The 57063-nt window shown below is 65.1% G+C and carries 49 protein-coding genes; 22 read left to right on the forward strand and 27 right to left on the reverse strand.

Going from position 1 to position 57063, the window contains the following annotated elements; all coding sequences use genetic code 11:
- Positions 1–269: 269 nt before the first annotated feature.
- Together RBJ75_RS11390 and RBJ75_RS11395 are read right to left on the reverse strand one after the other, a co-directional pair.
- The gene (locus RBJ75_RS11390) at positions 270–956 is read right to left on the reverse strand and encodes a DUF2848 domain-containing protein (protein ID WP_044416914.1); all 687 of its coding nucleotides are present in this window, start codon (positions 954–956) and stop codon (positions 270–272) included.
- Positions 949–2298 carry an amidase gene (locus RBJ75_RS11395; RefSeq protein ID WP_044416912.1) on the reverse strand — a complete coding sequence of 450 codons (1350 nt, stop codon included), beginning with the start codon at positions 2296–2298 and terminating at the stop codon, positions 949–951. Before RBJ75_RS11395 ends, RBJ75_RS11390 begins: the two co-directional genes overlap by 8 nt.
- A gap of 332 nt (positions 2299–2630) precedes the next feature.
- Between RBJ75_RS11395 and RBJ75_RS11400 the strand changes: the two genes are divergently transcribed.
- The 3 genes from RBJ75_RS11400 (at position 2631) to RBJ75_RS11410 (ending at position 5268) form a co-directional block, all read left to right on the forward strand.
- On the forward strand, positions 2631–3044 hold the full coding sequence (locus tag RBJ75_RS11400; protein ID WP_044416910.1) for a Zn-ribbon domain-containing OB-fold protein: 414 nt from the start codon (positions 2631–2633) through the stop codon (positions 3042–3044).
- A gap of 4 nt (positions 3045–3048) precedes the next feature.
- A complete protein-coding gene (locus RBJ75_RS11405) occupies positions 3049–4188 on the forward strand; it encodes a thiolase C-terminal domain-containing protein (protein ID WP_044416908.1) in 1140 nt (379 codons plus the stop codon).
- Positions 4189–4347: 159 nt separating this feature from the next.
- Entirely contained in the window at positions 4348–5268 is a 921-nt protein-coding gene (locus RBJ75_RS11410; protein WP_317528996.1) for an SDR family NAD(P)-dependent oxidoreductase, read from the forward strand.
- Positions 5269–5517: 249 nt separating this feature from the next.
- On the opposite strand, the gene RBJ75_RS11415 is transcribed toward RBJ75_RS11410, so the two are convergent.
- The 4 genes from RBJ75_RS11415 to RBJ75_RS11430 all read right to left on the reverse strand — a co-directional run bounded on the left by RBJ75_RS11415 (position 5518) and on the right by RBJ75_RS11430 (position 11909).
- Complete coding sequence (locus RBJ75_RS11415; protein ID WP_044411358.1) at positions 5518–6807, reverse strand: OmpA family protein; 1290 nt, start codon at positions 6805–6807, stop codon at positions 5518–5520.
- Between the two features lie 473 nt (positions 6808–7280).
- Complete coding sequence (locus RBJ75_RS11420; RefSeq protein ID WP_044411355.1) at positions 7281–8144, reverse strand: hypothetical protein; 864 nt, start codon at positions 8142–8144, stop codon at positions 7281–7283.
- A 149-nt stretch (positions 8145–8293) separates the two neighbouring features.
- On the reverse strand, positions 8294–11089 hold the full coding sequence (ppc, locus tag RBJ75_RS11425) for a phosphoenolpyruvate carboxylase (protein ID WP_411194521.1): 2796 nt from the start codon (positions 11087–11089) through the stop codon (positions 8294–8296).
- A 70-nt stretch (positions 11090–11159) separates the two neighbouring features.
- Positions 11160–11909: a hypothetical protein gene (locus RBJ75_RS11430; protein ID WP_052628929.1), complete on the reverse strand. Its 750-nt coding sequence runs from the start codon at positions 11907–11909 to the stop codon at positions 11160–11162.
- Between the two features lie 369 nt (positions 11910–12278).
- Here RBJ75_RS11430 and RBJ75_RS11435 point away from each other — a divergent pair, with 369 nt between their 5' ends.
- Positions 12279–15071 (forward strand): ATP-binding protein, encoded by a 2793-nt coding sequence (locus tag RBJ75_RS11435; protein ID WP_276156481.1) that lies wholly within the window; start codon positions 12279–12281, stop codon positions 15069–15071.
- Between the two features lie 103 nt (positions 15072–15174).
- On the opposite strand, the gene RBJ75_RS11440 is transcribed toward RBJ75_RS11435, so the two are convergent.
- Positions 15175–16719, reverse strand: a complete 1545-nt coding sequence (locus tag RBJ75_RS11440) for an acyl-CoA synthetase (protein WP_044413593.1) — start codon at positions 16717–16719, stop codon at positions 15175–15177.
- Positions 16720–16903: 184 nt separating this feature from the next.
- Positions 16904–17716 (reverse strand): crotonase/enoyl-CoA hydratase family protein, encoded by an 813-nt coding sequence (locus RBJ75_RS11445; RefSeq protein WP_276156480.1) that lies wholly within the window; start codon positions 17714–17716, stop codon positions 16904–16906.
- 104 nt (positions 17717–17820) lie between these two features.
- Here RBJ75_RS11445 and RBJ75_RS11450 point away from each other — a divergent pair, with 104 nt between their 5' ends.
- Both RBJ75_RS11450 and RBJ75_RS11455 read left to right on the forward strand, forming a co-directional pair.
- The gene (locus tag RBJ75_RS11450; RefSeq protein ID WP_276156479.1) at positions 17821–18693 is read left to right on the forward strand and encodes an SDR family oxidoreductase; all 873 of its coding nucleotides are present in this window, start codon (positions 17821–17823) and stop codon (positions 18691–18693) included.
- A 291-nt stretch (positions 18694–18984) separates the two neighbouring features.
- Entirely contained in the window at positions 18985–20562 is a 1578-nt protein-coding gene (locus RBJ75_RS11455) for a fatty acid--CoA ligase (protein WP_044416612.1), read from the forward strand.
- Between the two features lie 6 nt (positions 20563–20568).
- On the opposite strand, the gene RBJ75_RS11460 is transcribed toward RBJ75_RS11455, so the two are convergent.
- On the reverse strand, positions 20569–22077 hold the full coding sequence (locus RBJ75_RS11460; protein ID WP_044416610.1) for an acetyl-CoA acetyltransferase: 1509 nt from the start codon (positions 22075–22077) through the stop codon (positions 20569–20571).
- Between the two features lie 441 nt (positions 22078–22518).
- Here RBJ75_RS11460 and RBJ75_RS11465 point away from each other — a divergent pair, with 441 nt between their 5' ends.
- Positions 22519–24183: a flavin-containing monooxygenase gene (locus tag RBJ75_RS11465; protein WP_276156335.1), complete on the forward strand. Its 1665-nt coding sequence runs from the start codon at positions 22519–22521 to the stop codon at positions 24181–24183.
- 48 nt (positions 24184–24231) lie between these two features.
- Positions 24232–25101 (forward strand): formate/nitrite transporter family protein, encoded by an 870-nt coding sequence (locus tag RBJ75_RS11470; protein WP_052628954.1) that lies wholly within the window; start codon positions 24232–24234, stop codon positions 25099–25101.
- A gap of 21 nt (positions 25102–25122) precedes the next feature.
- On the opposite strand, the gene RBJ75_RS11475 is transcribed toward RBJ75_RS11470, so the two are convergent.
- Positions 25123–25902: an SDR family NAD(P)-dependent oxidoreductase gene (locus RBJ75_RS11475; RefSeq protein WP_276156336.1), complete on the reverse strand. Its 780-nt coding sequence runs from the start codon at positions 25900–25902 to the stop codon at positions 25123–25125.
- Between the two features lie 166 nt (positions 25903–26068).
- Between RBJ75_RS11475 and RBJ75_RS11480 the strand changes: the two genes are divergently transcribed.
- From RBJ75_RS11480 to RBJ75_RS11490, 3 genes are read left to right on the forward strand one after another with little or no spacing between them, the layout of a single operon-like run.
- The gene (locus tag RBJ75_RS11480; RefSeq protein WP_044417345.1) at positions 26069–26866 is read left to right on the forward strand and encodes an enoyl-CoA hydratase/isomerase; all 798 of its coding nucleotides are present in this window, start codon (positions 26069–26071) and stop codon (positions 26864–26866) included.
- Between the two features lie 5 nt (positions 26867–26871).
- The gene (locus tag RBJ75_RS11485) at positions 26872–27867 is read left to right on the forward strand and encodes a phosphotransferase family protein (RefSeq protein WP_044417343.1); all 996 of its coding nucleotides are present in this window, start codon (positions 26872–26874) and stop codon (positions 27865–27867) included.
- Positions 27868–27927: 60 nt separating this feature from the next.
- On the forward strand, positions 27928–28305 hold the full coding sequence (locus RBJ75_RS11490; RefSeq protein ID WP_044417341.1) for a DUF6285 domain-containing protein: 378 nt from the start codon (positions 27928–27930) through the stop codon (positions 28303–28305).
- A 218-nt stretch (positions 28306–28523) separates the two neighbouring features.
- On the opposite strand, the gene RBJ75_RS11495 is transcribed toward RBJ75_RS11490, so the two are convergent.
- Positions 28524–29303, reverse strand: a complete 780-nt coding sequence (locus tag RBJ75_RS11495; RefSeq protein WP_044418317.1) for an enoyl-CoA hydratase-related protein — start codon at positions 29301–29303, stop codon at positions 28524–28526.
- 115 nt (positions 29304–29418) lie between these two features.
- Between RBJ75_RS11495 and RBJ75_RS11500 the strand changes: the two genes are divergently transcribed.
- Positions 29419–30693: an acyl-CoA dehydrogenase family protein gene (locus RBJ75_RS11500; RefSeq protein ID WP_044418319.1), complete on the forward strand. Its 1275-nt coding sequence runs from the start codon at positions 29419–29421 to the stop codon at positions 30691–30693.
- Positions 30694–30709: 16 nt separating this feature from the next.
- On the opposite strand, the gene otnK is transcribed toward RBJ75_RS11500, so the two are convergent.
- The 3 genes from otnK to ltnD form a co-directional block, all read right to left on the reverse strand.
- Positions 30710–31984 (reverse strand): 3-oxo-tetronate kinase, encoded by a 1275-nt coding sequence (gene otnK / locus RBJ75_RS11505; protein WP_044418321.1) that lies wholly within the window; start codon positions 31982–31984, stop codon positions 30710–30712.
- Positions 31981–32763, reverse strand: coding sequence for a 2-oxo-tetronate isomerase (gene otnI, locus RBJ75_RS11510; RefSeq protein ID WP_044418323.1), 783 nt, complete (start codon positions 32761–32763; stop codon positions 31981–31983). The genes otnK and otnI overlap by 4 nt, the downstream gene beginning before the upstream one ends.
- 284 nt (positions 32764–33047) lie before the next feature.
- Positions 33048–33959, reverse strand: coding sequence for an L-threonate dehydrogenase (ltnD, locus tag RBJ75_RS11515; RefSeq protein WP_044417846.1), 912 nt, complete (start codon positions 33957–33959; stop codon positions 33048–33050).
- 89 nt (positions 33960–34048) lie between these two features.
- Between ltnD and RBJ75_RS11520 the strand changes: the two genes are divergently transcribed.
- Entirely contained in the window at positions 34049–34714 is a 666-nt protein-coding gene (locus RBJ75_RS11520; protein WP_044417844.1) for an aldolase, read from the forward strand.
- A gap of 163 nt (positions 34715–34877) precedes the next feature.
- Here RBJ75_RS11520 and RBJ75_RS11525 read toward each other — a convergent pair whose 3' ends face one another.
- The 6 genes from RBJ75_RS11525 to RBJ75_RS11550 all read right to left on the reverse strand — a co-directional run bounded on the left by RBJ75_RS11525 (position 34878) and on the right by RBJ75_RS11550 (position 40436).
- On the reverse strand, positions 34878–35582 hold the full coding sequence (locus RBJ75_RS11525) for an ABC transporter ATP-binding protein (RefSeq protein WP_044417842.1): 705 nt from the start codon (positions 35580–35582) through the stop codon (positions 34878–34880).
- Positions 35566–36300, reverse strand: coding sequence for an ABC transporter ATP-binding protein (locus RBJ75_RS11530; RefSeq protein ID WP_044417840.1), 735 nt, complete (start codon positions 36298–36300; stop codon positions 35566–35568). The genes RBJ75_RS11525 and RBJ75_RS11530 overlap by 17 nt, the downstream gene beginning before the upstream one ends.
- Positions 36297–37277 (reverse strand): branched-chain amino acid ABC transporter permease, encoded by a 981-nt coding sequence (locus RBJ75_RS11535; RefSeq protein WP_044417838.1) that lies wholly within the window; start codon positions 37275–37277, stop codon positions 36297–36299. The genes RBJ75_RS11530 and RBJ75_RS11535 overlap by 4 nt, the downstream gene beginning before the upstream one ends.
- On the reverse strand, positions 37277–38110 hold the full coding sequence (locus RBJ75_RS11540; protein ID WP_234707529.1) for a branched-chain amino acid ABC transporter permease: 834 nt from the start codon (positions 38108–38110) through the stop codon (positions 37277–37279). Before RBJ75_RS11540 ends, RBJ75_RS11535 begins: the two co-directional genes overlap by 1 nt.
- 205 nt (positions 38111–38315) lie before the next feature.
- Entirely contained in the window at positions 38316–39560 is a 1245-nt protein-coding gene (locus RBJ75_RS11545) for an ABC transporter substrate-binding protein (RefSeq protein ID WP_044417834.1), read from the reverse strand.
- Positions 39561–39617: 57 nt separating this feature from the next.
- A complete protein-coding gene (locus tag RBJ75_RS11550; RefSeq protein WP_044417832.1) occupies positions 39618–40436 on the reverse strand; it encodes a putative hydro-lyase in 819 nt (272 codons plus the stop codon).
- A 115-nt stretch (positions 40437–40551) separates the two neighbouring features.
- Between RBJ75_RS11550 and RBJ75_RS11555 the strand changes: the two genes are divergently transcribed.
- The 3 genes from RBJ75_RS11555 (at position 40552) to RBJ75_RS11565 (ending at position 43751) form a co-directional block, all read left to right on the forward strand.
- A complete protein-coding gene (locus RBJ75_RS11555; protein WP_276156338.1) occupies positions 40552–41511 on the forward strand; it encodes a LysR family transcriptional regulator in 960 nt (319 codons plus the stop codon).
- A gap of 68 nt (positions 41512–41579) precedes the next feature.
- Complete coding sequence (locus RBJ75_RS11560; RefSeq protein ID WP_044419181.1) at positions 41580–42830, forward strand: Zn-dependent hydrolase; 1251 nt, start codon at positions 41580–41582, stop codon at positions 42828–42830.
- A gap of 9 nt (positions 42831–42839) precedes the next feature.
- A complete protein-coding gene (locus RBJ75_RS11565) occupies positions 42840–43751 on the forward strand; it encodes an NAD(P)-dependent oxidoreductase (RefSeq protein ID WP_276156339.1) in 912 nt (303 codons plus the stop codon).
- Positions 43752–43934: 183 nt separating this feature from the next.
- On the opposite strand, the gene RBJ75_RS11570 is transcribed toward RBJ75_RS11565, so the two are convergent.
- The gene (locus RBJ75_RS11570; RefSeq protein ID WP_044414491.1) at positions 43935–45056 is read right to left on the reverse strand and encodes a tartrate dehydrogenase; all 1122 of its coding nucleotides are present in this window, start codon (positions 45054–45056) and stop codon (positions 43935–43937) included.
- A gap of 191 nt (positions 45057–45247) precedes the next feature.
- Here RBJ75_RS11570 and RBJ75_RS11575 point away from each other — a divergent pair, with 191 nt between their 5' ends.
- The 5 genes from RBJ75_RS11575 to RBJ75_RS11595 all read left to right on the forward strand — a co-directional run bounded on the left by RBJ75_RS11575 (position 45248) and on the right by RBJ75_RS11595 (position 50919).
- Positions 45248–46495 (forward strand): ABC transporter substrate-binding protein, encoded by a 1248-nt coding sequence (locus RBJ75_RS11575; RefSeq protein WP_044414488.1) that lies wholly within the window; start codon positions 45248–45250, stop codon positions 46493–46495.
- Positions 46496–46715: 220 nt separating this feature from the next.
- Entirely contained in the window at positions 46716–47591 is an 876-nt protein-coding gene (locus tag RBJ75_RS11580) for a branched-chain amino acid ABC transporter permease (protein WP_044414489.1), read from the forward strand.
- Positions 47592–47593: 2 nt separating this feature from the next.
- Positions 47594–48517 carry a branched-chain amino acid ABC transporter permease gene (locus RBJ75_RS11585; RefSeq protein WP_276156340.1) on the forward strand — a complete coding sequence of 308 codons (924 nt, stop codon included), beginning with the start codon at positions 47594–47596 and terminating at the stop codon, positions 48515–48517.
- Positions 48517–49998 carry an ATP-binding cassette domain-containing protein gene (locus RBJ75_RS11590; protein WP_276156341.1) on the forward strand — a complete coding sequence of 494 codons (1482 nt, stop codon included), beginning with the start codon at positions 48517–48519 and terminating at the stop codon, positions 49996–49998. Before RBJ75_RS11585 ends, RBJ75_RS11590 begins: the two co-directional genes overlap by 1 nt.
- Positions 49999–50139: 141 nt before the next feature.
- On the forward strand, positions 50140–50919 hold the full coding sequence (locus tag RBJ75_RS11595) for an SDR family oxidoreductase (protein ID WP_044417940.1): 780 nt from the start codon (positions 50140–50142) through the stop codon (positions 50917–50919).
- A 148-nt stretch (positions 50920–51067) separates the two neighbouring features.
- Here RBJ75_RS11595 and RBJ75_RS11600 read toward each other — a convergent pair whose 3' ends face one another.
- Complete coding sequence (locus RBJ75_RS11600; protein ID WP_044417944.1) at positions 51068–51598, reverse strand: phasin; 531 nt, start codon at positions 51596–51598, stop codon at positions 51068–51070.
- Positions 51599–51838: 240 nt separating this feature from the next.
- The gene (locus RBJ75_RS29485; protein WP_052629069.1) at positions 51839–52324 is read right to left on the reverse strand and encodes a hypothetical protein; all 486 of its coding nucleotides are present in this window, start codon (positions 52322–52324) and stop codon (positions 51839–51841) included.
- Positions 52325–52576: 252 nt separating this feature from the next.
- Here RBJ75_RS29485 and RBJ75_RS11610 point away from each other — a divergent pair, with 252 nt between their 5' ends.
- Entirely contained in the window at positions 52577–53431 is an 855-nt protein-coding gene (locus RBJ75_RS11610) for an alpha/beta fold hydrolase (RefSeq protein ID WP_276156347.1), read from the forward strand.
- 90 nt (positions 53432–53521) lie between these two features.
- Here RBJ75_RS11610 and RBJ75_RS11615 read toward each other — a convergent pair whose 3' ends face one another.
- The 4 genes from RBJ75_RS11615 to RBJ75_RS11630 form a co-directional block, all read right to left on the reverse strand.
- Positions 53522–54514 carry an alpha/beta fold hydrolase gene (locus RBJ75_RS11615; RefSeq protein ID WP_044415753.1) on the reverse strand — a complete coding sequence of 331 codons (993 nt, stop codon included), beginning with the start codon at positions 54512–54514 and terminating at the stop codon, positions 53522–53524.
- Positions 54515–54565: 51 nt separating this feature from the next.
- On the reverse strand, positions 54566–55360 hold the full coding sequence (locus RBJ75_RS11620) for an esterase/lipase family protein (RefSeq protein ID WP_044415751.1): 795 nt from the start codon (positions 55358–55360) through the stop codon (positions 54566–54568).
- Between the two features lie 20 nt (positions 55361–55380).
- On the reverse strand, positions 55381–55641 hold the full coding sequence (locus tag RBJ75_RS11625; RefSeq protein WP_044415749.1) for a DUF6489 family protein: 261 nt from the start codon (positions 55639–55641) through the stop codon (positions 55381–55383).
- A gap of 109 nt (positions 55642–55750) precedes the next feature.
- Positions 55751–57004, reverse strand: coding sequence for an FAD-dependent oxidoreductase (locus RBJ75_RS11630; RefSeq protein ID WP_044415747.1), 1254 nt, complete (start codon positions 57002–57004; stop codon positions 55751–55753).
- Positions 57005–57063 lie beyond the last annotated feature (59 nt).

The following is a 57063-nucleotide window of genomic DNA, read 5'->3' on the forward strand; positions in this document are numbered from 1 at the left end:
GCGTTTCCGATGCCGCGCTTGAGCCGGCATCGCCGCCTGGCGCGCCGGAATGACGAATTCGAGACACCCATTCAACGACCAGGAATCACCTCACCGCGAATCCGTCTTCACCTCTCCCCACCGGGGAGAGATCGGCGCGTAGCGCCGGGTGAGGGGGGACGGCCTGCCTATGGAAGTGTCCCCTCCCCCAACCCTCTCCCTATAAGAGAGAGCGCGTTTGCGATGCCGCGCTGTTTCTTCCGCGGGAGCGGCTCTCATCCCGCGCGGCTTCAGCCCAGCACCGGCAATTCGATCACGTCGTAGCCGTGGCGGATCACGCGGCCGAGCACCGGGTCCTCGATCTCGAAATCAAATCGCGTCGCCGGCCTGATCCCGCCCTTGGCGGCGAAGGTGCCGCCGAACAATGCGCAGCCGTCGGGCAGCCCGGTGCCGCCGAAGCCGCGCGCGATCAACTCGTCGACCGGCAGCATGCCGTCGAGCTTGCCTTCCTGATACAGCAGCCGCGCGCCGCCGATGGTGGCGAAGGAGCGCAGCACGATCGCGTCCCAATGATCGGCGAGCTCGGCGAAGTCCCACAGCTGCGGCGCGATCGGCTTGTCGCACATCTGCTTGGACACCGTGATGTTGTAGGTTTCGACCTTGCGGTCGGTGTGATCGGAGCCGACGCCGACCAGAATGCGGCCTTGCGCGCCGATCAGCACGAATTCGACCTCGCCGCTGGACTCACCGCCGCTGCATTCGATGCTGGCCGTGGTGGTCAGCCGCGCGGCGGCGACCCGGTAGTAGATCGGCGTCGAGGCCGGGCGCGCGATGCCGATGGCTTCGAGCTCGGCGATGTGATGATCGCGCGCCACCGGATCGCGGCCGGTCCAGCCGGCGATCACCGTCTGGGTGATCGGCAGCGTCATTGGCGTGCGGGCGCCGTTGGCGTCCAGCGTGAAGGTGATGTCAACCACGGATGATGTCTTCCATTCCTGCCGCGAGTTCGAAAATCCGCCGGTCGGAGCCGCCGATGCCGGCCAGCATCAGCCCGACCGGAACCTCACCGTCGCGATGGCACGGCAGCGAAATCGCGCAGCCGTCGATCATGTTGAACAGCGTGCAGTTGCGCAAGGCCAGCAGATTGGCCTTGGTGAACGCATTGTCGTCGGCCATCTCGGCGATCGTCGGCGGGGTGTTGGCGGTGGTCGGCAGCACCAGCGCGTCATAGGGCGCGATCCGCTGGCTGGCGCGGGCGATCAGCGATTTGCGCGCCTGGATCAGGTCGACATAATCGGCGGCACTCTGGCTCTCGCCGCGCAGGATGCGGCTGCGCACCCGCGGATCGTAGACGTCGCCCTGGGCGACGATCAAAAACCGATGCCAGGCATAGCTTTCGGCGGCGGTGAGGCCGCCCTTGGCGCTCATCGGCGCGATGTCGAGAAATTCCGGCACCGCGATCCGTTCGATCAGCGCGCCATGGTCCGACAGAAGCCCCAGCGCACGCTCGAACGCCGAAGCCACCGCATCGTCGAGCTCGTCGAGCGCCAATGTGGTCGGCACCGCCAGGCGCATCCCGGCGATCCGGCGCGGCCGCAACGGCGTCACCTTCTCGTCGGCCAGCACCGCGTCCAGCGTGGCGCAGCAGGCCACGCTGCGCGCCAGGGGACCGATGCTGTCGAGGCTGAACGACAGCGGCACCGAGCCGTCGAGCGGCACCCGGCTCTGGGTCGGCTTGAAGCCGACGATGCCGTTGAACGCCGCCGGAATCCGGCACGAGCCGCCGGTGTCGGTGCCCAGCGTCGCATGCGACATGCCGTCGGCGACCGAGACCGCGCCGCCCGCCGAGGAGCCGCCGGGGACATGGCCGATCTGGCGCTGCCAGGTGCTTTTCGGCGTGCCGTAATGCGGGTTGATGCCGATCCCCGAATAGGCGAATTCGGTCATGTTGGTGCGCCCGATCACCACGAAGCCGGCGCGGCGCAACCGCGCCACCGTGGGCGCATCGGCGTCCGCCGGCGGATTGTCATCGAGCGCGCGCGACCCGGCGCGGGTGACCTGTCCCTTGATGTCGAACAGATCCTTGATCGACACCGGAATGCCGGCAAAGGGCGACGGCGCCGCCTTGACGGCGCGCAGCCGGTCCATCGCCTCGGCGGCTTCGATCGCCGCCTTTGTATCGACGTGAACGAAGGCGCGCGCGCCCTCGCCGCTCGGGTCGGCGATCCTGGCCAGGCATTGATCGACCAATTGGCGCGCACTGGTGCGGCCGGCGTCGAGATCGGCCGCGAGCGCGGCGAGCGTGGGAAGCGAGGTCATGGATCATCCTGTTCAGCGTGGTCGATCTGCGGGCCGCGGGGCCAAGTGATGTCGGCTGCGCCCACCGCCCCGCATTGTCCATGGCTGTTTCACCACAAATTGCAACGCCGTGACATCGGGAAATTCCGCGCCACGCCCCGCGGGCAGCGCCGCCGCCGGGCGCAACCCGACCTGAGCGGTTGCAACCGCCCGAAGCTGACCGCCCTGCGCGCTGTGCGTCCAGCAGATACGGCCATGCGTTGCGCTGCGGGGCGTTGACGCTGCCGGGTCAAATGTCGCATCAAGACCGCAATCAACGGGCCCGCAGCCCGATTTGCAGGGAGAGAATAAATATGGCCGAACCCGCCCGCGCCAAACCCAAACCCACACCCGAGACCCAGCATTTCTGGGATGGCACCAATGCCGGCGAATTGCGGCTGCAGCGCTGTGACGATTGCGCCAATGTATATTTCCCGCCGCGGCCGTTCTGCCCGGCCTGCGGCTGCCGCAAGGTCAGCGTGTTCAAGGCCTCCGGCAAGGCCAAGCTCTACAGCTATGTCATCAATCACCGTCCCGCCGCGCCCGGCTTCACCCCGCCTTACGCGATCGCGGTGGTCGAGCTCGACGAAGGTCCGCGGATGATGAGCAACATCCTGGATTGTCCGCAGACGCCGGAGGCGCTCGAACTCGACATGAAACTGGAAGTGGCATTCGAGAAGCTCGACGACCAGATCACCCTTCCGCAATTCCGCCCGGCGAAAGGCTGAGATCATGCGCAGAAATCAAGTTGCCGTCGTCGGCGCCGCCGAGACCACCGAACTCGGCGTCATTCCCAATATGTCGCAGCTGCAGCTGCATGCCGATGCCGCGCTCAACGCGATGGCCGATTGCGGGCTGAAGCCGTCCGACATCGACGGCGTCGCCACCGCGGTCGAGACCCCGCAGCAGATCGCTCATTATCTCGGCATCACGCCGACCTGGGTCGATGGGACCTCGGTCGGCGGCTGTTCGTTCATGCTGCACGTCCGCCATGCCGCGGCGGCAATCGAGGCCGGGTTGTGCAAGACCGTGCTGATCACCCATGCCGAAAGCGGCAAGTCGATGATCGGCAAGCAGCCGCGCTTCACCCCGCCCGACAGCCTCAACGGCCAGTTCGAGGCGCCGTTCGGCGTCTATGGCCCGCCCAGCATGTTCCCGATCCCGGTGCTGCGCTACATGAAGACCCACGGCATCACCCATGAGCAGATCGCCATGGTGGCGGTGGTGCAGCGTGAATGGGCGGCGAAGAATCCCCGCGCCACGATGAAGAAGCCGATCACCGTCGAGGACGTGCTGAACTCCAAGATGATCGCCTATCCGTTCCGCATCCTGCAATGCTGCCTGGTCACCGATGGCGGCGGCGCCCTGATCCTCACGTCAGCGGAGCGAGCGAAGGACTTCAAGACAAAACCGGTCTATATCCTCGGCACCGGCGAGAGCGTCGAGACCCCGATGGTCAGCCAGATGCAGACCTTCGACTCCTCGCGCGCGTTCCGCACCGCGGGTCCCACCGCCTTCAAGGAAGCCGGGATTTCGCACAGCGACGTCGATCATCTGATGATCTACGACGCCTTCGCGCATCTGCCGCTCTACGGCCTCGGCGATCTCGGCTTCATGCCGCATGAAGAGACCGGCAAATTCATCGCCGACGGCAATACGCGGCCCGGCGGCAAGCTGCCGCTCAACACCAATGGCGGCGGCCTAAGCTACATGCATTCCGGCATGTACGGCATGTACGCCCTCCAGGAGAGCGTGCGGCAGATGCGCGGCATCGCGCCGGCGCAGGTGCCGGGCGCCAAGATCTCGGTCTGCCACGGCGTCGGCGGCATGTTCGCAGCGTCGGGCACGATCATCTTCACCAACGAGGCATAGCCATCGTTCCGGGATGCAGGTCGGCCGGCGGCTGGCCTGCAGGCCCGGAATCCCGAGCTGATCAACCATCTCTGGATTCCGGGTTCACTCGCGGCTAACGCCGCTCGCGCCCCGGAATGACAGCCAACAATCAGACCGAAACAACGGGAGCAAACAATCATGTCCACCACCAAATCACTCGACGGCAAAGTCATCGTCGTCACCGGCGCCGGGCGCGGCATCGGCCGCGAGATCGCGCTGCTGGCCGCCGCCGAGGGCGCCAAGGTCGTCGTCAACGATCCCGGCGTCGCCGCCGACGGCTCCGGCACCGACGCCGCGCCGGCCGACGAGGTGGTCGAGGAGATCAAGAAGCGCGGCGGCACCGCAATCGCCAATTTCGAGACCGTCGCCGAAGCCGTCCCGGCCAGCAAGATCATCAAGATGGCGGTCGACACCTATGGCAAGCTCGACGGCGTGGTGAACAATGCCGGCATCCTGCGCGACGCGATCTTTCACCGCATGAGCATCGACGCCTTCGAGCAGGTGATCAAGGTGCATCTGATGGGCTCGTTCTACACCTCGCATGCCGCGGCGCGCCTGTTCCGCGAGCAGGAGAGCGGCAGTTTCGTGCACTTCACTTCGACCTCGGGGCTGATCGGCAATTTCGGCCAGGCCAACTACGCCGCCGCCAAGCTCGGCATCGTCGGCCTGTCGAAATCGATCGCGCTCGACATGAACCGCTTCAACGTCCGCTCCAATTGCGTCTCGCCCTTCGCCTGGAGCCGGCTGATCGGCACCATTCCGACCGAGACGGAAGACGAAAAGGCGCGCGTGGCCCGGATGCAGCAGATGGGCCCGGAGAAGATCGCGCCGCTGTCGGTATTCCTGCTCAGCGACGCCGCCAAGGATGTCACCGGGCAGATCTTCGCGGTGCGGATGAACGAGATCTTCCTGATGGGTCAGTCGCGGCCGCTGCGCTCGATCCACCGCGACGGCGGCTGGACCTGCCAGACTATCGCCGAACACGGCATGCCGGCGCTGAAATCGTCGTTCTACAAGCTCGACCGCTCGGCCGACATCTTCAACTGGGATGCGATCTGAGCGGCGACCACAGACAGGTGTCCCGGGCGCGGCGCAGCACATCGTGCTGCTGCGCTGAACCGGGACCCCCGCTACGCTGCCGGGCCAAGCCGTTGCCGCCCAAGCGGGGCCCCGGATCAGCAGCGCACCGCGCCGCTGCGCGACGCGTTGCGCAGCATCCGGGGCACGGGGCTCGATTTCGATGAAGCGCCTCGCCGTAACGCTGCTGCCCAACGCGCAGGACGGCGTCGGGCGCCCGGCACGCCGCTGCTACTTCACCACGAACTCGATGCGGCGATTCTGCGCGCGCCCTTCCGGGGTTTTGTTGGAGGCGAGTGGCTTGTCGGCGCCATAGCCTGCCGCGGAGAGTTTGGCCGAGCCGATCCCGATCTTGCTCAGCCGACCGACCACGGCTTCGGCGCGGCGCTGCGACAAGGCCTGATTGCGCGCCTTCTGTCCCGCTGAATCGGTGTAGCCCGCAACCTCGATCGCAGCATCCGGGCAGCGCGCGACCACGGCGGCCAATTGGGCCAGCACCGGCAGCGAGTCCTTGTCGAGTTCGGCGCTACCGCGCTCGAAATTGATTTTCTGCTGAGCCGTCAGCGCCAGTATTTCCGCCTGGCAGGCCGGGGCATCGAGCATCGGCGGCGCAGTCGCAATCGCCGGCTTGGCGATGGTGAGATTTGCGGAATCCGCATTTGCCAGCTGCTGGGATGTATCCGTCTCAGGTTTGTCGGCGGCCTCCTTCGCTGCAGCCTCTTTGGCTGCTGCTTCCTTGACGGCAGTCTCCTTGGCAGCAACTTCCCTCGCCGCCGCTTCGGCCGCCGCGGCGGCCTTCGCCTCGGTGGCGGCCTTGACCGCCGCGTCTGCGGCCTTCGCCTTCGCGGCAGCCTCGGCTGCCGCCATGGCTTGCGCGCTCGCCGCCGCCTCTGCCCGTGCTGCAGCTTCGGCCCTGGCCGCGGCCTCGGCTTTGGCGGCCTCCAACCTGGCGACCGTCTTGGCCGCCAGCGCAGCGCCGCTGAGGCTGTCGACATCCGCGACCAGGCGGACGCCCGGCACCTGGCGAATTTCCTTGATCAGTTCGGCGCGCTTGGCGACGTCGGTCGGCAGCAACACGTCGCGCCCGGCGACGTCGATATCGAGCGGATCGCCGCCCGCATTCTCCACCGCCGCGGCGACGTGTATGCGCAGCGCGGGCTCGATCGTCGGATAGGCCACGATGGCGAAGACCAGCCAGATCAGGCCGGTCGCAAACAGCCCGATCCACCAGCCCTCATAGCGCACCGGCATCAACCGCACCGCAGCCCCGCCGACGAGGCTTCCGGCCAGATAGGCGATGATCAGCGCGCAAGCAGCTTCCAGCAATAATCCGGGCCTGCCGTCAATGGTCCGCGCGACGATCAGCACGATCAGCACGGCAAGAACCACGCCGACCCGCTTCAGCCAAAAATCCGCGAGATCCGCAGCCCAATTCAATCGGTTCGACAGCAGCGGGGTGACCACACCAGCAACCAGTGCGACCGCGAGCCAAATCCAGTAATGCGTCAGCAGGTATAACATCGGGAGCGTCCTTATCGTCGGCGATCGAACGAGACGTCAGCGGAGCATTGCGTGGGAGCGCCCGATGCTGTCCGGCCAATCCTGCAGCTATCAAAACCCAAGGCCCGCAAGCCATCGCCATCGCGATTGGCTGTGAGCATGTCTCAATAACGTTGTTGGCCCACCCGCAGCTATCCTGACTAAAGTTTGAACTGAGTGGCGACATGCCTCTGCGGCAGGCAATTACCTGGCAATCCGGCCGCGAACTAACTACCGCGCTACCAAATAGTAGCCGGGTATGGCAGCGCGGGCCGGCAATCGATCGTGCCCAAGACGGCTCGACCGATCTGACGATCTGGCGCACCACGCAAAAAAGGAGGCGACCCGCGGGCCGCCTCCTTGGTTCTCAGTCTCGGTTTGGTCTGCTTAGTGCAGCAGCATGATGAGGATGATGAGAGGAATCGGAATTCCGACCAGCCACAAGAGAATTGGCATTATTTCGCTCCTTCGGTTGAGAGAGTGTTGCGGTTGCGGGCGTTCTTGCCCCATGTCCCATCGCGCATGCCGCCACCTTCGGTGGCCGCCAGCGCCGCCGAGAAGGCGCCGATGAACAGCGACAGCGTCAGCCAAATCGAAATCTGCTGGCCGGCCTTGCGGGCCTTTTCCAGATTAGCCTTGATGGTGTTGGTGACCTCGGTGACGCGGGTCTCGGCTTCGGCCGGGCTGAGCCCGGTTCGCGCCGCCACCACCTTGGTCAGATAGCTGCGGTCGGCTGCACTGAGATCGCTGCCGTCGCGGAAGCTCGCGGTCAGCAGCCGCTGCAATTCGCCGCGATTATCAGTCGCGCCGGCACTGGTCTGGGCCGCAGGATCGGCGCGCAGCAAGGTGTCGATATAGCCGTCCATCGGTCCGGCACTTTGCGCCGCCACCTGGGTTGCGGCCGATCCGGCGCCGCCGATCAATGCGCCGGCCGGAGCCGCCAGCAAGGCAGCGCCCACAATGGTCGCGGCCGCCCAAGCCAGCAGGCCGTGCGCAGTGTCACGAAAATAGACTTCGGTGCTGTGCACGCCGACCCATTTGGTCCGCAACCGGCCAGCCAGATAGCCGCCGACAGCCGAGGAAATCATCGCGATGACGATAAAATACAGCCCGGTGCCAATCTTGAACGTAGTCGCCGACACGCCGGAATGTCCCCACGGGGAAACCACCGAGAAACCCACACCTGCTCCGAACGACAACATCACCAGCGTCAGCGCGCAGGACGCCACCGCACCGGCCAGGATCGCAGCCCATGACACCCCCGATACCGAGGGCTCGATCACATCGGCCCGCACGGCCGTCGCAAAACCTTGTTCCATCATCAACTCCAGCGGCCCTGATTAGCCGTCGGTAGAATGTCGGAGTGCGATGATTGTTCCAGGATTGGCGGTGCTATCACCGCTGCATTGCGGTCGCATCGACGCATTTTTGCGCGCATGCGCGGAATCGGGCGTGTTACTACGCCGCGTCAGCCGCTGTTGCGCAAGCCTGCCGAGATGCCGTTGATGGTGAGCTGAATGCCGCGCAGCACCTGCTCGTCGGGATCGTGGCTGCGGTGTGCGCGCAGCAGCTCGACCTGAACGTGGTTCAGGGGATCGAGATAGGGAAAGCGATTGCGGATCGACCGCTCCAGGAACGGATTGCCCTGCAGCAGCCGGTCCTGTTCCATGATGTCGAGCAGGCTCTCGATCGAGCTGTGCCATTCGGCGCGGATCCGGCCGAAGATCTTGGCACGCAGCGCCTCGTCCGGCACCAGCTCGGAATAGCGCGAGGCGATCGCGATCGAGCTTTTCGCCAGCACCATGTCCATATTGGACAGCAGCGTGCGGAAGAACGGCCATTCGCGAACCATGTCCTGCAGGAACGCCATGCCCTGGTCGGGATGCGCCGCGACCCAGGCTTCCACTGCGCTGCCGAAGCCGTACCAACCGGGCAGCATCAGCCGGCATTGCGCCCACGAAAACACCCAGGGGATCGCGCGCAAATCCTCGATCGCGCGGGTCTTCTTGCGCGAGGCCGGCCGGCTGCCGATGTTGAGCGTCGAGATTTCGGTGATCACCGTCGAGGCCCAGAAATAGTCGACAAAGCCCTCGGTCTCGTAGACCAGCCCGCGATAGGCCTTGAAGGCGAGCGCCGACAATTGCTCCATCGCCTCGAGATATTCCGGCCGCGGCGCGCTGCGGCGCGGCTGCAGCAGGCTAGCTTCCAGCGTCGCGGCGGTGAGGATTTCCAGATTGTTGCGCCCGACCTCGGCGTTGGAATATTTGCTGGAGATGATTTCGCCCTGTTCGGTGATGCGGATCTGACCGTTCACCGCGCCGCCGGGCTGCGCCAGGATCGCGTCATAGCTCGGCCCGCCGCCGCGGCCGACCGAACCGCCGCGGCCGTGAAACAGCCGCAACCGCACGCCGTGGCGCTCGAACACCTCGATCAGCCCGATCTCGGCCTTGTACAGCTCCCAGCCCGAGGTGACGAAGCCGCCATCCTTGTTGCTGTCGGAATAGCCCAGCATCACTTCCTGGACGCCGCCGCGGCTATCGACCAGCCGGCGATATTCCGGAATCGACAATAGCCGGTCCATGATCGGCGCACAGGCCTGCAGATCCTCGATGGTCTCGAACAGCGGCACGACGTTGAGCGCGCTGCGGCCCGCCGGATCGATCAACCCGACCTCCTTGAGCAGCAACGCCGCCTCGAGCATGTCGGAAACGCCCTGGGTCATCGAGATGATGCATTGCGGGATCACCGAGGCGCCGTACATCGCGTGCGCCGAAGCCGCCTCGTGCAGCACCGCGAGTTCACCGACGGCCTCGTCGCTGTATTTGACGAACACCGATGTCAGCGGCCGCATGCCGCGCAATTCGGCGGTCAACACGGCGATCCGGGCGTCCTCGTTCAACGCCAGATAGGAATGGCCGGGCCTCGCCGCGTCCATCAGTTCGGCGATGGTGCGCTCATGCACCGCGGAATTCTGCCGCATATCGAGGCTCGCCAGATGGAAGCCGAAGCAATCCACCGCGCGGCGCAGCAGCCGCAGCCGGCCGCGCGCGATCACGCTGGAATTGTCGGCCAACAGCGAGCGGTTGAGAATGTCGAGATCGTTGCGGAACTCGCGCACGCTGGCATAGGGCGCGGCGGTCGCGACCGGCGCGCGGATGGTTTCGACCTTGAGCTTCAACGCGGTCGCGGCCAGCCGCGCATAGATCCCGGAGACCGCCAGCCGATAGGGTTCGCCGCGGCGATGCGGCGAGGTGTCGGGCGACGCCGCCGCCAGCGCGCGCAGATCGTCGGAGATGGCGGCCAGATGCGACGCCAGCGACAATTCGGAGCCCAGCGCGTGCAGCTCGTCAAGATAGAACCGCAGCACCCGCGTACTATGCAGGCGCAGCGCGCCGCGCATCACCTCGGCGGTGACGAAGGGATTGCCGTCGCGATCACCGCCGATCCAGCTTCCCATATGCAGGAAGGTCGCCAGCTCCTCGCCAGGCTCGCCCCCTTCCGCCGCCTCTTCGGCGACGAGGCGATCCTCGAGCACGCCATGCAGACGGGGGACTTCACGAAGGAAGGTATAATCGTAGAATGACAACCCGTTGGTGACCTCGTCGAGCACGGTCAGCTTGGTCCGACGCAGCAGATTGGTCTGCCACAATGTCAGCACCGCGCGCCGCAGCTGCTCTTCGCTGAGCGCCATTTCGTCGGCGGTGAGCTGGACCCGCTCGCGCCGATCCAGCACCGCGGCGATCTCCATCTCGCGGTCCATCGTGCTCTTGCGCCGGACCTCGGTCGGATGCGCGGTCAAGACCGGGCTGACCAGCGCTTGCTTAAAAAACTGCCGCAAGTCGCGGGCGCTGATACCGGCCTCGCGGGCATGGGTCAAAGTACGGGCCAGCATCCCGGCGCGCGGCGCCGCGCCCGCGGTCGAGCCCGCACGCATCTGCCGGATCGAGTTGTGATCCTCGGCAATGTTGGCGAGGTGGGAGAAATAGCTGAAGGCGCGGACGATCCGGACGGTATCCGGGGTCGACATGCCGTTGAGAATATCCTCGAGTTCGCGGCGCGCCGTCCGGTCGTCGTCGCGATGAAACCGGATCGAGGTCTGCCGGATCCGCTCGACCAGGTCGAATACGTCCTCGCCCTCCTGATCGCGGACGGTATCGCCGAGAATCCGGCCGAGCAGCCGGATGTCGCTGCGCAATTGCGCGTCGTCCTCGAAGATCTCGTCGGCGCGGGCGGCCTGGACGTCGGGATTGGATGGCATGACCATGGGCGACATCGGGATGCTCCAGGAATTTGCCGGCCTCCCCACGTCGCAATTTTTCACGCCAGGCGCAAGATCAAGAAAACGGCGGCGCCTGGCGCGCCGGCGTGCCGGGCTCGGGATAGCTGGGATCGGCTACGACCGGGGCGTCAATGACATCCGCGCGCGAAGCGAGTCTGTCGTCGATGCGATCCGCCGGCTCCTGCGGCGATGGCGCCACCGGGTCTGGCGCCGGCTCGACCGGGCGCGCTTCCGGCTCGGACGCAGCCTTCTTGCTCTTGCGTGCGTGCCAGACGAACGGCGCGATCGCTGCCGTCAGAACCACGACGACCATCAGAATCAAGAGCGCGGATTGTTGCAGCAATTCGATCCCCGGCACGCTGGCGGCCAGGATCAGACCGACCAGCGCGATCCGCCAGGACGAGGTGTGCACGCCGGCCGTGAAGGTCCCCAAGGCGACCAGGGTGAGCGCCGACAGCGCCCCGAGATTGCCGCCGCTCACGACGCTGACATTCGTGACCGGCATCAGCACCATTGTCACCAGCACCGCCGACCAGTGCAGGATCTGGGTCAGCACGAGCCGCCACCGCGCCTCCTTGCTCACATCCACGTCCCAACCGGTGACCACACAGATCAGCCCGATGAACGGAGCCAGGGCGATCCAATAGGCTCTGGTTTCGCTGATGCTGGTATAGGCCACCCCGAACAGCGCAAGCGCCAGCATCGACAGATAAGGCCAGTCATCCATCAGGAAGTCGCGGAATCCGGAACGCCAGGTCGGCGATGGCGGGCCGGGCTGCAGATCGTCGATAGGCTGGCTGGTCATGTCGCGCTCCAGCGAAAGTGGCGGATCGGGCGTGCGTTGGTCGCTCAGTCACCTAGTCAAGGAAGGCAATTGACGGCGGTCAACGCGACCGTCGATGGCCCCCGATTGGGCGAGACACCCGCGCCGACCGGTTCCTGCGGGTTGCAACGAGGCACCGACGATCAAGTTCCACTTTCGCTGAATTGGGTTTCGGGGGTCGTGAGAATGCCGCCCATCCTCCGGGTCAATGCGCGTCCGACCAGCTTTTTCGAAGAATTTCCAGGATTTGCTGGTAATTTCGAACGGGTGACGCGGTCTGATTCTGTAAAACTACGCATTGCGACACAATCGCGAACCGTCCTAGCATTGCAACCTCGGAGGAGATTTCGCGTGCGCGAGGGACTGAGAATCTCGACCCGGCTGATCTTGTCAGTGATCTTGCTGGTCGTCCTGACCGCCGCGACCGTCGGGTATCTCGGCTATCGCAGCGTCGCGGGCGTGGCGATCCCGCGTTATTTGGTGCGGATCGACGCCAATGCGCGCGCCCGCGCCGTCGATCTTGCCAACAGCATCAGCGGTGCCCGGGCCGACGTGAAAGGCTTTCGCCGCATCATCGGCATCGACGAGATCATGGCGCTGGGCCTCGATCCGTCGCTTCCCAGCGTCGGCGGCCAAACCTTGGCGCAATGGCGCGCCCGGATCGCCGCGCGGCTGGCGGTCGAGCTCGAGGTCAAGCCGGAGTTCTATCAATATCGGATCATCGGGCTGGCCGACCAGGGCCGCGAAGTCGTCAGGGTCGAACGGCGGCAAGACGGCACCGTTCGAATCGTGCCGGACGCCGAATTGCAGCGCAAGGGCGACACCGGATATTTCAAGCAGGCGCTGGCGGCCCCCGATGGCGCGATCCTGATCTCGCCGGTCGAGCTCAACCGGGAGCACGGCGAGATCCAGACGCCGCACACCCCGGTGGTGAGAATCTCGACACCGCTATTCGCCCCCGACGGCACAAGGTACGGCCTGCTGATCGCCAATCTGGACCTGCGACCGGCGTTCGCCCAGATGACGGACCCCGCCAATCCGTTTGCCAAAGTGTATGTGGTGAACGACCGCGGCGAATATCTGGTCGATCCGGATCAGGGGCGAGCCTTCGCATTCGAATTCGGCAAGGCCTCCCGCATCCAGGACGATTTTCCGAGCCTCGCGGGCGCCCTCGCTTCGGGGCCGCAAAACCCCACCAACCCGGCCATCGTCGAGAACAGCCAGGGTGAAAGATTTGCCGTGGGTTTTGCCGCGGCGCGGGTGAAGGACGCCGCGCCGATGTCGGTGGTCGAAGTCATGCCGGCAAGCAAGATTGTCGCCGTGCTGGTTGCGGCCGCCCGCGATTCGATCCTGCTCGGCGGCTCCGCCGCGGTGCTGGCCGCGGTGCTGCTCGGATATGCGCTGACCCGAACGCTGACCCGGCCGCTGAGCCAGATGACCGCGGCGGCGGCGGCCTTTGCGGCGGGCGAGCCGATGCAGCTGCCGGCGCACGCCAGCGGCGAGGTCGGCGTGCTGGCGCGCGCCTTCAACAAAATGATTCAGGAGGTGAGCGCGAAGAACGCCGCGATTCGGCACGAGAAAGACGTGTTCGAGAGCATCATGACGGCGATGGCAGATTCGGTTCTGCTGATCGATCGCGATGGCAACATCGTCTACGCCAACCGCGCCAATCAGGAACTGCTCGGGTCATTGAATGTGACCGGCACCAAATGGCGCGATCTGTACGACATCTATCTGCCGGACGGCACGACGCTGCTTGCGCCGGAGCAATGGCCGACCTCGCGCGCCTTGCGCGGCGAAATCGTGGACAATTACGAGCTGATCTACCGGCGTCGCGAGTCCGGCAAGACCGTCCAGGTGTTGGGCAGCGCGCGTCCGATCCAGGATGAGTCGGGCACCAAAGCCGGCGGGGCTGTGGTGGTGTTCCGCGACGTCACCGAGATCAGGGCGACCGAGCGCAAGCTTCACCAGTCGCAGAAGCTCGAAGCGATCGGCCAGCTCACCGGCGGCGTGGCGCACGATTTCAACAACATGCTGACCGTCATTGCCGGCACGGCCGAGATCTTGACCGAAGACCTCGGCGACCGGCCGGAACTTGTCGCCTTCGTTCAGATGATCGCGCAAGCCGCCGACCGCGGCGCCGACCTGACGCGGCATTTGCTCGCATTCGCCCGCAAGCAACCGCTGCAGCCCACCAGTGTCGACGTCAACGCCATGGTTCTCAGCTTGAAGCAAATGCTCCGACCGACGCTGGGCGAGCACATCGAGATCGACTCGATGCTGGAAGAGGACACCGAACCCGCGGACATCGATCCGTCGCAGCTTTCCGCCGCCTTGCTCAACCTCGCCGTCAATGCCCGCGACGCCATGCCGAATGGCGGCAAGCTGATGCTCGAGACCGGCAATGTGGTGCTCGACGAGTCCTATGCAATCCACAATCCCGACGCCCGACCCGGCCCCTACGTGATGATCGCCGTCAGCGATACCGGCACCGGCATCCCGGTCCAGCTGCGCGACAAGGTGTTCGACCCCTTCTTCACCACCAAGGCGGTCGGCAAGGGCACCGGTCTCGGCCTCAGCATGGTCTATGGCTTCGTCAAACAGTCGAACGGGCATATCAAGATCTACAGCGAGGAAGGCCACGGCACCACGATCCGGCTGTATTTGCCGCGCGCCGGCACCAAGGCGGACGCCGCAGCGGTCGCCGCGCCAGTCGAGGGCGGCAGCGAGACCGTGTTGGTCGTCGAGGACGACGCCCTGGTGCGCGACTTCGTGGTCGCCCAGCTGCACAGCCTTGGCTACCGAACCATCGCGGCGCCCGACGGCAAGACCGCGCTGGCGCAAGCCGAGGAGGGCGCGGCGTTCGATCTGCTGTTCACCGACGTGATCATGCCGGGTGGCCTCAACGGCAGGCAGCTTGCCGGCGCCATATCGACGTTTCGCCCGCTGAGAGTTCTTTACACCTCCGGCTACACCGAAAACGCCATCGTCCATCACGGCCGCCTCGACGCCGGCGTGCTGCTATTGCCAAAGCCCTATCGCAAGTCCGATCTCGCGCGGATGGTGCGGGCGGCGTTGCTGTCCGAACCGATGCGGTCGGCCCCCGAGAGCGCCGAATCGCGGGTCAAGACCGCCACCGGCTAGAGCCATCCCGGCTCTGATAGATCAGAACCGGAGCTCTGGATTCTTGTTTTGACGCGGTTTCTTCACGCGAACCGGTACCCGCTTCGCTCGAAAACGCTCGACATCAGATCGCCCGTCCCGCCTTGGCCCAATACGGGTCGCGCAGCCGCCGCTTGAAGATCTTGCCGGAATCCTCCCGCGGCAGCTGGTCCATGATCTCGATGTGCTTGGGCACCTTGTAGCCGGCCAGCGCCTTCTTCAATTCGGCGCGGATGAAATCCGGGTGCAGCGTGACGCCGGGCTGCGGCTCCAGCATCGCCATCAGCGCCTCGCCGAATTCCGCATCGGGGATCCCGAACACCGCGCAGTCATGCACCCCGGGCACGGCATGCAGCACGGCCTCGATCTCCGCCGGGTAGATGTTGACGCCGCCGGAAATCACCATGTCGCGCTTGCGGTCGCAGATGAAGACGTAGCCGTCTTCGTCGATATAGCCGACGTCGCCCGAGGTGATGAAGCCGTCGCGGTCGATCTCGGCGCGCTTCTCCGGCTTGTTGTGATAGGTGAAATCCGGATTGCCGGGGATCCGCGAGAAGATCTCGCCGATCTGCCCCTGCGGCAATTCGTTGTTGTCGTCGTCGACGAATTTGAGTTCGGCGCCGGGCGCGATCTTGCCGACGGTGCCGGGCTTCTTCAGCGCATCCTCGGAGCTGGCGAAGGTGACGGCACCGGATTCGGTGGAGCCGTAGAATTCATAGATCACCGGCCCCCACCATTCGATCATCGCCCGCTTGACCTCGGCCGGGCAAGGCGCTGCCGCGTGGATGATATGGCGCAGCGACGAGACGTCGTATTTGTCGCGGACATCCTGCGGCAGCTTCATCAGCCGGATGAACATGGTCGGCACCATGAAGGCGGTGTCGATCTGCTGGTCCTGCACGAGTTGCAAAAACTCCTCCGGCGCAAAGCGCGGCATCAGCACCAACGCGCCGCCGAGTCTGCCGGCACGCAGCCCGAACGCGTTCGGCGCCGAATGGTACAGCGGCCCCGGCAGCAGCGTGCGGGCCCCGGGCTTCAGCCCATAGATCATCGCCCGCATCGCTTCGGCATTGGCGGCCTGCTCCGGCGTCGGCGCGTTGCGCCGCACCCCCTTGGGATGGCCGGTGGTGCCGGAGGTGTAGATCATGTTCGAGGGCTGCGGCAGCTTTGGTCCGGCATAGGGCGCCTGCTTGGCTGCCCATGAATCGAGATCGATCGCGCCGGCCGGCGCAGCCAGAGGGTCCGGATCGATCTTGTAGTTCGACAGGATTTCCGGCGGCGTCGGCACGCTGAGCACGGTGATTCCGGTGGCGGTCACGGCGTCGAGCCCGTGCAGCAGATCGGCATGGCCGAGCAGCACGCGCGAGCCGGAATCGCCGACCACATAGGCGATTTCCTCCGGCTTGAAATGCCAATTGACCGGCACCGCATAGGCCCCCAGCATCATCACCGCATAGGCGACCTCGATGAAGGCGATGTCGTTGCGCATCAGCACGCAGACGCTGTCACCGGGCTTGACGCCCAGCTGCTGCAAGCCGCCGGCAATGCGGGCGACGCGCGCATCGACCTCGTCGAACGAGCGGCGACGCTCGCCGGAGATGATGCCGTGAAACAGAGGGGATGTTTGCATTGTCTATTCCGATCTTTCGTCGGGTTGCGAGGTCCTCATGTGGGGAGCGCGTCTTCGCGCGTCTCAAGCCATGAGGATGAGGCTTACCGTCATTGCGAGCGAAGCGAAGCAATCCAGGGCTGGAGGCGAAGACTGGATTGCTTCGTCGCAAGTGCTCCTCGCAATGACGGGGATCGTTTGTTGGTCACACGTCTGCGAAGCGCGGCGCGCGTTTTTCAATATTGGCGCGCACCGCCTCGAGCTGATTCGTCGATCCGATCAGCTTTTGCTGCTCGACGCTTTCGGCGAGCAGCGCCGGGCCGGGATCGACCGACAGATTGTTGAGCATCCGCTTGGCGGCGCGGATCGCGTCCGGATTCTTGCCGGCAATATCGCGTGCCATCTGCAGCGCGGCGGCGCGCGGATCGTCGACGATCTGCGTCGCCAAACCGTAGCTCATCGCCTCCTGGGCCGAGAAGATCCGTCCGGTATAGGTCAGCTCACGCAGGATATCGTCGCGCACCAAAGAGGCCAGGATCGGCGTGCCGGCCATGTCCGGCACCAGCCCCCATTTGATTTCCATGATCGACATCCGCGTATCCGCGGTCAGCAACCTGATGTCGGCGCCGAGCGCGAGCTGGAAGCCGCCGCCGAAGGCGACGCCGTGGATCGCGGCGATCACCGGCACCGGCAGCATCCGCCAGCCCCACACCGCCTGCTGGGCGGCATTGGCAAGGCCATGGGTGCGCTTGGTGAGGTCGCGGAACTCGCCGCCGGGCACGCCATTGCCGCCGCTCTCCTTCATCGCGGCGAAGCGGCCCATGTCGAGCCCGGCGCAGAACGCCTTGCCCTCGCCGCTCAGCACCACCGCGCGCAGACCCTTCTCGCTCGCCAGCCGCTCGGTGGTCTTGACCAGCGCCTCGAACATCGCGGCGTCGAGCGCATTCATCTTGTCGGCCCGCACCAGCCGGACGTCGGCCACGCCATCCGTGATCGTTACCGCAACGCGATCATCCATTGAGGGGTCTCCTGCCCGTTTTATTATGGCGCCACAAAAAAGCGTTGTCGGGATTTAGTCAATCGCCTAATTAACTGCAACCTTCCTCTTTCCGGGCAGCTCCCATGTTCAATGATCAACTTCTGGCAGGCCGGCGCATCCTGATCACCGGCGGCGGCACCGGCCTCGGCAAAGCGATGGCGGCGCGTTTCCTCAGCCTCGGCGCTGAAATCCACATCTGCGGCCGCCGCAAGGGCGTGTGCGACGACACCGCGACCGAATTGATGGCCGAATTCGGCGGCAAGGTGATGACCTATGGGGTCGACATCCGCGATTCCGCCGCGGTCGACCACATGGTCGAGACCATCTTCGAGGGTGGTCCGCTCACCGACCTGATCAACAACGCTGCCGGCAATTTCATCTCGCGGACCGAGGAATTGAGCCCGCGTGGCTTCGACGCGGTCGCCAATATCGTGATGCACGGCACGTTCTACGTCACCCACGCGGTCGGCAAGCGCTGGATCGCGGGCGGCCATCGCGGCAATGTGGTGTCGATCACCACCACCTGGGTCCGCAATGGCAGCCCCTATGTGGTGCCGTCGGCGATGAGCAAATCGGCGATCCACGCCATGACGATGTCGCTGGCCACCGAATGGGGCCGCTACGGCATCAGGCTCAACACCATTGCGCCGGGCGAAATTCCCACCGAAGGCATGAGCAAGCGGATCAAGCCTGGCGACGAGGCCGGCGCCCGCACCAAGGCGCTCAATCCGATGGGCCGGGTCGGCACCATGGAGGAACTGCAGAACGTCGCGGTGTTCCTGATCTCCGGCGGCTGCGACTGGATCAATGGCGAGACCATCGCGATGGATGGCGGTCAGGGCCTGGCCATGGGCGGCAATTTCTATCAGCTGCGCGACTGGAGCGACGCCGACTGGACCCAGGCCCGTGACTCGATCAAGGCGCAAAACGAAAAGGACCGCGCGCAACGGGGGTAGCGTCTCGCTGCTATCGTCGTTGACTCCCCGTGGCTCCCCTCCCCCTTGCGGGGAGGGGTCGGGGGTGGGGGTCCCCGAGCCAGCGCACGTGGCCTTCCCCCACCCGACCGGCCTTACGGCCGGCCACCCTCCCCGCAAGGGGGAGGGATGTTTTGCGCGAGCGTCAAACAACTAATCACTCCGCCGCCGCTCGACACCCCAGCTCGCTCCCTCCCGCTTGTGTTTGCCCGCAAACCGCGGCAGACTTTCTGGCAACAACAAGCAACTAATAAAAACCTCCAGGGAGCGACAATGTCCGAGAGCCAGGAGCCGAACACGCTTGCCGGCGTGGTCCGCGCGCAGGCGGCCGCGCGCGGCGATGAGGTGCTGTTCGAATTCGAGGGGCGGCAAACCAGCTTCGCGCAATTCGATGCCCACACCAACCAGATCGCCCATGCGCTGGTTGCGTCCGGCGTCAAGCCGCACGAGCGCGTCGCTTATCTCGGCAAGAACAGCGACATCTATTTCGAGCTGCTGCTCGGCGCCATCAAGGCCAATGTGGTGATGGCACCAGTGAACTGGCGGCTCGCGGCTCCCGAGATCGCCTTCATCGTCGAGGACTGCAAGGCGGCGATCCTGTTCGTCGGCCCGGAATTCGTCGACCAGGTCCGCGGCATCAAGGCGCAGATACCCGGCGTGCGCCACATCATCACCACCGAGGGCGGCGCGCCGGAATGGCAGGATTTCGCCACATGGCGCGACGCCCAGCCGGCGGACGATCCGAACATCGCGATCGGGCCCACCGACATCGCGATCCAGCTCTACACCTCCGGCACCACCGGCAAGCCGAAAGGCGCGATGCTCTCCCACGCCAACTTCCTGTCGCTGGTCCGCGCCGGGCAGGACAACAAGCCGGACTGGAACAGATGGTCGACCGAGGATGTCTCGCTGGTGGCGATGCCGGTGTTCCACATCGGCGGCTCCGGCTGGGGCATGATGGGGATCTATCATGGCGCCAAGGGCGTGATCGCCCGCGAATTCGATCCGACCAAAATTCTCGACTTCTTCGAACACGCCAGGATCACCAAGCTGTTCATGGTGCCGGCCGCGATGCAATTCGTGGTACGGCAGCCGCGCGCCCGCGAGGTCGATTTCTCGCGGCTGAAATACATGCTGTACGGCGCCTCGCCGATTCCGGCCGCGCTGCTGAAGGAATGTATCGAGGTGTTCAAATGCGGCTTCGTGCAGATGTACGGCATGACCGAGACCACCGGCACCATCGTGGCGCTGGCGCCCGAGGATCATGTTGAGGGGCTGGAGCGGATGCGCTCGGCCGGCAAGGCGCTGCCCGGGGTCGAGATCGCGATCCTCGATCCCGACGGCAACCGCCTGCCGCCGCGCGAGGTCGGCGAGATCGCCACCCGCTCCGGCTCCAACATGGCCGGCTACTGGAATCTGCCGGAAGCGACGCAGAAAACCATCGACGCCGACAACTGGCTGCGCACCGGCGACGCCGGCTATCAGGACGAAGATGGCTATCTCTATATCCACGACCGCATCAAGGACATGATCATCTCCGGCGGCGAGAATATCTATCCGGCCGAAGTCGAGAGCGCGATCTGCGATTATCCGGACGTCGCCGAAGTCGCGGTGGTCGGCGTGCCCGACGAGCAATGGGGCGAAGCCGTCAAGGCGATGGTGGTGATGAAGCCCGGCAAGGAAGCCACCGCGCAGGATATCATCGCCTTCACCCGCAGCCGCATCGCCGGCTTCAAGACGCCGAAATCGATCGACTTCATCCCGGCGCTGCCGCGCAACGCCTCGGGCAAGATCCTGCGCCGGCATCTGCGCGCCCCGTATTGGAGCGGCAAGGACCGGCAGGTGAACTAAGTCCGATCAGCCGGCCCGCCACTCCAGCACGCCGTCGGCGGCGGTGCTGATCGGCCCGTGCGTGCCGACCGGCGTGCGATCCATGTCGGTCAGATGCGCCAGCGTGGCTGCGTCCTGCGCCGGCACCCGGGCCAGCGCGCGGGCGCCCTCGGGCGTGCGCAGCATCACCACGCCATGCTCGATCTCGTTAGCGCCGCGATAGATCAGGGTGAAACTCTCCACGATGCCGTCGCCGCTGGCTTGGGTGACGAAGGCCGGCACCTCGCCGCGCGCGGCGTCGGCCTTGGCCTGGACGCTGACATCCTGCGCCAGCGCCGATTCAGCAGGCTCTCGCGACAACACCAGGCCATGGTGTTTGGTGACGAAGCCGCCCTGCCCGTACAACAGCCCAAGCCTGGCGCCATCGCGCAATTTGCGCACCATCGCACAGGCGGCGTGGGTCATATAGGTGTTGAGCGGCGCGCCGAAGAAGGTCAGCCCGCCGGTCACGGTCGGCTGCACGTCGGCGCCCAGCCCCAACGTCCGCCGCGCCATTTTCGGCACCACCGGAAAGCACGAATACAGCTCGATGGCGTCAAAGGCGCGCCCGCCGACCAGCGCCATGATCGCCGCCAGCACCGCGTTCTGGGCGTGGCTGTGATAGAACTGATCACGGGCCAGATAGTCGCGCGGCTCCTCGGCCGAGGCGCCACCGTGAAGATAGACCATCCGATCCTCGGCGATGCCGGCTTCGCGGGCGCGCGCCAGCGAGGTCAGCAGCACCGCGGCGCCCTGGTTCACGCTCGGATTGGCGACCATCAGCTTGGTATAGGGCCAGGCGATCAGCCGGTTGTCGGCAGATGGCGTGGTGATCTCGTCGGGCGACCGGGCGCGCTTGATCCAGGCATTGGGATTATGCGCCGCGACCTCGGAATAGCGCGCCCATAATTCGCCGGACTCGGCCAAGGCCTGGCGCGGGGTCTGGCCCCAATGCGCGGCGCTGGCGGCCTCGTAGAGCGGATAGACCGTGATCGGCCGTGCCACGCCGAGCGTGGTCGCGATCGGCTGCTGAAACGCCGCGTTACGCTTGGGCTCCGGCACGTCATGGGCGAACGGCGTCCATGGCAGCGTGACCCCGGCGCGCTGCGCCTTGGTGGCGGTCGATTGCGCCTCGGCGCCGCACACCACGGCAACGCTGGATTCGCCGCGCGCGATCCGCAGCGCGGCTTCGTGAATAAAACGGATCGGGCTCTCGCCGCCGACCGGGCCGTAATAGGCATGCGCCGGCTTGACGCCAAGCCGCGCGCTGAGCTGCTGTGCCGGATCGCTGTAGCGCCAGCTCAGAAAGTTGACGATGTCGAGCGAGTCGACCTCGCCGATCAGTGCCGCGGCGCTGTCCTGCCCGGCGCGCATGATTGCCTCCTGCAGCAGCGCCAGCGGTTCCAGCCCTGCGCTGAGGTCCTTTGGATGGTCGGCGATTTCGCCGATGCCGACAATGACGGGAATGCGGGCGGGATCGAGTTGGGCTGTTGCCATTTTTGTTGTCGCTTTTCTTATTGTGGCTTTGGCGATCGACGATGCGTTACGCGCCGGGTGGCCCACCGTCCGCTCGCGGATGCACGCTAGCGCATCCGCACAGGCGCTGCCAAGCTGGCAGGGCCTGATCCCGTGAGCGTTGACCGAAAAACTAACCAAGGATGACCGTCATTGCGAGCCGAGGCCGGCGCGCGCGCCGGCCGAACGCGAAGCAATCAAGAGCCGCAGGCAAAGCCTGGATTGCTTCGTCGCTACGCTCCTCGCAATGGCGACCTTGAGCTCCGGGTTCTCGTCGCTGCGCCAGTCATGCGCGCCTCGTCACGAGGCTACGCATTCCGCCATGCAAAATATCCGCGCGTCCCGTCGCGCGATGCCACTTGCGCATGACCTTCACCAAGGGAATGCTGTGTCCAACAAAACAAAAACGTTCGGGAGAAACCAATGGCCGTGTCGCAGCCTCACCCCAGCAACAGCCCCAGTGACCATTTCGACGTCGTGGTGGTCGGCGCCGGCTTTGCCGGCATGTATCAGTTGCACCGGCTGCGCCAGCGCGGGTTTTCGGCGCGGGTCTATGAGCAGGGCGGCGACGTCGGCGGCACCTGGTACTGGAATCGCTATCCCGGCGCGCGCTGCGACGTCGAGAGCATGCAATATTCCTATTCGTTCTCCGACGAATTGCAGCAGCAATGGGACTGGAGCGAGCGCTACGCGCCGCAGCCGGAGATCCTGGCCTATGCCGGCCATGTCGCCGACCGTTTCGGCCTGCGCCGCGACATCCAGTTCAACACGCGCGTCGGCTCCGTACTGTTCGACGAGGCGACGCAGCGATGGACGGTGACGACCTCCGACGGCGCGCGCGTCACCGCGCAATATGTCATCCTCGCCACCGGCTGCCTGTCCAACGCCCGGATGCCCGAGATCGACGGCCTCGATCGCTTCGAGGGCCAGATCTATCACACCGGAAACTGGCCGCACGCGCCGGTCGACTTCACCGGCTTGCGCGTCGGCGTGATCGGCACCGGATCTTCGGCGATCCAGTCGATACCGATCATCGCCGAACAGGCCAGCCGGCTCACGGTGTTTCAGCGCACCGCGAATTTCTCGGTGCCGGCGCGCAATGCCCCGTTGACCGCGGAGGAACGCCAGGCATTCCGCGACAATTATCCGGAGATCCGCCGCAAGGCCCGGCAGGACATGCGCAACGGCATCGTCCAGCCGCTGCCCGATCGCGGCGCGCTCGACGATCCCGACGCGGTGCGCCGCGACAAATATCTGGCGCGCTGGACCAGCGGTGGGCTGACCTTCATGGGGGTCTACAACAATCTGACCCTCGACAGGCATGCCAACGACACCGCGGCCGATTTTATCCGCGAGCGCATCGCCGAGATCGTCGAGGATCCGAAGGTCGCCAGATTGTTGCAGCCGGACAGCCATCCGGTCGGCTCGAAGCGGATCTGCGTCGATACCGATTATTATGCGACCTTCAACCGCCCCAATGTCGAATTGGTCGATCTGCGCGCCGATCCGATCGCCTGCATCCTGCCCGATGGCCTGCGCACCGCAAACCAGCACTACAAACTCGACGCGCTGGTGTTCGCCACCGGTTTCGACGCGATGACCGGCTCGGTGGCGAAGATCGAGATCGTCGGCCGCGGCGAAATGACGCTGAACCGGAAATGGGCCGAAGGGCCGCGGACTTATCTCGGCCTGATGAGCGCGGGCTTTCCCAATCTGTTCGTCATCACCGGCCCCGGCAGCCCCTCGGTGCTCAGCAACATGATCGTGTCGATCGAACAGCACGTCGACTGGATCACCGATTGCATCGGCTATCTGCGCGACAATCAGCTGGCCAGCATCGAGGCGAACCGCGAGGCCGAAGACCGCTGGGTGGCCCATGTCAACGAGGTGGCGCAAGGCACGCTGTATCCGCAGGCGAACTCCTGGTACATGGGCGCCAACATCCCCGGCAAGCCGCAGATCTTCATGCCCTATATCGGCGGCGTCGGCGTCTACCGGCAGATCTGCGACGACGTCGCGGCGAAGGGCTATGAGGGGTTTGTGTTGGGTGCGCCGGAACAGCCGAAACAGGCCGCGGCCTCGTCCTGAGCCGCGATCCGCGCCTGGAACCGGTCCCCCGGGCAGACGTTGACGACGATGGCCCAACACGAAAATTCTCAAGGCAAGGCATCAGGCGTGCCGCCGCGCGCGTCCGGCGCGGATGGCAATGGCATCTCCGAGCAGGAACTCGATGTCGTCGACGATCTGTCGGCGCCGCGGTCGCCGGTCATCTACGAGGTGGTTCGTCGCCATGGCGAGGAGGAGATGGAGCGGCCGCTGATCTCGCTATGGTGGTCGGGCGTCGCTGCCGGACTCGCGATCAGCTTCTCGTTGCTGGGCATGGCGATTCTGAAAACCCACCTGCCCAACACGCTTTGGAGCCCGTTGCTGACCAGCGCCGGCTATTGCGTGGGCTTCCTGATCGTGGTGCTGGGCCGGCTGCAGCTATTTACCGAGAGCACCATCACGGTGGTGTTGCCGGTGCTCAAGGATCCCAGCTCCGGCAATATCCGGCGGATGGCGCGGCTGTGGTCGATCGTTCTGGCGGCAAATCTCGTCGGCACGCTGTTCGCGGCGCTGTTCTGCAATTTCACGCCGGCGATTTCCGAGACGATCTATGCCGGAATGCTGGATGTCAGCCGCAAGCTGATCGAGCTCGGCTGGTGGGAGACGCTGTTTCGCGCCATCGCCTCCGGCTTCCTGATCGCCGCCATGGTGTGGATCATCCCGAGCGCCGAGAGCGCCAAATTCGCCGTGATCACGCTGATGACCTATCTGATCGCGGTCGGCGAATTCACCCATGTGATCGCCGGCAGCATGGAAGCCTATCTGCTGGTGCTCGCCGGCGATTGGGAATGGTGGCGCATGATCGGCCATTTCCTGGTGCCGACATTGCTCGGCAACATCATCGGCGGCACGGCCTTGTTCGCGCTGATCTCCTACGGGCAGGTCATGCGGGAGATCTGACCGTCCGGCGTGCCGCGATGCTCAGAACGCCGTGTAACCGCCGTCGATCAGGAAGGTGTCGGCGGTGTGATAGGACGAGGCCTTGCTCATCAGATAGACCGCGATGCCGCCGAAATCCTCCGGCTCGCCGAAGCGGCGCAGCGGAATTCGCGGCATCACATTGGCGACGAATTTTTCATTGCCCATGATGCCGGCGGTCATGTCGCTCTTGATCCAGCCCGGCAGGATGGCGTTGGCGGTGACGCCCTGCCGCGCCAGCTCGACCGCGAGCGCGCGCACCAGCGCGTTGATCGCCGCCTTGGTGGCCGCATAATGCTCGTTGCGCGCGGTGCCGAAGATCGACGCCAGCGACGAGGTCGCCACCAGCCGGCCGAACGGATCGCCGGCGGCGGCGCGCTCGGTCATGTGCCGAGCGGCGAGCTGGAACACGTGAAACACGCCGTCCAGATTGGTGGCGAACATCTCGCGCCATTGCTGCTCGGTGCGGTCGATGAAGGCATGGCGGCCGCCGCCACCGATCCCCGCATTGGCGAAGCAGCCGTCGACCCGGCCGAAGGCGCCCAGCGTGGCGTCCATCGCCGCCTTCACAGAACCGGTGTCGGTGACGTCACAGACCCTGGCCTCGACCTTGCCGGGCGAACCGGCCATCGTCGCCAGCGCGGCCTTGTTCTTGTCGTCGTTGCGGCCCCAGATCGAGACATTGCAGCCGGCCGCGGCCAGCGCCTGCGCCATGCCGAGGCCAATGCCGCCATTACCGCCGGTGACGATCGCGACGCGGCCGCTGAGGTCGAATATTCCCATGATGCGTTTCCATTTTCTGCGGCGCGCGTTACATCGTGCGTCCGATGGCGGGCAGTTATTGCTCCGCGACCATGGACAAGCCGGCACGAAAAATCAAATATGGCGCGAAGTTCAAACGCCTTCCATAACGCGGAATAACGCGCGGACCCAGATCACGAGGAACCCCATGCAGTTCAAACACGTCACGCTCGATTTCGACGGCGCGGTCGCCATCCTGAAGCTCGACCACCAGGAGGTGATGAACGCGGTGTCGATCGACATGCTCGGCGGCCTCGGCGAGGCGCTGGACACCATCGAGGACAAGAAGGCCGAGGTGCGCTGCCTGATCATCACCGGGGCCGGCCGCGCCTTCTGCACCGGCGCCAATCTGCAGGGCCGCGGCAATGACACCAAGATAAGCAGCGGCAAGGGCGCCGGCGCGGCGCTGGAGACCGCGTTCCACCCATTCCTGCGCCGGCTGCGCAAGCTGCATTGCCCGATCGTCACCTCGGTCAACGGTCCGGCCGCCGGCGCCGGCATGAGCTTCGCGCTGATGGGCGACATGATCCTGTGCGCGCGCTCGTCCTACTTCCTGCAGGCGTTCCGCCGCATCGGCCTGGTGCCGGATTGCGGCTCGACCTGGATCCTGCCGCGATTGATCGGCAAGGCGCGCTCGGTGGAATTGTCGCTGCTCGGCGAAAAGCTGCCGGCCGAAAAGGCGCTGGAATGGGGCCTGGTCAACCGGGTCTATGACGATGCCGCGCTGTGGGACGAGACCCTGAAGCTGGCGCAGGAACTGTCCAACGGTCCGACCGTGGCGCTGGCGCTGATCCGCAAGATGTATTGGGACAGTCCGGAGAACTCCTTCGAAGAACAGCTCAATATGGAATTCGAATCGCAGCGGATCGCCGGCTCCACCGAGGACTTCAAGGAAGGCGTCGGCGCGTTCCTGGCCAAACGCCCGGCGCAGTTCAAGGGCAAATAGGCCGCATGGCGGCAGCGATCGAAGAGCCGCTGGCGCGGTGCGTCCGGGCCTGGTGCCCGGGCGCAACCGGCGTCGGCAATGCGGCGCGGCTATCCGGCGGCGCCAGCCAGGAAACCTGGTCGTTCGACATCCTGCATCCGGACGGCGATCTCGGCGCCATCCTGCGTCGCGCGCCTGCGGGCTATGGCGCCGCGCCGTCGCGCGCTGCGGGTCTGGCCGCCGAGGCGACGCTGATGCGGCTGGCGCATGACGCGGGCGTGCCCTCGCCGCGCGTCCTGCATGTGCTGGAGCCGGGCGACGCGCTCGGCACCGGATTTATCATGGCGCGGGTCGAGGGTGAAACCATCCCGCGCAAGATTTTGCGCGACGAACAATTCGCCGCCGCGCGGCCGATGCTCGCCCGCCAGCTCGGTGGGATCCTCGCCGGCATCCACGGGCTGCCGCTGACGCAATTGCCTGCGTTGCGAAGTATGACCGCCGCCGCCGAAATCGCCGAGCTGCGACGCGACTATCACAACTTCAACTGGCCGCGCCCGGTGTTCGAACTGGCGCTGCACTGGCTCGCCGATCACGACCCCGGCGAAAGCGCGCGCCAGACGCTGGTCCATGGCGATTTCCGCCACGGCAATCTGATCATCGGCCCGGACGGCGTTCGCGCCGTGCTCGACTGGGAGCTGGCGCATCTCGGCGATCCGATGGAGGATCTCGGCTGGGTCTGCGTCAATTCCTGGCGCTTCGGCGAGATCGACAAGCCGGCCGGCGGGCTCGGCTCGCGCGAGGAATTGTTCGCCGGCTATGAGGCGGCGCAAGGCGAACGCGTCGACGTCGAGCGGGTGATGTTCTGGGAAGTGATGGGCACGCTGCGCTGGGGCGTGATGTGCTGCGGCATGATGCAACGCTTTCGCGACGGCCCCGACCATTCGGTCGAGCGCGCGATGATCGGGCGGCGCTCCTCGGAAACCGAAATCGACCTGTTGCGGCTATTGGCGCCGCGGGCATGATCCCGAAAAGTGGGCTTCCGGTTTTCGGCTCAGATCATGCCCAAGTGATAGGACATCGCAATGCAGGATGAACCGACACCGAGCGAGCTGATCCAGGCGGCGGCGGATTTCATCCGCGCCGAGATCGCGCCGCAGATCTCAGGCCACGCCGCGTTCAAGCTGCGGGTATCGCTGAACGCGCTGGACCTGGTGGTGCGGCAATTGGCGCTGGCGCAGGCCAGCGACGCCAGAGAGGCAACCGATCTATCGGCCTTGCTGGGACTGCAGGGCTCGCTGCAAGAGCTCAACGCCGTGCTGGCGCAGCGCATCGCCAGCGGCGAGATGGATCTGCGCACACCGGGGCTGCAGGACCATCTATGGCGCACCACGCTGGCGAAACTCGCGGTCGACCAGCCGAACTACGCAGCGTATCGGCGCGAGATGAAGCGCGACGGCTGACCAGAACACATCCACGTCATTCCGGGGCGCGAGCCTCTTGGCGAGCGAGCCCGGAATCCATACGCCGCAGCATTGGCGTTATGGCGATGCCGTTCGTCACATTCCCGCCAGGGGTTATGGATTCCGGGCCTGCGCCCCAAGAGGGGCGCATCCCGGAATGACGACCTTGAAGATTGCGCTTCGGTTCATTTGCAGCGAATGCGGATTTCGTTGCGCTGCTATTTCCCCGTCCAATTCGGCTTGCGCTTTTCCGAAAATGCTTTCGGCCCTTCGATGTAGTCCTGCGACGCCGCCATCGCCTTGACCGCCGGGTAGTCGCGCTGCTCGGCGATCGCCTGTTCGAGCGACACCGCGAGGCCGCGCTCGATGGTCTGCTTGGAGGCGCGGATCGACATCGGGCTGTTGGCGCAGATCGTCGCGGCCCAGCGCTCGGCGGCGGCGAGCGCTTCGCCGGCCGGCACCACCTCGTTGACGAAGCCGAGTTCGTAGCCCTCCTGCGCCTTCACATGGCGCGCGGTCAGGATCATTCCCATCGCGCGCTTCAGTCCGATCTGGCGCGGCAGCCGGTGCAAGCCGCCGGCCAAGGCGGCAAGGCCGACCTTCGGCTCCGGCAGCGCGAAGGTGGCGTTTTCCGACGCGATGATCAGGTCACAGGCCAGCGCGATCTCGAAACCGCCGCCCATCGCCACGCCATTGACCGCGGCAATGATCGGCTTGTCGCAATCGAACCGCGAGGTGAGACCCGCGAAGCCGCTTTCGGCCCAGCCGCGCTTGCCGCCGGCGGCCTGCCATTTCAGATCATTGCCGGCGCAGAACGCCTTGTCGCCGGCACCGGTGACGATCGCCACCCATTGCTCGGGATCGGCGGCGAAGTCGTTGAACACCTCGTGCAATTCGAAATGCGCGTCAGTGTGCAGCGCGTTGTAAACCTCCGGGCGCGACAGCGTCACGATGGTCACCGGCCCCTTGCGTGTGACGGTGGAGAATTGGTGCGCCATCGCGGCCTCCCTTTTTTCGTTGAGCAGAATTTGCGCGCGTAGTCGCGCTTGACTTGATTTGACGATGTCACCTTAATCGGTCGCATAACAAGATCAAAAAACGCGGGAGCACGCCTTGGATTTTTCATTGCCGGCCGATCTGGTCGCCTATCTCGCCGAGCTCGATCGTTTCATCGCCGACAAGGTCAAGCCGATCGAGGAAAGCGACGACAACATCCGCTTCTTCGATCATCGCCGCGAATGGGCGCGCACCGATTTCGACAATGGCGGATTGCCGCGCCACGAATGGGAGCAATTGCTGCGCCGGGTAAAGACCCTCGCCGACGAAGCCGGGCATCTGCGCTTTGCGATTCCGAAGCGCTATGGCGGCAAGGACGGCTCCAATCTGTGGATGGCGGTAATCCGCGAACATTTCGCCGCCAAGGGGCTCGGCCTGCACAATGACCTGCAGAACGAGCATTCGATCGTCGGCAATCTGCCGCTGGTGACGATGCTGGATCGCTATGGCCGCGACGACCAGAAGGCGATGATCGAGGGCTCGATCACCGGCAAGTACCGCATCACCTTCGGGCTCACCGAACCCGAGCATGGCTCCGACGCCACCCATATGGAAACCCGCGCCGTCGAAGCCACGCGTGACGGCAAGAAGGGCTGGGTGATCAATGGCGAGAAGATGTGGACGACCGGCATGCACGTCGCTACCCATTGCGCGCTGTTCGCGCGCACCTCGGGCGAGGACGGCGACGCCCGCGGCATCACCTGCTTCCTGGTGCCGGCCAAGGCCGACGGCGTCAAGGTCGAGGAATATTTGTGGACCTTCAACATGCCGACCGATCATCCGCGCGTCAGCTTCACCGGCGTGTTCGTCCCGGACGATGCGCTGTTCGGTGAGGTCGGCCGCGGGCTGTCGCTGGCGCAGTGCTTTGTCCACGAGAACCGCATCCGGCAGGCCGCCAGTTCATTGGGCGCCGCGGTGTACTGCATCAACGAGAGCGTGAAATACGCCCGCGAGCGAAAACCGTTCGGGCAGGAGCTGGCGCGCAACCAGGGCATTCAGTTCCCGCTGGTCGAACTCGCCACCCAGGCCGAGATGCTGCGATTGCTGATCCGCAAGACCGCGTGGGAGATGGATCAACTGACTCAGACGCAGGTCGAGCACACGCTGTCCGACAAGGTGTCGATGTGCAATTACTGGGCGAACCGATTGTGCTGTGAATCCGCCGATCGCGCGATGCAGGTCCATGGCGGCATGGGCTATTCGCGGCACAAGCCGTTCGAGCACATCTACCGCCATCACCGCCGCTACCGCATCACCGAGGGCAGCGAGGAAATCCAGATGCGCAAGGTGGCCGGATTCCTGTTCGGCTATATGGGCGCCGGCAAGCACTGACGGCGGCGACCAGCGTTCATCGTATCAGCGCCAACGCGTCGGCGAAGAAATCCGGGCCGCCGAAATTGCCGGATTTCAACGCCAGCAACATGTCGCCCTGCGCCGCGCCCACGCTGCGCAGCACCGGCACGCCGGCGGCGATCTCCGCTCCGACCGCAAAGCCGGGAATGTTCAGACGATCCACCACCGCGCCGGCGGTCTCGCCGCCGGCCACCACCAGCCGGCGCACCCCGGCGGCCACCAGGCCTTCGGCGATCTCCGCCATCGCCTGCTCGATGGCGTGGCCGGCGGCGTCGCGGCCGAACTCGGCCTGCACCGCCGCGACCCGATCCGGCGTCGCGCTGGAGGCAATCAGCAATGGCCCATCGCCCAACCGACCGATGGCCCAGTCCAGCGCGCGCCGCGCTTCGTCGGGGCCGGCGATGATCGCAGCGGGATCGAGATGCAGCACCGGCATCCTGGCTTCCGCCTTGGCGATCTGCGCCAGCGTCGCTTGCGAACAACTGCCGGCAAGGCACGCCGCCGGGCCGCCGATGGCGGCATCCGACATCGACGTCGCCTGCGATCCGAGCCGGCCGCCCGCCAGCAGCGCGCGAGCCAGCCCGAGCCCGAGCCCGCTGGCGCCGACCGAGATGCGGTGCTGCAGCGCCACCGCGCCGATGGTTTCGAGATCCCGCTCGCATACCGCATCGGCGACCGCGGCGCCAAGGCCCTTCGTGGCCAGTTCGGTCAGCCGGGCACGCAACGCATCCTGGCCCTGCGCGACCACCGACAGATCGGCGAGCCCGATCTTGCAGATGCTCTGGCGCGCCAAGACGCGCACCAGATTGGAATCGTGCATCGGATTGAGCGGATGGTCCTTCAACGCGCTTTCGCTGAGCGGCGCGTGGCCCACGAACAGATTGCCCATATAGACGGTGCGGCCGGTCTCCGGGAACGCCGGCGTCACCAGCACGATGGCATCGCCCGAGGCCGCCCGCAGCGCGTCCATCACCGGGCCGATATTGCCGGCATCGGTGGAATCGAAGGTCGAGCAGATCTTGAACAGCACATGCGATGCGCCACGGCTGCGCAGCCACAGCTTGGCGGCGCGTGCCTTCTCCACCGCCAGATCCGCGGCGATCGAGCGGCTCTTCAACGCGATCACCACGGCGTCGACCTCGGGCAGTTCGAGATCGTCCGGCGGCACCCCGATGGTCTGCACCGTGCGCAACCCCTGGCGGGTCAGCGTATTGGCGAGATCCGACGCGCCCGTATAGTCGTCGGCGATGCAGCCCAGCGCCAGCGTCATGACAGCGCTCCGGCGAATGGCGCGAACCAGCCGAGGCCCTCGACGGTGGCGCCGCGCGGGCGATACTCGCAGCCGACGAAGCCGTCATAGCCGAGCCGGTCGAGTTCCTCGAACAGGAATGGGTAGTTCAGCTCCTCGCCGTCGGGCTCGGCGCGCGACGGCACGCTGGCGATCTGGATGTGGCCGATGATCGGCATCATCTCGCGCAGCCGCATCGCCACGTCGCCATGCAGGATCTGGCAATGATAGATATCGAACTGCAATTTGAGATTGGGGATCTTCAACTCGCGGATCAGGTCGCGCGCGAACGCGAAATCGTTGAGGAAATAGCCCGGCACGTCGCGCGGATTGATCGGCTCGATCACCACCTCGATGCCATGCGGCGCGAAAAACTCCGCCGCGTGGGTCACCGATTTGGTGAAGGCGTGCACGGTCCCGGGACCGCTGCGGTCGGCGATCCCGGCCATCAGATGCAGCCGCCTGACGCCCGTCGCCTGCGCGTAGGGCAGCGCGGTCGCCAGACTTTGCTGCAGCTCGGCGAATTTGTCCGGCCGCGCCGCGAAGCCCTTCTCGCCGGCGGCCCAATCGCCCGGCGGCAGGTTGAACAGCGCCTGGGTCAGATGATTGCGCTTCAGCCGCTCGCCCACCAGCTCGGGCGGATGATCATAGGGGAACAGGAATTCCACCGCCGTAAAGCCCGCGTCGGCCGCGGCATCGAACCGGTCGAGAAACGGATGTTCGGTGAACATCATGCTGAGATTGGCAGCGAAGCGCGGCATTGATTTTCCCCAGAAGCAAAAACTGAAGGCCCTCATGGTGAGGAGACGCGCAGCGTCGTCTCGAACCATGAGGATGTTCATCCCTCATCCTTCGAGACGCGCGCCACGGCGCGCTCCGTCTTTGCGAGCCGAGGACGGCGCATCGCGTCGTCCGAACGCGAAGCAATCCAGGGGCGCCAAGCACAGACTGGATTGCTTCGTCGCAAGAGCTCCTCGCAATGACGGCGTTGAAGGCTCATTCTGTTGATCCCTTTTAGAGTCAGACTCTCAGGATGAGGGTGCAATCATCCGTCGCCCGGCAGTTTTGTTCCGGTGACGCGCGCGTACATTCGCGCCACCGAGATATCGTCGTCGCGGCCCATGCCGGATGCCGACGTCATCAGAAACATCTGCAGCGCCGCCGCCGACACCGGCACCGGAAATTTCGCGCTGCGCGCCATGTCCTGGATGATGCCGAGATCCTTGACGAAAATATCGACCGCGCTTTTGGGAGAGTAGTCGCCGTCCAGCACATGCGGCACCCGGTTTTCGAACATCCAGGAATTGCCGGCCGAGGCCGTGATCACCTCATAGACCTTGGCGATGTCGAGCCCCTGTTTGGCCGCGAAGGCGATCGCCTCGGACGCCGCGGCGATATGCACGCCAGCCAGCAGTTGATTGATCATCTTGAAGGCGGCGCCCTGCCCCGCGGCGTCGCCGAGTTCGTAGAGTTTGGCCGCCATCGCATCCAGCGCCGGCCGCGCCGCCGCGAAGGCCGCCGCGCTGCCCGAGGCCAGGATTGTGAGTTCGCCTTGCGCGGCGCGCTGCGCCCCGCCGGAGATCGGCGCGTCGAGATAATGGCGACCGCTGGATTCGAGCTGCTGGGCCAATCGCCGCGCCACCTGCGGGTCCATCGTCGCCGAGGACACGAACACCGCATCCTCCGCCAGCGTCGCGGCGACGCCGTCCGGACCGAACAGGATGGCTTCGGTCTGGGCGGCGTTGACCACCACGCTGACGACGATCTGCGCGTCGCGCGCGGCCGCGGCCGGCGTGGCGGCACCGCTTCCGCCCTCGGCGACAAAGCGCTCCACATTGTCGGTCACCACATCGCAGCCGGTGACGTCGAAGCCGGCGCGACGCAGCGACGTCGCCATCCCGAAGCCCATCGAGCCCAACCCGATCACGGCAACGCGCGGCTTTGCAGATTCCGGCATGGGGCGCTTCCCGTTTGTTTGTTGGGCTCTGGATAACACGGCTTGGCCGCGCTGCCAAAGCATGGGACAAAACCCGAAAGGAAGCCTCCATGACCGACACCAGGCTGCGCGACGACATCTGCCGGCTCGGCCGCTCGCTGTTCGAGCGCGGGCTGACGCCGGGCTCCAGCGGCAATATCAGCGTGCGCTGCGAAGACGGCGGCTGGCTGGTGACGCCGACCAATGCCTCGCTGGGCGCGCTCGATCCGGCGAAACTGTCACGGCTGGGCGCCGACGGCGGCCTTCTCTCCGGCGACGCGCCCACCAAGGAAGTGCCGCTGCACAGCGCGATCTATCAGACCCGAGACAGCGCCCGCGCGGTGGTGCATCTGCACTCGACCCATGCCGTGGCACTGTCGATGCTGCCCGAGATCGACCCGCGCGCCGCGCTGCCGCCGCTGACGCCGTATTACCTGATGAAATGCGGCGCGACCGCGCTGGTGCCGTATTTCCGGCCCGGCGATCCGGCCGTGGCCGACGCCATCCGGGGCCTTGCCGGCCGATATTCCTCGGTGCTGCTGGCCAATCACGGCCCGGTGGTCGCCGGCGCATCGCTCGAAGCCGCGGTGTTCGCGATCGAGGAACTGGAGGAAACCGCCAAGCTCTATCTACTGCTGCGCGGCCTCAACCCGCGTTTTCTGTCCCCAGCCCAGGTCGCGGATCTCTCAAAGACGTTCGGGCTGGATTTGCCGGAGCACGGCGACGATCGGCACTGAGGCAGCAGCCTGAGCCAACGACACTGCCTCACCCTCGCGCCAGCGCCTCCATTTCCACGTCATTGCGAGCGAAGCGAAGCAATCCAGGGGCCGCATGCGGAGCCCTGGATTGCGTCGTCGCTACGCTCCTCGCAATGACGGATTTTGCTGCAGCAACCCGGAATTACAGCCCCAGATACGCCTTGCGCACATCGGGATTGTCCATCAGCTCGGCGGCGGTGCCCTGCATCAGCACGCGGCCGGTCTGCAGAATATAGGCGCGGTCGGCGATTTCCAGACACTCGGCCATGCGCTGCTCGACGATCAGCACCGTCATGCCGGCGTCGCGAATTTTCTTCACCGCCTGGAAGATCTCGCTGACCAGTTTCGGCATGATGCCCTGCGACGGCTCGTCGAGCATCAACAGACGCGGCCGCGTCATCAGCGCGCGGCCGATCGCCAGCATCTGCTGCTCGCCACCCGACAGCGTTTCGGCGCGCTGCTCCAGCCGCTCTTGCAAGCGCGGGAACAGGTCGAACACCAGCGCCAGCGGCCCTTCGCGATCCGGCTTGCCGCGATACATGTAGCTGCCGAGCCGCAGATTGTCCTCGACCGACAGCCGCGGAAACAGCCGGCGATTTTCCGGCACATAGGCGATGCCGCGCGCGGTGATCAGATGCTGCGCGGTGCCGTCGATCCGCTCGCCGTCGAGCAGGATGCTGCCGGACCGCGGCCGCTCTGCCCCGGCGATGGTTTTCACCAGCGTGGACTTACCCGCGCCATTGGCGCCCGCAACCAGCACGATCTCGCCCTTGGCGATCTCGATATTGACTTCCGAGATCGCGACCAGCCCCTGATAGGCGGTGGTGACCTCATGCACTGATAGCATGACGATCTCCCAGATAGGCGCTGATGACTTTTTCGTCGCGCACGATGTCGGCCGGCTTGCCTTCGACCAGCACCTTGCCGAGATCGAGCACGATGGCGCGGTCGACCAAAGGCATCACGATTTCCATCACATGTTCGACCATCAGCACAGTAACGCCGGTGGCGCGCACCCGGCGCACCAGCTCGACGCCGTCTTGCGCCTCGACCGGGGTCAGCCCAGTGAGGCATTCGTCGAGCAGCAGCAGCTTCGGCTCGGTGGCGAGCGCGCGGGCGACTTCGAGCCGGCGCTTCTCGGACGGAATCAGCTGCCCGGCGAGCACGTCGGCACGCGCGTCCAGCCCGCAAAACTCCAGGACCTCATGCGCCTTGCGCCTGGCGTCGCGCATCACCGTGGTGCGGATCAGGGCGCCGACGATGACATTGTCGATCACCGTCAGGCTCTCGAAGCTCTTCACTACCTGGAAGGTGCGGGCGATGCCGCGCTGGCAGCGTTGCGCCGCCGGCAGCCTGGTGACGTCCTCGCCGTTGAACAGGATGGTGCCCTGCGTCGGCGGCAGCACGCCGGCGATCAGATTGAACAAAGTCGACTTGCCGGCGCCGTTCGGCCCGATCAGCCCGACGATTTCGCCGGGCTCGACCGCGATCGAAATGTCCTGATTGGCGACCAGCCCGCCGAAGCGCTGCCAGACGCCCTTGGTTTCCAGCAAATGCGCGGTCATCGGGCGACCTCCTTGCGCTTGCGTGAGAACAAGCCGATCAGGCCTTCCGGCCGCGCCAGCGAGATCAGCACGATCACCGAGCCGTAGAGGATGAGATCGACGCCGCGGCCGGAGCCGCCGAGGTAGTTGCGGGTCAGTTCGGTGAGCGGGATCAGGATCGCGGCGCCGAGCACCGGCCCCCACAGCGTGCCGATGCCGCCCAGCACCGCCGGCAACGCCATCAGCAGCGAGAACTGGAAGCTCATCACGCTTTCCGGATCGATATAGGACACGTATTGCGCATAGAACGCGCCGCCGATCGCGGTGAGAAACGCCGACACCGCGGCGGCGCCCATCTTGGAATTGAACACCACGACGCCGAGGCTTTCAGCGGCTTCGGGATTGTCCTTCACCGCGCGCCACCAATAGCCCCATTTGGAATCTTCCAGCCAGAAGGTGATCAGCCAGGCGACGCAGCAGAACACCAGCGCGAAATAGTAATACGGCAATTTGCTGCGGGTGAACTGGAACGTGGCCCAGCTGTCCTTGCGCACCAGCACGTCGATGCCGAGCGCGGCGCCGGCCCAGTCCCAATTGTGGAACAGCAACAGGCCGATCTCGGCGATCACGATGGTGGCGATCACGAAATAATGCCCGCGCAAGCGGAAGCAGGGATAGCCCAGTATCAGCGCGATCGCTGCCGAGATCGCGCCGCCGCCGAGCATGCCGAACCATGGCAGCACGCCGAATTTTGTGAACAGCAGCGTCGTGGTGTAAGCGCCAAGCCCGAAATACAGCGCGTGGCCGAGCGAGATCTGGCCGCAATAGCCGCCGAGAATGTTCCAGGCCTGCGACAGCGCCGCATAGAGCAGCGTCAGGATCATGATGTTCTGGACGTTGACGTCCTTGACCACCAGCGGCACCAGCGCCGCCAGCAAGGCCAGGCCACCGGCAACCAGCAGATCGCGACGACGGCGTTGGGCGAATGAGTTTTGCATCAGATCGACCCGAACAGGCCACGCGGCCGGATGAACACCACCAGCAGATACACCGCGTAGATGCCGACCGATTTCAGCGACGGCGGCAGGATCATCGCGGTGGTGGCCTCGACCAGGCCGACGATGATGCCGCCCGCGAACGCGCCGAACACGCTGCCGAAGCCGCCGAGCGCCACCGTCACATAGGCGATCAGCGCGAACGAGGCGCCGACATCGGGATAGATATAGAAGAACATCGCCATGATCGCGCCGGCGAGCCCGACCAGCGCGCCGCCGAGCCCCCAGCCCAGCGCAAACACCTTGTTCTTGTCGATGCCGACCAGCGCCACCGCGCCGGCGTCCTCGCGGGTGGCTTCCAGCGCGCGGCCGAAATCGGTCTTCTTGATGAAGAAATACAGCGCGCCGAACGCGGCGATCGACACCAGCGCGCCGACCAGCTGCGGCACCGGCAGGTAGACGCCGCCGAGCGAGATGGTTTTGCCGCCGAGCCAGGAATGGGTGATGCTGCGATAGTCCGGAGTGAAGAAGAACTGCGCCAGGCCGCGCATCAGGATGGCGAGGCCGAAGGTGGTGAAGATCTGCACCATTCCGATATTGGATTTCGCCCGCATCGCAAAGCGGATCACCACCAGATAGATCACCGCCCCGAACACGAACATCGCCGCCGCCACCAAAGGCGCCGCCAGCAACGGATCGATCGCGAAGAACGCGAACAGGAAGAAGCTGACATACATCGCCAACATCAGAAATTCGCCATGGGCGAAGTTGGTGACGTCCATCAGGCCGAAGATCAGCGCCAGGCCGACCGCGATCAGGCCGTAGAGCAGCCCCATCAGCAGACCGCTGGCCAATGATTGGATGATTGTCGCGGTGGTCAAATCGAATGCTCCCAAACAGGAAAGAACGCGTCCTCGCCATTGCGAGGAGCGAAGCGACGAAGCAATCCAGAGTCACGCATGCGGGGCGCCTAGATTGCTTCGCTGCGTTCGCAATGACGCGGAAGCGTGCGCGTGTCGAAGGGACGCGCGCAGCCGACGCTTACGGCATCGGCCAGATCGCCTCGGCGACCGCGGCCTGCGGCGGCGCGATGGTGACGAACTTGCCGCCGGTATACTGCAGCAGCACCGGATCGGCGAAGTTATTCTGGCCCATCTCGTCGAACTTGACGCGCGACCACGGCATGATGGTCTGTTCGCCCGGCATGTCGGTGGCGACCAGCGCCTGGCGGATCTTGTCGCCATCGGTCGATTTGGCGCGGTTGATGGCGTCGGCCATCACGATCAGGCCCATGAACTGCCGCGACGAGTAATCGTTGAAATCCTTGCCGGAGCGTTCCTTGTACATGGCGTTGATCTTGCCGACCATCGGCCGCTTGGCGGCCAGATCGAGCGAGAACGAGCCGCGCGAGATCACGCCGGGGATCTTGTCGCCGACCGCGTCGTACAGCGCCTTTTCGGAGAAGCCGGCGTCCTGGGCGACGATGTTCTTGGCCTTGTAGCCGAGCTCGCCCATGGTCTTGATCAGCAAAATGCCGTCGGTGGTGTAGCTCGACGGCATCAGCACGTCGGCATCGACGGCCTTGAGCTGCTGCACTTCGGCGGTGAGCGACGGCGAATTGGCGCGGTACTTGATATCGGCGACCACCTTGTAGCCGCGGTCCTTGGCCAGCTTGAGCTGCGCGTTGGAGGAATCGGTGCCGAAGATGGTGTCCTCGTGGAACAAGGCCAGGGTCTCGATCTTCTTACCCTTCTTCTTTTCGGCGTCGAAGAAGTCGAACATCGCCTTGGAGAACATCTCGTCATGCGGCGCGGGGCGGAAGTAGAATTTCAGGCCGCGGCGATGCAGACTCGGCGAGGAATTGTCGGCGGACAGGAACGGGATCTGGTAGCGCTCGCAGATCTGGCTGACGGTGACGGCGACCGAGCTCTGATAGGTGCCGATGATGGCGCAGACCTTTTCCTGGGTGATCAGGCGCTCGGCCTCGGCGCGGCCCTTCTGCGGGTCGGCCTGATGGTCGGCGAACACCAGGCGGATCTTGGCGCCGCCCAATCCCGGCAGGCCCTCGTCTTTCGCCAGCGGCAGGTCGAAGTCATATTTATTGTTGATCAAATCGGCCGCGGTTTCGAACGCCTTCTGCGCGTCGACGCCGATCTGCGCCGACGCGCCTGACAGCGGATAGATCACGCCGATCACCACTTCCTTGGTCTGCGCGCGGGCGGCGAGTGGTAACAGCGCGGCAATGGCTGCGCCTCCGAGAACGACGTTTCGGCGATTGATGGTCATGATGCGATCCTTTGCTGCGGAAGTAGCGATGGGACAATTCGAGCGGAAGTGAAAGCCTCAAAGAACGGCAAGGTGCTTGTTCTTGAGGTCGGTGACAAGCATCAATCCAGGCGCGTGGGTGATCGCGAACGGCACGCGCGCCGCGGCGATCACCGCTTGCGGCGTGACACCGCAAGCCCAGAACACGGGAATCTCATCGTCGGCAATCGTCACGGCGTCACCATAATCCGGCTTCGCCAGATCGCTGATGCCAATCGATTGCGGCAGACCGAGATGCACCGGCGCGCCATGCACCGAGGGAAATCGCGAAGTGATCTGCACCGCGCGAATCGCGTCCTTCGGCGTCAGCGGCCGCATCGACACCACCATCGGCCCGGCGAACGGACCGGCCGGCGCGCAGGCGATGTTGGTGCGGTACATCGGCACGCGCACCTTCTCTTCGATGTGGCGGATCGGCAGGTCGTCGGCCATCAGCGCTTCCTCGAAAGAGAATGAGCAGCCGAGCACGAAGGCGACCAGATCGTCGCGCCAATGCGCCATGATGTCGAGCGGCTCCTCGATCAATTCGCCGTCGCGCCATACCCGGTAACGCGGCACGTCGGTGCGGATGTCGAGATCGAGGCCGAGCGAGGGGATCTTCGGATCGCCGACATCGGACATGCCGATGATCGGGCACGGCTTCGGATTGAGCTGGCAGAAGCGATGAAACGCCGCCGCCTGTTGCTCCGGCAGGATGGTCAGATTGCCCTGTACGAAGCCTGGTGCCACGCCGGCGGTGGATTCGGCGAGGCCCGCGCGGTAAGCGAGCCGGGCCTGATGCGACGGCAATTGCGCTTTAGCGCTGTGGACCTGAGGTTCTGCCACAAAAACGGTCATTAAATTTCCCTGCCTAGTATCTCGACAGCAGTGGAGCTCAGGCCTATCATAATGTCTAATCTTCGTTTTTGATCATTATCGATAAATGAAATTTATCGTTTAATGGAGACCCGAAATGGTGGACTTCAAGGCGATCGAGACCTTCCTTTGGGTAGTGACGCTCGGCAGCTTCCGCGGCGCGGCGCAAAAACTCAACACCACCCAGCCGGCGATTTCGCAGCGGATCGCGCAGCTGGAGTCCGAACTCGGCGTCAGGCTGCTGCAGCGCGACCATCGCGTGGCGTCGCCGACGCCGAGTGGCCGCCAGATGATGGTCTATGCGGAAAAGCTGATCGGGCTGCGCAGCGAGATGCTGGCGGTGGTCGGCGATCGCTCGGCGGTGCGCGGTGTGCTCCGGCTCGGCGTCGCCGAGACGATTGTGCACACCTGGCTGCCGCAGCTGATCGAGAGCGTCAATCGCACCTATCCCAATCTGTCGCTGGAGATCGAGGTCGACATCACGCCGAATCTGCGGGCGCGGCTGCTGGCGCAGGAGATCGAGCTCGCCTTCCTGCTTGGACCGCTGACCGCCTCCTCGGTGCGCAACCGCGAGCTGTGCGACTATCCGATCGGATTTCTCGCCAGCCCCAAGCTCGGGCTGGGCCAGGACCGGCTGAGCGTCGAACAGCTCGCCAAACATCCGATCATCACCTTTCCGCGCAAGACCCAGCCCTATGAGATCGTGCGCTCGCTGTTCAACCGGCCGAACCTGCCGCCGATCCGGCTGCACGCCTCGGCGTCGCTGGGCACCGTGATCCACATGGCCATCGAGGGGCTCGGCATCGCGGTGATCCCGACCGCGATCGTCGAGGATCAATTGGCCGACAACCGGCTGCAATTGCTGTCGACGGATCTGCGGATCGCGCCGCTGATCTTCACGGCGAGTTGGCTGGCCTCGCCGGATACGGTCGCGGTGGAACGCATCGCCGAGCTCGCCGGCGAGATCGCCCGGGCCGGCGGTTTCGCCGACCACGCTTCGCCCGCAACGCAGCCGCTGACCGACCCAGCGCGCGGCCAGCCGATCCCGATCAGTTGACGCGACCGCAGCGGCCCATCATCGACCACAACCTCCCCCGCCCCCCGCAACAGGAATTCGGACATCCCATGAGTAAACTTGCTTCCAACCTTCAAATCGATTCCGCGCGGCTGTGGGGCAGCATTCACGACACCGCCAAATTCGGTGGCACGCCGAAGGGCGGCGTGAAGCGGCTGACGCTGGGAGCCGAAGACAAGCAGGTCCGCGACTGGTTTCGCGCCGCCTGCGAAGCGGCAGGCTGCGAGGTCACGGTCGACGCGCTGGGCAACATGTTCGCGCTGCGCAAGGGCCGCGACATGGCGAAGGCTCCGGTCGGGCTCGGCTCGCATCTCGACACCCAGCCGACCGGCGGCAAATATGATGGCATCCTCGGCACGCTGGCGGCGCTGGAAGTCGTGCGCACGCTGAACGACGCCGGCATCGAAACCGAGCTGCCGCTCTGCGTGACCAATTGGACCAATGAAGAAGGCTCGCGCTACGCCCCGGCGATGATGGGCTCGGCGGCCTATGTGGGCGACTTCACCACCGACGATATTCTGGCGCGCAAGGACGCGGCCGGCATCAGCGTCGCCGAGGCGCTCGACGGCATCGGCTATCGCGGCGACAGCCCGGTCGGCGCCCAGCCCTTCACCAGCTTCATCGAACTGCACATCGAGCAGGGCCCAATCCTCGAGGCCGAAAACAAGATCATCGGCGTGGTCGATTCCGGGCAAGGCGTGCTGTGGTATGACGGCAAGATCACCGGCTTCGAAAGCCATGCCGGCTCGACCCCGATGAAACTGCGCCGCGACGCGCTGGCGACGCTGTCGGAAATCGTGTTGGCGGTGGAGCGGATCGCGATCGAACTCGGCCCCAACGCGGTCGGCACCGTCGGCGAGGCGGTGATCGCCTCGCCCTCGCGCAACGTCATCCCCGGCGAAATCGCCTTCACCATCGACAGCCGCAGCGCCGATGCCGCGGTCCTGGACCAGCTCGACCAGCGCATCCGCGCCGCCGCCGCCGAGATCGCGGCCAAACGCAAGGTCGAGGTCGCGCTCGATCTGGTGTGGCGCAAGGCGCCGACCCATTTCGACCCCAAGCTGGTCGACGCGGTGGAGACCGCCGCCAACGAACTGGGCTACAGCAATCGCCGCATCACCTCGGGCGCGGGCCACGACGCCTGCAACTTGAACACCAAGATTCCGACGGCGATGATTTTCGTGCCGTGCAAGGACGGCATCAGCCACAACGAGCTGGAAGACGCCACGCAGCCCGATTGCAGCGCTGGCGCCAATGTGTTGCTGCACACCGTGCTGGCGCTGGCCGGCGTGGCAAAATAGGACAACGCCATGCATGCCGTCTTTGTCGATGCCAATGAAGCGCTCGCGGTGATCGTCGAGCAGCAGACCGCGCCCGGCGATACGCCGATCGTGATCCATCACGATCCGGATGTGACGCCGGAGCAATTGCCGGAGGTGCTGGCCGGCGCCGCCATAGCGATCATCGACCATACTTATCTGCCGACCGACATCGCGCGGCAATGCGCCGGGCTAAAACATGTGGTGTTCCTCGGCACCGGCGCGCGCAGCTACATGAATCCGGAGGAACTCGCCGAGCTCGGCATCGAGGTTCACCTGATCCGCGGCTATGGCGACACCGCCGTCGCCGAAGCCAGCATCGCGCTGATGTGGGCGGCGGCGCGCAACCTCGCGGTGATGGACCGCGAGATGCGCGCGGGCAACTGGATCCGCGAGGACGGCATGCAGCTCACCGGCAAGACGCTGGGGCTGATCGGGTTCGGCGGCATCGGTGCCGAAGTGGCGCGGATCGCCCATGGCGGCGGCATGAAGGTGCTGGCCTGGAACCGGACGCCCCGACAATGCGACGGCGTCAGCTTCGTCGATCTCGACACCCTGCTGGCGCGCAGCGATGTGGTCTCGCTGCACCTGCTGCTCGATGACGACACCCGCGGCTTCCTGTCGGCCGCGCGGATCGCCGCGATGCGGCCCGGCGCGATCCTGATCAACACCGCGCGCGGCGCGCTGGTCGACGAGGCGGCGATGATCGCGGCGCTGCAATCCGGTCATCTGCGCCATGCCGGCCTCGACGTGTTCGACATCGAGCCGCTGCCGAAGGATCATCCGCTGATCACGCTGCCCAATGTGACGCTGTCGGCGCATTCGGCGTTCCGCACCCCGGAAGCCAGCGAGAACCTGATCGCCGCGGCAATGGCACATTGCCGACGGATCGCGGCGGCGTAAGCGGATCTTTGGCGCTGTGTCAGACAGCGCTATAAAACCAGGCTTATCAGTTCGTCATTGCGAGGAGCGAAGCGACGAAGCAATCCAGTCCGTGCGTGGCGCCACTGGATTGCGTCGCTGTCGGCCGGCGCATCTGCGCCGGCCTCAGCTCGCAATGACGCCTTAGACTAGGTTCCCCCCGCCCTATTCGATCATCTCCGCCACCGCCTTGCCGCAGGCGCCGGTGTCGGCCTGGCCGCCGAGGTCGCGGGTGCGCAGCGTGCGTTCGCCGAGCGTGCGTTCGATCGCGGTGACGATCGAAGCCGCGGCGGTTTTCTCGCCGAGATGCTCCAGCATCATCGCGCCGGACCAGATCATGCCGATCGGATTGGCGATGCCCTGCCCGGCAATGTCCGGCGCCGAGCCGTGCACCGGCTCGAACACCGAGGGGAAATCGCCTTCCGGATTGATGTTGCCCGACGGCGCGATGCCGATGGTGCCGGTGCAGGCCGGGCCGAGATCGGACAAGATATCACCGAACAGGTTGGAGCCGACCACGACGTCGAACCAGTCCGGATGCAGCACGAAATTCGCGGTGAGAATGTCGATGTGGTACTTGTCCCACTTCACCTCCGGATAGGCCTTTGCCATCGCCTCGACCCGCTCGTCCCAATACGGCATGGTGATCGAAATGCCGTTGGACTTGGTCGCCGAGGTCAGATGCCGTTTCGGCCGCGACTGCGCCAGGTCGAAGGCGAACTTCAAGATCCGGTCGACGCCGGTGCGGGTCATCACGGTTTCCTGAACCACGAATTCGCGATCGGTGTCCGGGAACATGCGGCCACCGATCGACGAATACTCGCCCTCGGTATTCTCGCGCACCACCCAGAAATCGATATCACCGGGCTTGCGGCCGGCCAGCGGCGACGGCACGCCCGGCATCAGCCGCACCGGGCGCAGATTGACGTATTGGTCGAATTCGCGGCGGAACTTGATCAGCGATCCCCATAGCGAAACGTGATCGGGAATTTTCTGCGGCCAGCCGACCGCGCCGAAAAAGATCGCGTCATGCGATCCAATCTGCGCTTTCCAATCGTCCGGCATCATCTGGCCGTGCTTCTCGTAGTAGTCATAAGACGCGAAATCGAAATGATCGAACTGCACCTTGACCCGGTAGGCCTTGGCCGCGGCCTCGATCGCGCGCAGCCCTTCGGGCATCACTTCCTTGCCGATGCCGTCGCCCGGGATCACCGCGATCCGGTATGTCTTCGTCGTGCTGCTCACTATGGTCCCTTTCGATCCGATCGCTGCGTAAAAAATCAGCATCAGCATGTGGACCAAAGCGCGGCGCCGATCAACGGCGCATGGCTCATCGCTGCACTGCACATTCGAATGCGCGTGAAGGTGACGTGGTTTTGCTTGCCCGCTGCGACAAAGCGACGCTAGACTGCACGCAGGGCAACTTACGACCCACGGCCGTCAGGCCAAAATGAAAAAGTTGGGAGAGGATACCACGCATGATAGCAGCATTCCCCCGTTCTTCATGGTCCTTGCGGGCTTTCGTGGCCGCGACCGCAATCGGATTTGGCGCCTCCTCGGCGCTGGCGGCTGACCCCATCAAGATTGGCGTGATCGCCGAAGCGCAGGCGATCGCGGGCGCGTCGATCCCGCAGGCGGCGCAGATGGCGGCCGACGAGATCAACGCCAAGGGCGGCGTCGATGGCCGCAAGATCGAAATCGTCACCTACGACAATCACTCCTCCTCGGCGGATTCGGTTCGCGCCTTCCAGCGCGCGGTCAACGAGGACAAGGTCCACGCGGTGATCGCCAGCTATATCAGCGAAGTGGTGCTGGCGCTGATGCCGTGGGCATCGCGGCTGAAAACCCCGTTCATCACCCCGGGCGCAGCCTCCAACGAGATCACCAAGGCGATCCACAAGGACTACGAGAAGAACAAATACACCTTTCACGGCTATCTGACCTCCGGCGAACTCGCCACCTCGGTCTGCGACGCCGCCAAGGATCTGCTGGTCGACGGCAAGCACATGAAGTCCTCGGTGATCATGAGCGAGGATGCCGCCTGGACCAAGCCGCTCGATGTCGGCTACCAGGAATGCCTGCCCAAGATCGGCCTGAAGGTGCTCGACCACATCCGGTTCTCGCCGGACACCACCGACTTCACCCCGATCTTCAACAAGATCGAAGGCGCCAAGCCCGACGTGATCATCACCGGCATTTCGCATGTCGGCGTGCAGCCCACCGTGCAGTGGAAGAACCAGCAGGTTCCGATCCCGATGCTCGGGATCTCGTCACAGGCCACCAACTCGACCTTCGGCAAGGACACCAACGACGCCTCCGACGGCGTGCTGTATCAGGGCGTCTCCGGTCCGGGCGTCGCGGTGACGCCGAAGTCGGTGCCGTTCGCCGAGGGTTTCAAGACCAAATTCGGCAACTATCCGTCCTATGCCGGATACACCTCGTATGACGAGGTCTATTACATCGCCGACGCCGTCAAGCGCGCCGGCTCGACCGACGCCGACAAGCTGGTCGCGGCGCTGGAAAAGACCGATTGGGAGGGCACCATCGGCCGCATCCAGTTCTACGGCAAGGACGACGAGTTCACCCACGGCCTGAAATACGGCAAGGGATTGATCACCGGCCTGATGCTGCAATGGCAGGACGGCAAGCAGGTCAGCGTCTGGCCGCCGGAAGTCGCCAAGGCCAAGATCAAGTTCCCGGCCTTCATCAAGGTGACCTCGAACTAACCGAGGTCATCGGCGCTCCCGGCGCTGCCCGGGAGCACCCTCCATCGCATCACCATCGTCATCCCGGGGCGCGAACGCGCAAGCGCAAGCGCCCTGGAATCGATAGCCCAATGGGCGCTTCGATTCCGGGCCTCCTTCCTACCGCCTCGCCGACGGGAGGGCATCCGGAATGACGACGGTGCGGCGATCCCAGTCGCGTTGGTGAGAAGAAAAATCGCAAATGCTTGCCCTGCAGATCCTGATCGACGGCTTCGCCATCAGCGCGCTCTACGCACTCGGCGCCACCGGCTTCACCCTGATCTTCGGCGTGTCCGGCGTGCTCAACCTGTCGCATGGCGCCATCATGGTGCTGGCGGCGGTGGCGGCCTGGGCCGCATCCAGCGTGTTGGAAGTCAGCAAATACACCGGCGCCACCATCGGCGTCGCCACCGCGCTGATCGCCGCGCTGATCACCTATTTCGCCGTGGTGCAGCCGATCCAGCGCTCGCGGCGGATTCCCAATGAGGAGAAGGAGATCTTCGTGCTCACCGGCACGCTGCTATGGGGCATCATGATCCAGGAGCTGATCGCTTATTTCTTCACCAACAATGCCAAGACGGTGCTGCCGATCGTCGAGGGCGTCGTCGAAATCCTCGGCGTCCGCACCCCGCGCAACGAGATCTTCACCGCGCTGGTGTGCTGCCTGGTGATCGGCTTGCTCTGGCTGCTGGTCAACCGCACCAAGATGGGCAAGGCGGTGCTGGCAGCCTCGATGAATCCGCGCGGCGTCACCTTGCTCGGGCTGGAACTGACCAACATCTATGTGGTGGTCTGGGCGATCTACGGCATTCTCGCCGGCATCGCCGGCGTGCTGCTCGGAATGTTTCTCGGCGTCTCCTCCTACAGCGTCGGCCCGTTGACCGCGAGCGCGTTCTCGATCGTTGTGCTGGGCGGGCTCGGCAGCGTGTCGGGCTCGCTGATCGCCGCCTTCGTGGTCGGCTATCTCGAGACGTTGACCGCCTATCTGGTGTCGCCGGCCTATCGCACCATTCCGGCGCTGCTGCTGCTGGTGGCGGTGATGTATGTCCGGCCCCAGGGCCTGCTGGGGAGGCGCTGAGCATGTCGATGTTTAAAACCCGGCTGTTCTGGATCGCGCTGGCGATCGTCGTGATCGCCTCGACGCTGCCGCTCTACGTCTCCGGATACATTCTCGGCCTGCTCACCGTGGCCTATTATTTCGGCGTGTTCGCGATGTCGTGGGACCTTTTGTTCGGCTTTGCCGGCGAGGTCAATTTCGGCCCGACCTTCCTGATTGGAACCGGCGCCTACGCCGCCGGCATCATCAACAACCGCTACGGCCTGTCGCCGTATTACTGCATTTTCATCGGCGCGATGGTGTCCGTGGTGGCGGGCTTCATTCTGGCGCTGCCGGCGCTGCGGGTGCGCGGCCCCTATTTCGGGCTGACCACGCTGGTCGCGGTGCTGATGCTGCAGAATTTCATCGTGGTGTTCGCCGACCTCACCGGCGGCGAGATCGGCCTCACCATCCCGGACGTGATCACCATCAATGCCAGCGCCAATTACTGGATCGCGCTGGGCTTCATGTCGATCAGCGCCGCGGTGCTGTACGGGCTGTCGCAATCGCCGATCGGCCTGGTGCTGCAGGCCTCCGGACAGGACCCGGTGCAGGCCGGCGCGCTCGGCTTCAACATCGTCAAGCACAAGCTGTTCGCCTTCATCGTCAGCGCGTTCTTCTCCGGCCTCGCCGGCGCGATGCTGGTGTTCTATTTCGGCACCGCCTCGGTCGGCACCGTGGTCGACGTCGCGGTCGGCGTCCAGGTCATCGTCGCGGCGGTGCTCGGCGGGCGGCGCACCGTGCTGGGCGCAGCGCTCGGCGCGATCTTCCTGATCGTCGCCGGCGAATTCCTGCGGCCGACCGGCGAATTGGCCACCTTCATCGTCTCGGCGGTCGCGTTGCTCGTCGTGCTGTTCTTCCCCGGCGGTTTCCTCGGAGCGGCCATGTCGCGTGAGGCCCGCAGCTGATGGATGCCACCTCGAACCTCCCTCCCGTTCTGGAAGTCAACGGCCTGACTAAACGCTTCGGCGGCCTTACCGCGGTCAAGAATCTCAGCTTCGAGCTGCGCGCCGGCGAGATCTTCGGACTGATCGGCCCGAACGGCTCCGGCAAATCCACCGCGATGAAATCGATCATGGGCATCGAGCGCCCGACCTCGGGCGACGTCGTGTTCCAGGGCGAGAACGTCGCCGGCCTGCCGGCGCACAAGATCGCCCGCAAGGGTTTCGGCATGGTGTTCCAGCATTCGCGGCCGCTGAACCGGCAGACCGTGCTGGAGAACATCATGGTGGCGCTGCTGCCAGACAGCCTGCTGATGCTGTTCGCCGACAAGGCGCTGACCGAACGCGCTGAATGGATCGCCGAGCGCGTCGGGCTCGCCGCGGTGATGCACCGCAAGCCGCCGACCCTGCCCTTCGCCGATCTGCGCCGCATGGAGCTCGCCAAGGCGATCGCCCGCGATCCCAAGGTGGTGCTGGTCGACGAGCCCTTCGCCGGGCTGACGCTGGCCGAGGTCGGGATCTTCTCCGAACTGATCAGCAGCTTTCGCGACGAAGGCAAGGCGGTTCTGCTGGTCGACCACAACGTCAAGAGCGTCGCGGCTTTGGTCGATCGGGTGCTGGCGATGTATCTCGGCGAGGAGATCTGCACCGGGCGCGCCGACGAGGTGATGCGCAACGAAACGGTGCGCCGGGTCTATCTCGGCGGCGCGATCGAAACTTCGGCGCGGCCGGAAACCAGCTTCGCCGACAAGGTGCCGCTGCTGCAGGTCGAGAATCTCAGCGTCTATTACGGCAAGGCCCAGGCGCTGGACGATGTCTCGATCCATGTCCACCAGGGCGAATTCGTCTCCGTCGTCGGCCTGAACGGCGCCGGCAAGACTACGCTGTTCAACGCCATTTCGGGCTTCCTGCCCTATAGCGGCGAGATCCTGCGCGGCGGCGAAAGCCTACGCGGCATCAGCCCGGCGAAGATCGCCCGCCGCGGCCTGGTGCAATGTCCGGAATCGCGCGAGCTGTTCGGCGAGATGAGCGTGCGGGAAAATCTCGATCTCGGCGGCCACCATCTCAGCGACGCGGCCCGACCCAAGCAGATCGAATGGCTGTTCGAACTGTTTCCGATCCTGCGCGAACGCCAGGGCCAGATGGCGCAGACCCTGAGCGGCGGCGAGCAGCAGATGCTGGCGATCGGCCGCGCGCTGATGATGCAGCCCAAAATCCTGATCCTCGACGAGCCGACGCTCGGGCTCGCGCCCGTCATCCTCGAGCAATTGTCGAAGGCGCTGGAGAAGCTGCGGCAGACCTCCGACATCACCGTGCTGCTCGGCGAGCAGAACGTCACCTTCGCGCTGCCCCATGCCGACCGGGTCTATGTGCTGGAGCACGCCCGCATCGTCTGGGAAGGCGATCCCGCGCGGTTTGCCGCCGAAGCCGGCGAAGGCTATTTGTAAGGTCGGACACCCGCGCGGTCGCGTCATTGCGAGCGAAGCGAAGCAATCCAGGGCTCCGGGCTTGGCGTTCCTGGATTGCGTCGTCGCTGCGCTCCTCGCAATGACGATCTCTCGCGCCTCGAACCACCCGAAAGGCATCCCATGGATCTCCATCTGCGCGGCAAGCGCGTCCTGATCACCGGCGCCTCGAAGGGCATCGGCGCCGCCGCCGCCGAGGCCTTCGCCGAGGAAGGCTGTCAGCTCATGCTCGCCGCCCGCAATGTGACGCAGATGAACGCGCTGGCCGAGCGGCTGCGCGCCGCGCATCAGATCGGCATCACGGTTCATGGCGTCGACCTGCGCCAACCCGCCGAGCTCGCCAAGCTCGCGGCGGAGGCCACCGATATCGACATCCTGGTCAACAATGCCGGCGATATCCCCGGGGGCTCGATCGACAAGATCGACGAAGCGGCCTGGCGCCACGCCTGGGATCTCAAAGTGTTCGGCTTCATCAACCTGACCCGATTGGTCTATGCGCAGATGAAGGCCCGCGGCGGCGGCGTGATCATCAACGACATCGGCGCCGCCGGCGAAAAGTTCGACGCCAACTATATCTGCGGCTCGGCCGGCAATGCCGCCTTGATGGCGTTCACCCGTGCGCTCGGCAGCAAGAGTCTGGCCGATAATATCCGCGTGGTCGGAATCAATCCCGGCCCGGTCGGCACCGAGCGTCATGTCACGCTGATGAAAACCCGCGCCAAGACACAGCTCGGCGACGAGACCCGTTTTCGCGAGCTGCAGCAGGGCCTGCCGCTGGGACGCCCCGCGCATGCCCGCGAGATCGGCGACCTGATGGCCTATCTGGCTTCGGACCGCTCCGGCTATACGTCGGGCGTCGTGTTCACCGTGGACGGCGGCATCAGCGCCGGCTGGGCCAGTTAGCAATATGCCCGACTGGGACGAAAGCCCGGGGGTAATGGCAGGTTGAGTCCATCCTCGCCGCGGCGCCGGCAATGCGGCTCCTGCTGATCCAAAAAAGAAGGCCCGCGTGAGCGAGCCTTTCGGAGGTGGATTGCCGTCGTGCTGACGTTCAGGCGGTCTTGCTGAAAGTCTTGGACAGATTGTCCTGCACGTTCTTGGCGCCGTCGGCGACCAACTTGCCGAAATATTCCGTGGTCGACTTGGCGCGGGAGATCAGCACTTCGCCCTGGGCGCGAACGAGATCCGCCTGGATCTGAACCGCCTCGCTGACGGACTTGGCCGAGGCCAGCTTGTCGATGCCCGAGAAGAAGGTCTCGGCGTCGTGGTAGATCGCCTGCTGGATATTTCGGCTGATCTTGGCGGCTTCGCTGACCGAACCGGCAACCGCGGACTCGATCGCGGCAGTAACCTTTTCCGACTCGGCGTGAATGTCGGCCGCCTTCTCCTTGGCGGTGCCGGCGGCGCGCTTGACGAAGTCGCGGGTAGCTTCCGGAACGTCCAGATTCTGAATGGTCTTGAACGCGTCGGTCACGGGGGCGAACGCCTGCTTGACGTTGTCCATCGCGGCCTCGGTCTGGGTTTCGGCATGAATCTGAGCGTCGGTTTGGTAGTCTGCTTGGTTGTGCGTTTCGTCGTTCATCTGTCTCTCCATCCTCCGGGTTGAGCCATGGTCTCCCCCCGTCCGCAATGGCCCGGGGTACTCCCAATATGGCATAGTTAATGGTGCGACGCAATATTTTGGTGCAGTGCACCATAGAAATTTTGTACTGTTTTTGGGCAGATGAACGAAAATTATTCAATTTTCCCGATTTTCGGCAACCTAGCGATGGCAAATCGCGCCGACGCCAACGCTGAATTGCGCGCGAGACGTCCGATGCCATCATTTGCGCGTCTGTTCGGGTGGACGCTTGCCGCGCTGCTTCTGTGCCACCGAGGCGGCCGATGCGGCTGGCGCATCTTCCCCGGTACGCGCTGCCGCAGGCGCCGTCGCAGATGCCGCAGGCGCCGCAACAGATGTCGCGGGCGCGGCTGATGTCGCAGGCGCGGTCGATGCGGTGGGCGCGGCGGGGGTGTGGGTCTGGCGCAGCAGCGTGGTGATCTCGCCAAGCTGGCTCTCGATCGACGTCAGCCGTTCGCCGAAATTGGCCATTTGGGCACGGCTCGGCATGTTCAAACTGGTGAGGTACTTTTCCATCAGATTTCCGAGTTGCTTTTGCGCGCCCGCCGAGACGCCGCCGACCTGATCCACCACCTTGCTGAATTCCGCCGCCCCCATCGCCTGATGGGCGAAGGCGTTGAATCCCTTTTCCATCTCGCCGAGCATCGTTTGCCATAGCGCGACTGGATCGTTGCCTGCGTTCGCCATTGCCAACCTCCTGCGAATCCGGAGCGGCGACCGTTCGGTCCCGCCTGTATTCTGCGATGATCGCAAACATTGCGTCGGAGCGGCCAATATCGCTAAGCTGCCGCATTGCGACGCAACAAGTAACACTTCTGTAGCGCGAAAATCCGGAGCAGAGGCGTTCCGGATTGACCATCACCGAGGAATCCCGTGACGGACATCCCGCATCATCCGCCCGCGCTCGCCAAGGCCAATGGCATCGAACTGTGCTACGAGATGTTCGGCGCCGACGACGCCCCGCCGATCGTGCTGATCATGGGGCTCGGCGCCCAGATGATCATGTGGGACGATGAGTTCTGCCGCCAGCTCGCCGGCCGCGGCTTTCGGGTGATCCGCTTCGACAATCGCGACATCGGCCAGTCGACCAAATTCTCCGGCGGCCGACGCTTGACCGCGATGGAGCTGCTAAAACTGCGATTCCTGAGAATTCCGGTGGCGTCGGAATACAAACTCATCGACATGGCCAAGGACACCGTCGGCCTGCTCGACGCGCTTGGTATCAAGTCGGCGCATCTGGTCGGCGCCTCGATGGGCGGCATGATTGCCCAGGAGGTGACGTTGTCGTTTCCGCAGCGGGTGCGCACGCTGACCTCGATCATGTCGACCACCGGCGATCCGCGCCTGCCGCAGCCCACACGGGAAGCCGCCGCGATGCTGATGGCGCCGCCGCCGACCAACCGCGACGACTATATCCGGCGCTTTGCCCAGACCTGGAACGTGCTGCGCGTCGGCCATTTTCCGCAGGACGAGGCCAAGGATCGCGAACGCGCCGAACGCAGTTTCGCGCGCGGCCTCAATCCGGCCGGGGTCGGACGGCAATTGCGCGCGGTGCTGGCCTCGGGCAGCCGCAAAGAGCGGCTGCGCGCTGTGACGATTCCGACGCTGGTGATCCACGGCGCCGTCGATCCGCTGGTGCGGCCCGCCGCCGGCCGCGATACCGCCGCGTCAATCCCCGGCGCCAGGCTGCTGATGATCGACGGCATGGGCCACGCGATGCCGATCCCGATGTGGCGCACCATCATCGACGCCATCGCCCAGCATGCGCATGGCGCGACGGCACAGACGCAATAGCATCAGCATCATGGTCGCCATCGCAAGGTCAGCAATGCGCGCCATCGCTCGAACAGCGACGGTGGACGCGCCCCCACCGATGGCGTGACGTCACCCGAACCGTCGGCGGCGCCATTCGATCAGCTTGGCGCTGACCTCCTCGGGCTTTTCCTGCTGGGTCCAGTGGCCGCTGTCGCGCACCAGGTATTTCTCCAGATCGGGAACGAGCTTCTCCATGCCGTCGGCGGCGGATGGCGGCAGCACCGCGTCGTTCTCCGCCATGATCATCAGCGCCGGCACCCGTACGATGTGATCGAGCCCGGCCGCGCGTTCCCAATTGCGGGTCATGTTGCGATACCAGTTGATGCCGCCGGTGAAGCCGGTGCGGGTGAAGGTGTCGACGAACACCTGCATTTCCGCGGGCGACAGGATCGGCGTGCGGGCGTCGCGGCTCGCATCATAGGCGGCGACCATCTGGGGAAACGCCAGATTGGTCTTCGAGCCCGCGCCGAGCCCGGCCGCCGGCGGCTCGGCCGTCGCGGCATCCTTGCGCGGCAGCGGCTTCTTCATGAAGGCCTCGAAGGTCTTCGCGACCCGGCTGCCGAAGATCCGGTCCGGCTCCTGCGAGGCGTTGAACTGCACGATGTACATCTGGTCGCCGAAGCGTTTGCGGAAGATCGCGATCGGATCGGCCGGGGCGCGCGCGGTGTGCGGGGTGTTGATCCCGACCACGCCGGCGACGCGCGCGGGATGCCGCAGCGGCATCTGCCACACCACGAAGCCGCCCCAGTCATGGCCGACGAAAATCGCCTTGTCGATCTTGAGATGATCGAGCAGCGCCACCAGGTCGCCGGTCAGATGGTCGAGGTCGTAGTCGTCGACCGCCTCGGGCCGGTCGGTGGCCCCATAGCCGCGCTGGTCCGGCGCGATCACCCGGATCCCGGCCTCGCCGAGCGCCTTGATCTGATGCCGCCAGGAGAAGGCGAGTTCGGGCCAGCCATGGCACAGCACCATCGGCGGCGCGTCACTTGTCGGGCCGGACTCGTAGTAGCCCATGCGGATGCCGTTGACCTCGGCGAATTGCAGCGGCGGCATGTCAATCATGTTGGCTCCCTTCGATCGGCGCCTTGGCGGCGCTCTGGATTTCAATAGTCATCAGCCGGCGCGGGCCGGTGCATAGGCCATCGCAAACGGCCCCCGTCGATCGAACGGCCGGAACTGGCCTTCAGGCTGCGCCAGCCGATCGGCCACCGACCACAGCACCGCGGCATTGACGCCGAGGCCGACATGGCTGGCGAGATAGACCTCGATATTCTCCGCGGTCGCCGACGGCCGCAGCAGGCAGGTGCGCCAATTGACGACGCCGTCGGTCCTGGAAAAGATCGACGTGGTTGGCACCGGCAGATCGCCGGCCAGCGCCCGCAGATCATCGCGCTTGGCGTCCTTGAGCCGCTCGCCGGAGAGGATCTCATAGATCTTGCTGGCATTGGTGGCGGCTGCGTCGCCGGCGAACGGGCTGCCCATGGTGATCACCGAACGCACCATCTCGGGGCTATGCAGCGCCAGGTCGCGGGCGTAGATGCCGCCGAGGCTCCAGCCGATCAGGCTGACCTTGCGGCCGCCGGCATGGTGGATCTCGGCCAGCCGCGCGCGCAATTGCGCCCGCATCCGGTAGACGCCGCCGGTGTTGCGCCCGAGTTTCCAGGCATGGGCCTCGTAGCCGAGATGGGTCAAGAAGCGCCGCAACAGCAGGGTCGACAGGTCACTGGCCAAAAAGCCCGGCAGCACCAGCACCGGATGGCCGTCGCCCTTCGGCGCCTGCATCAACAGCGGCGCCGCCAGCACGCTGGCATTGAGTTCGAGCAGGCTGCGCGCTTCAGCCAGCAACAGGCCAAGACGGGGCGGCCGCAGCCGACCCGCACCGGAGCGGTGGTTGCGATCAGCCGACATCGGAGCGCGCGACCGCCAAACTACTTCTTGTCCTTGCTGGTACCGAGGCTGGATCCCAGTCCCGTCATGGTGACGAACATCTCCTGAAACCGCTCGGCGAGCTTGGGATCGAAGGTGAACCAACTTTGCATCAGCGCTTCCGGCGAGACCTTCTCGATATTGGCCATCATCTGCTGCTGCAGCTTGTCCATCACCGCGGTCTGCATCGGCTGCACATCCGGGAGCCCGAAGAACTGCCGCGCTTCCTGGGGGGTGCAATCGATCTCGACGTTGACTTTCATATCCGCTCCTGAATCACGTTTCACGGACGCCCAACGGCGCATTCCGAACACAACCGCCAGTATCGCCGCCCGCCGCCGCGATGCAAGCAATCTGACGCATCGCCGCCGCTCAGCCGAACCGCTCCACCGCATAGGGCCGCAGGTCGGTGAACGGCTGTTCGCCGGTGATCGCCTCGGCCAGCAGCCGGCCGGTGGCCGGCCCCAGCGTCAACCCGTGATGCTGGTGGCCGAAATCGAACCACAGCCCGGGATGGCGCGGCGCCTTGCCGAGCACCGGCAACATGTCCGGCAGGCAGGGCCGCGCGCCCATCCAGGGCTTGGCGTCGAGCGCCTCGCCCAGCGGAAAAAGCGCGCGCGCCAGCGGCAGCGCGCGTTCGATCTGCACCGGCGATGGTGCGGCGTCGCGCCGGGCGAATTCCGCGCCGGTGGTGAGACGGATGCCGCGATTCATTGGCGCCAGCAGAAATCCGCGATCGGCATCGAGCACCGGATGGTGGAGCACGGCATTGCCGCGCGGCGCCAGATGCAAATGATAGCCGCGCTTGATGCCGAGCGGGATGTTGTAGCCCAGCGGCCTGAACACCAGATCCGACCACGGTCCCAACGCCACCACGACGTCGCGCGCCACGATTGCGCCGCCCGGCACCGCGATGCGCCAGCCCGCGCCATCCTGTTGCAAGCCGCGCGCATCGCCGACCATGAACCTTCCGCCCTTGCGGGCAAATAACGCCGCATAGGCTTTGACCAGCGCGCCCGGATCGGGAACGAAGCCGGGCGTCGGCCAATACAGCGCGCCGACGAATTCGCCGGACAGATTCGGTTCGCGCGCGGCGATCGCCGTCTGGTCGAGAATCTCGGCCGCGATGCCGAAGCGTTTGGCGAAGCCGAGTTCGGAGATGTTCTGGTCCAGGCTGGACTCGTCGCGGAACAGTTTGATCCAGCCGGTCCGGCGCAGCAATTCCGGCACCGCGGCCTCGGCGATCAATGCCTCATGTTCGAGCAGGCTGCGCTGAATTAAAGGCAGCGCTGCCATCGCACTACGCATCGCGCCCGCGGGCGACGACGCCAGAAAGTACCGCACCAGCCACGGCAGAAACTCCGGCAGGCCGGACAATTGATAGTGCAATTCGGTCGAACGGTTCAACGCGTAATGAAAGATGTGCCTGATATCGCGGGGGAACATATAGGGCACCACCGAGGCGCATTCGATCAGCCCGGCATTGCCGAAGCTGGTCTCCTCGCCGGCGCATTCATGACGATCGACCAGCACCACGTCGCGGCCGCGCTGCTGCAGATGCAGCGCGGCGCTGACGCCGACGATGCCGGCGCCGAGCACAATCACATCGGTCCTGATCTGGTTCATCGCCCATAGCTAATGGCGCAGCCTTCAACAAGCAAACCGCCTTTAGCTCAATGGCCCAA

The sequence above is a fragment of the Rhodopseudomonas sp. BAL398 genome (genome assembly GCF_033001325.1).
Taxonomy (GTDB): domain Bacteria; phylum Pseudomonadota; class Alphaproteobacteria; order Rhizobiales; family Xanthobacteraceae; genus JARJEH01.

Coding starts and splice junctions, on each gene's coding strand:
- RBJ75_RS11395 (WP_044416912.1), bottom strand. CDS start 2,298: ATGACCTCGCTTCCCACGCTCGCCGCGCTCGCGGCCGATCTCGACGCC.
- RBJ75_RS11400 (WP_044416910.1), top strand. CDS start 2,631: ATGGCCGAACCCGCCCGCGCCAAACCCAAACCCACACCCGAGACCCAG.
- RBJ75_RS11405 (WP_044416908.1), top strand. CDS start 3,049: ATGCGCAGAAATCAAGTTGCCGTCGTCGGCGCCGCCGAGACCACCGAA.
- RBJ75_RS11410 (WP_317528996.1), top strand. CDS start 4,348: ATGTCCACCACCAAATCACTCGACGGCAAAGTCATCGTCGTCACCGGC.
- RBJ75_RS11415 (WP_044411358.1), bottom strand. CDS start 6,807: ATGTTATACCTGCTGACGCATTACTGGATTTGGCTCGCGGTCGCACTG.
- RBJ75_RS11420 (WP_044411355.1), bottom strand. CDS start 8,144: ATGGAACAAGGTTTTGCGACGGCCGTGCGGGCCGATGTGATCGAGCCC.
- ppc (WP_411194521.1), bottom strand. CDS start 11,089: ATGGTCATGCCATCCAATCCCGACGTCCAGGCCGCCCGCGCCGACGAG.
- RBJ75_RS11430 (WP_052628929.1), bottom strand. CDS start 11,909: ATGACCAGCCAGCCTATCGACGATCTGCAGCCCGGCCCGCCATCGCCG.
- RBJ75_RS11440 (WP_044413593.1), bottom strand. CDS start 16,719: ATGCAAACATCCCCTCTGTTTCACGGCATCATCTCCGGCGAGCGTCGC.
- RBJ75_RS11445 (WP_276156480.1), bottom strand. CDS start 17,716: ATGGATGATCGCGTTGCGGTAACGATCACGGATGGCGTGGCCGACGTC.
- RBJ75_RS11450 (WP_276156479.1), top strand. CDS start 17,821: ATGTTCAATGATCAACTTCTGGCAGGCCGGCGCATCCTGATCACCGGC.
- RBJ75_RS11455 (WP_044416612.1), top strand. CDS start 18,985: ATGTCCGAGAGCCAGGAGCCGAACACGCTTGCCGGCGTGGTCCGCGCG.
- RBJ75_RS11460 (WP_044416610.1), bottom strand. CDS start 22,077: ATGGCAACAGCCCAACTCGATCCCGCCCGCATTCCCGTCATTGTCGGC.
- RBJ75_RS11465 (WP_276156335.1), top strand. CDS start 22,519: ATGGCCGTGTCGCAGCCTCACCCCAGCAACAGCCCCAGTGACCATTTC.
- RBJ75_RS11470 (WP_052628954.1), top strand. CDS start 24,232: ATGGCCCAACACGAAAATTCTCAAGGCAAGGCATCAGGCGTGCCGCCG.
- RBJ75_RS11475 (WP_276156336.1), bottom strand. CDS start 25,902: ATGGGAATATTCGACCTCAGCGGCCGCGTCGCGATCGTCACCGGCGGT.
- RBJ75_RS11480 (WP_044417345.1), top strand. CDS start 26,069: ATGCAGTTCAAACACGTCACGCTCGATTTCGACGGCGCGGTCGCCATC.
- RBJ75_RS11485 (WP_044417343.1), top strand. CDS start 26,872: ATGGCGGCAGCGATCGAAGAGCCGCTGGCGCGGTGCGTCCGGGCCTGG.
- RBJ75_RS11490 (WP_044417341.1), top strand. CDS start 27,928: ATGCAGGATGAACCGACACCGAGCGAGCTGATCCAGGCGGCGGCGGAT.
- RBJ75_RS11495 (WP_044418317.1), bottom strand. CDS start 29,303: ATGGCGCACCAATTCTCCACCGTCACACGCAAGGGGCCGGTGACCATC.
- otnK (WP_044418321.1), bottom strand. CDS start 31,984: ATGACGCTGGCGCTGGGCTGCATCGCCGACGACTATACGGGCGCGTCG.
- otnI (WP_044418323.1), bottom strand. CDS start 32,763: ATGCCGCGCTTCGCTGCCAATCTCAGCATGATGTTCACCGAACATCCG.
- ltnD (WP_044417846.1), bottom strand. CDS start 33,959: ATGCCGGAATCTGCAAAGCCGCGCGTTGCCGTGATCGGGTTGGGCTCG.
- RBJ75_RS11520 (WP_044417844.1), top strand. CDS start 34,049: ATGACCGACACCAGGCTGCGCGACGACATCTGCCGGCTCGGCCGCTCG.
- RBJ75_RS11525 (WP_044417842.1), bottom strand. CDS start 35,582: ATGCTATCAGTGCATGAGGTCACCACCGCCTATCAGGGGCTGGTCGCG.
- RBJ75_RS11530 (WP_044417840.1), bottom strand. CDS start 36,300: ATGACCGCGCATTTGCTGGAAACCAAGGGCGTCTGGCAGCGCTTCGGC.
- RBJ75_RS11535 (WP_044417838.1), bottom strand. CDS start 37,277: ATGCAAAACTCATTCGCCCAACGCCGTCGTCGCGATCTGCTGGTTGCC.
- RBJ75_RS11540 (WP_234707529.1), bottom strand. CDS start 38,110: ATGGGGCTGCTCTACGGCCTGATCGCGGTCGGCCTGGCGCTGATCTTC.
- RBJ75_RS11545 (WP_044417834.1), bottom strand. CDS start 39,560: ATGACCATCAATCGCCGAAACGTCGTTCTCGGAGGCGCAGCCATTGCC.
- RBJ75_RS11550 (WP_044417832.1), bottom strand. CDS start 40,436: ATGACCGTTTTTGTGGCAGAACCTCAGGTCCACAGCGCTAAAGCGCAA.
- RBJ75_RS11555 (WP_276156338.1), top strand. CDS start 40,552: ATGGTGGACTTCAAGGCGATCGAGACCTTCCTTTGGGTAGTGACGCTC.
- RBJ75_RS11560 (WP_044419181.1), top strand. CDS start 41,580: ATGAGTAAACTTGCTTCCAACCTTCAAATCGATTCCGCGCGGCTGTGG.
- RBJ75_RS11565 (WP_276156339.1), top strand. CDS start 42,840: ATGCATGCCGTCTTTGTCGATGCCAATGAAGCGCTCGCGGTGATCGTC.
- RBJ75_RS11570 (WP_044414491.1), bottom strand. CDS start 45,056: ATGCTGATTTTTTACGCAGCGATCGGATCGAAAGGGACCATAGTGAGC.
- RBJ75_RS11575 (WP_044414488.1), top strand. CDS start 45,248: ATGATAGCAGCATTCCCCCGTTCTTCATGGTCCTTGCGGGCTTTCGTG.
- RBJ75_RS11580 (WP_044414489.1), top strand. CDS start 46,716: ATGCTTGCCCTGCAGATCCTGATCGACGGCTTCGCCATCAGCGCGCTC.
- RBJ75_RS11585 (WP_276156340.1), top strand. CDS start 47,594: ATGTCGATGTTTAAAACCCGGCTGTTCTGGATCGCGCTGGCGATCGTC.
- RBJ75_RS11590 (WP_276156341.1), top strand. CDS start 48,517: ATGGATGCCACCTCGAACCTCCCTCCCGTTCTGGAAGTCAACGGCCTG.
- RBJ75_RS11595 (WP_044417940.1), top strand. CDS start 50,140: ATGGATCTCCATCTGCGCGGCAAGCGCGTCCTGATCACCGGCGCCTCG.
- RBJ75_RS11600 (WP_044417944.1), bottom strand. CDS start 51,598: ATGAACGACGAAACGCACAACCAAGCAGACTACCAAACCGACGCTCAG.
- RBJ75_RS29485 (WP_052629069.1), bottom strand. CDS start 52,324: ATGGCGAACGCAGGCAACGATCCAGTCGCGCTATGGCAAACGATGCTC.
- RBJ75_RS11610 (WP_276156347.1), top strand. CDS start 52,577: ATGTTCGGCGCCGACGACGCCCCGCCGATCGTGCTGATCATGGGGCTC.
- RBJ75_RS11615 (WP_044415753.1), bottom strand. CDS start 54,514: ATGATTGACATGCCGCCGCTGCAATTCGCCGAGGTCAACGGCATCCGC.
- RBJ75_RS11620 (WP_044415751.1), bottom strand. CDS start 55,360: ATGTCGGCTGATCGCAACCACCGCTCCGGTGCGGGTCGGCTGCGGCCG.
- RBJ75_RS11625 (WP_044415749.1), bottom strand. CDS start 55,641: ATGAAAGTCAACGTCGAGATCGATTGCACCCCCCAGGAAGCGCGGCAG.
- RBJ75_RS11630 (WP_044415747.1), bottom strand. CDS start 57,004: ATGAACCAGATCAGGACCGATGTGATTGTGCTCGGCGCCGGCATCGTC.